Genomic DNA, 54,485 nt, shown 5'->3' on the forward strand with positions numbered 1-54,485 from the left:
AAAGCGCGCAGACTGTCACAGCTACCGATACTTGAAGACAAAGTCTGAGCGCTTCCGCGCCAAGGTCCAGCCTGGACAGCACAAGCGAGACCGACACCACGCCAAAACCGGCCACAAGCAGCGCCAGCGCTGCATGCTTGTAGGGTCCCGGCCCGATCATTCCTCGCAAAGTCACGATCCGTACCACCCCCGTGGGCAATCGCTTTTTTCCGTTAAAACCCTGAAGGATCGATTTTAAGGAAAGGTTGCCCCGGGGCACTGGCGACATGGACAACCGGCAAACAATTGCCGGCATGATTAAGGATCGGTATGCGCGAGGGAGGTCGCAGGTATCCTGCTACCAGCGCACGAAGAACCGCCCGCCAAGCGCGCCAAGCAAGGCGAGCACAGCGATCGCGATCGTGTACCAGGTGGCGACGAAAAGCGGCGAATCGTCGAAACAGTGCGCTGCGTAGAAGGTCGCCGCCAGTCCGCCGGCAAGCAGCCCCGCGACAGCGCCGGCAAGCACCGGCCGCGTCGGCGCGCCGTAGCGCAGCATCCACAGGAAGATCGCCAGCGGGCCAATGCCGATCAGCGGAATGAAGCTCATGCAGATCATCATGTTGGAACCGACCATGCGCGTGCCCCACAACGCCTCCGGCACCATGAAGAGCTCCAGAACCACCGCCACGACCACCAGCAGCGGCGCGGCCAACATCCCAGCCATCGCCCGACCTGTCGAGGCGCCCGGCGTCGACAAAGCGCGGATCAGGGCGAAAGCGCTGACGGCCAGCACGATGGTGAAAACGAATTTCGACAGGAAGCGCATCGTATGTGCGGCCACCATGAAGTCGGGGCGCGGGCCGATCGTCAGCAGGAAAACGACGGCCGCGATGACAATGGCCGCACCGGCAGCCAGCCACCAGGCCGAGCGCAATGGCATCGCCTTGCTGCTTGCGTCGGCGTCGAGCGCCTTGATGAGATCCTCGGTCCTCATGTCATTCCCGCCCAAATCGCCCTTGCCCAAATCGCTTGGCTATGGCGGCAAGCCCGCGATGCAGCGACACACGCACCGCTGTCTCGCTGATGCCGAATTTCGTAGCCGTCTCGCCGATCGAGCGGCCCTCCACCGATACGGCCGAGACCACGGAACGCTGTGCCGGGGGCAACCCATCCAGGGCCCGGTTGATGTCGCGCTCACTGACGGTTTCGGTTTCCGGCTCGGCGAAGGTCTCGGCGATATCGTCGACATCGATCTCGATGCGCCGACCGCGCCGCCGGAACGCGTCGATCAGCTTGAAGCGGGCGATCGCATAGACCCAGGGCAGGACCGGTGCGTCCTGTCGCCAGGTATGCCGTTTCACATGAATGGCCAGCAAGGTTTCCTGCACGACATCCTCGGGATCGACCCCGCCCTGCACGATCTTGCGCCTCACAAAACCGCGGACCAGCGCGGCAATCCGGTGGAGAAAGTCGGCATAGGCCTTTTCATCTCCCGCGATCGCGGCCCGCAACAGCCGGGAAAGCTCGGCCTCGTCCTTGCCGCTCACAAGAGTTCACTCCCCGATTTTCGCGCCTCGGCGCAGATTTGTTACGTGGCCGGCGAAATAATGTCCAAGCCAAACTACGGGCAAGTCACGAAAGTTTGCTCGGCAGCCCACGAAATTCCATGCGGCATTCCCAGGCTCCCGGCCGCCTTGGGTGAGAAACAGCGCGGTCAAACCCTTCGTTGACGCAACGTAAGCTCTACTATAGCGTGAAAAGATCGGAGGGAGGCCAAGATGGATTTCATAGAACGCATTTTTGGATTTTCTCCCGACAATGGCTCGGGAACTTTCGAAGGCAGCATTGTCATTGCGGTCATAGTCCTTATCGCCGCGATCTACTTCTATAGAAGACAGAGATCACCGAAAAAGTAGCATTTTAGACAGCTGGCGGAGATACCTCCGCCAGAAGAGCATCGCCTTTGCGTCCTCTCAGCGCGGGAAGCATGATATGGCAGGGTCTCTGGTCAACCACGTTCGAATTGCAGTCCTTTTGTTGTTCGCCGCCGATTTCTGGAAGCGTCTCGCGGCCGGACTTAAGGTGCTGTTTGCTACGATACGCATGCTGCTTTGCCGCCTGGTCAAGGGTCAGCCGCTGCCGAAGCCGGCACAGAACGATTGCTGTATCCAGCTGCCGCCCGATATCTACAAACGCGCCGATCCGCTTCTCTACGCCCAATATTACCTTATGGCGCAGGGGCTCGCCGTTACCTGGGACAATCCCGATATCGACATTTTCGACGGCGCCGCACTGGTCACCGGGCCACTTCAGCCCGCCCATCGATATCGCGTCCGCGTTCGTGTCTGGAACGGGTCCTATGATGCCCCGGCGGTCGGAGTGGGGGTGGCGCTGTCCTATCTCTCCTTCGGCGCACAAACGGTTTCTCATCCGATAGCCAGCACTGCCGTCAATCTCGGCGCCAAGGGCACGATCGACTGCCCTGCCTATGCGGAGTTCAGTTGGACCACGCCGGCCATTGGCGGCCATTACTGCCTCCAGGCACAGCTCTCCTGGGGCGATGACGCCAACCCCAACAACAATCTTGGCCAGAAGAACGTCAACATCGCCCAGATGCAGTCTCCGGCAAAGTTCGCCTTCACCGTCCGCAACGAAGCTTCGGTCGCCCGCCGCTTCCAGATCGAGGCGGACTGCTACGGACTGCCGAAACTGCGGCCATGTGTCCCGGAAGCGCCACACGGCCAAGGCCGGGGCGACACGCCGTTGCCACGCCTGGCCGAGAGCAAGGCGCGCTGGGCGAGAGCCTTGGAAGAACAGGCCTATGGCCGGTTTCCAGTCCCGGATGACTGGTCGGTCAGGATCGTTCCGGACGCGCTTTCCCTGCAGCCGCGCCAGGAGGTCGAGGTTGCTGTCGAGATCGAACCGAAGGACGCCGCCTTCCGCGGCACGAAGACCTTCAACGTCCACGTCTTCACGATCGGCGAGAGCGGGTCGCGCACCATGACCGGCGGCGTCACGCTGACGGCGACGAAAGGCTGAGGCGCTCCGATGGCCTACAAGCACTATACGAGCTGCTTTCTCTATCCCGCCGGCGGCAAGCCCTACAATGAGGACGACCGGCTGGCCTTCCTCGCCGGCCAGGCGCTGCAGATCATCGTCATCACCGGGCTGGCGGCCGCCTTCGGCTTGCTGCTCGGGCCGGTTGGCGCGGCCCTTGCCGCCGCCATCGCGTTCCTCTCTTCGGCCACGGCAACGATCGACAAGGCCGCCGGGGAATGGCTCAACCATCGCCTGGTCTGCCTCGACAAGGACAATCCGAAATGCGCCGTCGGCATCGTGTCCTACAATCCGTTCCGCAGCGATCTCGGCGCCTTCGACAATGACCAGTATTTCGACGTCATCCTCATGCCGCATCCGACGGCCGAGATCCTCAACGCCGAAACCAACCAGGCGGCTCTTGCCGCCGCCAATCGCTACGATGCCAATGGCAATGTCGTGCCGGAATTTGCCGCCAAGGTCACTGCCCATCCAGCGAACGATATTCTCAATGACGGCTTCCAGGGCCACGAATTGCTGTTCCCACGCGATGACCTGAAGACGGATCTGGGCTATGCGCCCGCCGACGACCATGCACGCTGGGGCCTGCACTGCGAGGCCGAGGGCGACTTCTGGATCAAGATGCGCCAGTGGGCGCCGGCCATCGTTATCCTGCTGACGGCGGCCCTGGTCGTGACCGCGGCCGCGGCCGCCGCCGGCGCAAGTGTCGGCGCGGCTGTCGGTTGCGCCATAGGATCGTTTTTCCTGGGTGCGCTGGGATGCGCCATCGGCTCGTTCCTCGGAGGATTGCTCGGAGGGGCCATTGGTGGCGCCATCGGCGGAGCGGCATCCTACTTCGGTGCAGTCAAACCGGTCCTGGATGGGCTGTTCAACTGGAACCCCGGCAATGTCGAGGACGCCAATGTCGGCGACAAGGCGCTCGGGCCCATCAGGATGGGCGATCATGTCGCCGTCCTTGGCGAGCATGTCTATGACGGCTATCACAAGGGGTGGCATGAATTCCATCCCCTGATGGCGGTAGTCAAGTTCGATGCCGCGGCCGGTGTCGACGCAACGCACTATCTTCAATGGAATCCGGACTTTCCCGACACGGGCGCGATCCCGCCCAAGCCTCCGGGCGAGGCCACGGACCTCACCGCTCAGGATATGCGCGACGGACTCGGCAGCGCGGCGTTCAAGACACGCTGTGAGAATTTGCGCAGAACCTGGTGCGCCATGCTGAATGACGCGTTCGATCCCGAGACCAGGCGGACACAGCAGGGACTGGACCAGCGCTGGACGATTCATCCCATGATCGACGGCTGTATCCCGGAGCCACGGCCACCCGGGCCACATATCGGGTGAGATGTCGTCATCGATGTCGCGAAGCGCAAAACGGTGATGAACGGAATTCAATCTTGACTAGTGCATTCATGAATTGATACTCGGTCGCATCCGCAGCGCGGACAACCCGAGGAGTACCTTATGAAATCCCCCCTTCTTGCCCTTGCCGGTGTCGCCGCATTTGCAATCAGCCTGGCTGCCGGTCCGGCGATGGCCGAGGATACAGGCATCATCGTCTATAACGCCCAGCATGAAAGCCTGGCCAAGGAATGGGCCGAAGGTTTCACCAAGGAAACCGGCATCAAGGTCACGCTGCGCAATGGCGGCGACAGCGACTTCTCCAACCAGATCGTCGCCGAGGGTGCCGCCTCGCCCGCCGACGTGTTCCTCACCGAAAACTCGCCAGCCATGGCGCTGGTGGAGAGCGCCGGCCTGTTCGCGCCGGTCGACGCCGACACGCTGGCTCAGGTGCCGCAGGACTATCAGGCGAGCAGCGGCAAATGGGTGGGCGTGGCCGCGCGCAGCACCGTCTTTGCCTACAACACCACCAAGCTCAAGGCCGACCAGTTGCCCAAGTCGCTGCTCGATCTTGCCGACCCGAGCTGGAAGGGCCGCTGGGCGGCCTCGCCCTCAGGCGCCGATTTCCAGGCCATCGTCAGTGCGCTGCTGCAGCTCAAGGGTGAGGCCGCCACGGCGGACTGGCTGAAGGCGATGAAGGAGAACTTCACTGCCTACAAGGGCAACAGCACCGTGATGAAGGCGGTCAACGCCGGCGAGATCGAAGGCGGCGTGATCTACCACTATTACTACTTTGGCGATCAGGCCAAGACCGGCGAGAACAGCAAGAACGTCGCGCTGCACTATTTCAAGAACCAGGATCCGGGCGCTTTCGTCTCGGTCTCCGGTGGCGGCGTGCTCGCCTCGAGCAAGCATCCTAAGGAAGCCCAGGCTTTCCTGAAGTGGGTGACGGCCAAGGGCGGCCAGGATGTGCTGAAGAACGGAACCTCCTTCGAATACGCGGTCGGCAAGGGCGCCGAATCCAATCCTAAGCTGGTGCCGCTGGCCGATCTGCAGGCGCCGAAGGTCGACGCCGCGACGCTGAACTCCAAGAAGGTCACCGACCTGATGACGGCAGCCGGCTTGCTTTAGTTGCTGTTCGTCCTAATAAGGACAAACCGACCGAGCTCCCGCGGGAATTCGCCTTCCGCGGGAGCGTTTTGTTTTCGAGATGGCATTCGTCGATGACGACACGCTGCGTTCCTGACCGCGATCATAGCCCCTTTATTGCCGCCACCGCGCCGCAACCGTGGGGTGTCTGAGCTGATGCAGCCCGCGGTCGATCTCGCGCGCGCTGGCTTGCCGCCGATGATGCGCCGAAAGGCGCGAAGGCGGGTGGCACCCTGGCTTGTCACCGCCGCTGTTTTCGTCTCGCTGCTCTCCCTTCTGCCGCTCGCCTTCATCATCTGGACCGCGGTGCAGACGGGCTGGGAAACCGTTTCGGCGCTGGTCTTCCGGCCGCGCGTCGGCGAACTGTTGGTCAACACCACCCTGCTGGTCCTGCTGGCCGTGCCGATCGCCATCGTGCTGTCCGTCGCGCTGGCCTGGCTGACCGAGCGCAGCGACCTGCCTGGCGCCAGGCTTTGGGCCTGGCTGTGCGTGGCGCCGCTCGCCATTCCGGCTTTCGTGCACTCCTATGCCTGGATCACCATGGTGCCCGGTCTGCACGGCCTGTGGGCCGGCGTGCTGGTGTCCGTGATCGCCTATTTCCCCTTCCTGTATCTGCCCGTATCGGCGGCGCTGCGCCGCCTCGACCCTGCCCTGGAGGACGCGGCCTCGGCCCTTGGCCTTGGGCCCTGGCGCGTGTTCTGGCGTGTCGTGGTGCCGCAACTCAGGCTCGCCATCTGCGGCGGCTCGCTGCTGGTCGGACTGCATCTGCTGGCCGAATATGGCCTCTACGTCTTCATCCGCTTCGATACCTTCACCACGGCGATCGTCGACCAGTTCCAGTCGACCTTCAACGGACCGGCCGCCAACATGCTGGCCGGCGTCCTGGTGACCTGCTGCTTCGTGCTTCTGGGCCTCGAAGTGCTGGTGCGCGGAGAAGAGCGCTACGCCCGCGTCGGCTCCGGCGCGGCGCGCTACCAGCAACGCACGAGCCTCGGCCGCGCCACCATCCCGAGCCTGGCCTTGCTTGCCGTCACCACGCTGCTGGCGCTTGGCGTGCCGTTCGTGACCATCGGCCGCTGGCTCATCGCCGGCGGCGCCGAGGTCTGGCGTCTCGATGAGATCGGCCTGGCGCTTGGCCAGACGCTGTTCCTGTCGATTGCCGGGGCCTTGCTTGCCACCGTCGCCGCCATGCCGATGGCCTGGATCTCGATCCGCGCGCCGGGACCGTTGCAGCGCCTGCTGGAGGGTTGCAACTACATCGTCGGCTCGCTACCGGGTGTCGTCATCGCGCTGGCGCTGGTTACCATCACCGTGCGTATCGCCCTGCCGCTCTATCAGACGCTGTTCACCATCCTGGTCGCCTATGCCCTCATGTTCCTGCCGCGTGCCCTGGTCAGCCTGCGCGCCTCGATCGCCCAGGCCCCGGTCGAGCTCGAGCGCGCCGCTTCCAGCCTCGGCAGGCCGCCGCTCAACGCGCTGTGGTCGACGACCATCCGCCTGTCGGCGCCCGGTGCCGCGGCCGGCATGGCGCTGGTGGCGCTCGGCATCATGAACGAACTGACCGCGACCCAGATGCTGGCGCCAAACGGCACCCGCACGCTGGCGATGGCGTTCTGGTCCTACAGCGGCGAGATCGATTACGCCTCGGCGGCACCTTACGCCTTCATCATGGTGGCGATGTCTCTGCCGCTGACATGGCTGCTCTATGTCCAGTCGAAACGGATGGCGGGACGATGAGCTTTCTCGAAATCAGTGGCCTGAAAAAGCATTACGGCCCGGTCGCGGCCCTTGCCGGCATCGACCTCAATGTCGCCAGCGGCAGCCGGACCGCGATCGTCGGCCCGTCCGGCTGCGGCAAGACGACCTTGCTGCGGCTGATCGCGGGCTTCGAGGCACCGGATCAGGGCCGTATCATGCTCGACGGCAAGATGCTGGCCAATGGCGGCGCCGCTGTCCCGGCCCATCGCCGCGGCATCGGCGTGGTGGCGCAGGACGGCGCCCTGTTCCCGCATCTGACCATATCGGACAATATCGGTTTCGGCATGGACCGGGGCGAGGACAAGCGCGCCGAGCGCATCGTCGAGCTCGCTTATATCGTGGGGCTGGACAAGGCGATCCTCAAGCGCCGCCCGCACGAACTCTCAGGCGGCCAGCAGCAGCGCGTGGCGTTGGCCCGCGCCATGGCGATGAAGCCGCGGCTGATGCTGCTCGACGAGCCGTTCTCGGCACTCGACACCGGTCTGCGCGCCTCGATGCGCAAGGCAGTGGCCGAGCTTCTGGGGGCGGCCGGCATCACCACCATCCTGGTGACGCACGACCAGGCCGAGGCGTTGTCCTTCGCCAGCCAGGTGGCGGTGATGCGCGACGGCATATTCTCGCAGGTCGGCACGCCGCGCGATCTCTACCTCAAGCCGAAGGACCGGATGATCGCGGAATTCCTCGGCGATGCCATCATCCTGCCGGCGAGCATCTCGGGCGGCTTCGCCAACTCGCCGCTGGGCCGCATCGCCGTCGACACGTCGGACAGCCGCGATGTCGCCCGCATCATGCTGCGGCCGGAGCAGATCGGGCTGAAACGGACATCGCGCGAAGGCATGTCAGGCACGCCGGACATGTTGTTCGGCGAGGTGACGGACTCGGAATTCGCCGGCGCGACATGCACGATCGCGGTGCGTCTCCTGAACAACGCCGATCCGCCGGACGCCGCCGCGATAGGCAACACGCCGCTGATCCTGCGCAAATCCGGCATGGACGCGCCGGCGGTCGGCGAAATCGTGCGGCTCACCGTGTCGGGAAAGGCGCATGTGTTCGCTTGAGGGACGACGGCACTGCCGGCGCGCAATGGACAGTTCAGGCGGCGATGCGTTCGCCGGTATCGGCTGAACAGATCGGCCACTGCTCAAGGAAGCCTGAAAATCAAATCGCCGGCTCGGGCACGGACACCTTGAAGACATCGAGGCGGCTTCCCGTCTCCGACGAGAAGAAATGCATATCCTCGGGCAAGATCTTCAAGCCGACGGCACTGCCGGGCTCGGGATGGACCGCCTCCGACGTCATCACCGAAAACGGCGCGCCGTCGAGATCGACATAGATCACCCGCCCCGCGCCCAGTTCCTCGACCAGGTCGACGGTGGCGTCGAGCGCGCCGGCCGTGCCCGGTGCAACCAGCCGGACCGCTTCCGGCCGGATGCCCATCGCCACATTCGTGCCGACCGGCAGGCCGGCGCGAGCGATCGCCAGGCGCCGGCCGCCGAGCAGTGACAGCCCGTCGAGTTCGACCGTGCCTTCCAGAATGTTCATCGCCGGCGCGCCGACAAAGGTGGCGACGAAGCGGCTGGCCGGGCGGGTGTAGATTTCACCGGGTGTGCCGACCTGTTCGACACGTCCGCCATTCATCACCACCAGCCGGTCGGCGAGCGTCATCGCCTCGACCTGATCGTGGGTGACGAAGACGGAGGTGGCGTTCAGGCGGCGATGCAGCTTGCGGATTTCCGAACGCATCTGCACGCGCAGCTTGGCGTCGAGATTGGACAGCGGTTCGTCGAACAGGAACACCTTCGGTTCGCGGATCATCGCGCGGCCCATGGCGACGCGCTGACGCTGGCCGCCGGAAAGCGCCATCGGCTTGCGGTCGAGCAGATGTTCAAGCTCCAAAGTGCGGGCGACCGCCTGGATCCGCTGCGTGCGCTCGGCCGAGGGCACGCCCGCGACCTTGAGCGAATAGCCGATGTTCTGGGCCACGCTCATATGCGGATAGAGCGCGTAGTTCTGGAACACCATGGCGCAGCCGCGCTCGCGTGGTTCCAGCTTGTTGACGACAGTACCGTCGATCGCGATCTCGCCATCGGAGATCTCTTCCAGCCCCGCGATCATGCGCAGCAGCGTGGACTTGCCGCAGCCGGACGGTCCGAGGATCACGACGAATTCGCCCGAGGCGAAGTCGAGGTCGACACCGTGCACGACCTGCGTCTTGGCGTAGTTCTTCTTGACGCCGCGTATTGCGATGGAGGCCATTCTTGTCTCCTCTTATTTCTCGGTGGCGATCAGACCGCGCACGAACCAGCGCTGCATCAGCACCACGACGATCAGCGGCGGCAGCATGACGATCAGCGTCCCCGCCATGGCGATGTTCCATTCCGGAATGCCGCCGACATTGGGGATCAGTTGCTTGAGCTCGGTGACCGCCGTCGCGTGCGACTGGTCGGTGGTGATCAGCAGCGGCCACAGATACTGGTTCCAGGCCCACAGGAACATGATGGTGCCAAGTGCCGCCATGTTGTTGCGCGACAGCGGCAACAGGATATCGATGAAGAACCGCAGCGCCCCGGCGCCGTCCATGCGCGCCGCCTCTGTCAGCTCATCCGGCACCGTCAGGAAGAACTGCCGGTAGAGAAACGTGCCGGTGGCCGTGGCGATCAGCGGCATGATCAGCCCGGTATAGGAATTGAGCAGCCCGAGGCTGAGCGAGACCTGCACGCCCGACACCTTCTCGATCAGCCAGCTCAGGCCGGTCACGTCCAGAATGGCCTGATAGGGCGACAGCACATTGGCAACGACCGCGTAGGTCGGCACGATGCGCACCTCCAGCGGCAGCATCAACGTCACGAAGATCAGCCAGAAGATGAAGGTGCGCCCGGGATAGCGGAAGTAGACGATCGAGAAGGCGGTGAGCGCCGAGATGATCACTTTGCCGGCGGCGACACCCGCCGCCATGATGAAGCTGTTGAGCAGCTTGGGGCCGAGGTCCGCCGTCGTCCAGGCGGTCTTGATATTGACCCAGAAGTCGCTGCCCGGCAGCAGCGACATCGGCACATCGTTGACATCCCGGAGATTGTGCGACGCGGCGATCGCAACGACCGCGAACGGCGCGATGCAGAATACGAAGCCGATGAACAGGATCAGGTGCGTGAAGAAATTGAGGAACGGAGTGCGCTCGACCATGGCGATCTCACCTGTAATGCACGCGCCGCTCGATGAAGCGGAACTGGAAGATGGTGAGCACGATGATGAGCAGCATCAGGATGATGCTCTGCGCGGCGGCGCCCGAATAATCGAGGCCTTTGAAGCCGTCTGAATAGATCTTGTAGACCATCAGATTGGTGGCGTTCGCCGGGCCGCCTGCTGTCATGATGTCGACGATGCCGAACGAATCCTGGAAGCTCTCGGTGATGTTGATGACCAGCAGGAAGAAGATCGTTGGCGTGATCAGCGGGAACTGGATGTCCCGGAAACGCCTGATGACACCGGAACCGTCCATCGCGGCGGCCTCGATCAGCGAACGTGGGATGGCCTGGAACGCGGCCAGGAAGAAGATGAAGTTGTAGCCGACATATTTCCACGAGAAGGCGACGATGATCGAAGCCATGGCGTCGGCGCCGTCGAGGCCGGGATCCCAGAAGCCGGGCCAGACCCGGTTGACCACGGCCATGAAGCCGGCTTCCGGCGCCAGGATGAAGCGGAACGCCATCGCCAGCGCCGGCGCGGCGATGCCATAGGGCCAGATCAGTACCACGCGATAGAGACGCGAGCCGGCGAGTTGCCGATCGGTCAGGGCCGCGAGCACCAGCGCGATGAACATCGCAAGCCCGGTGCTGATCCCGGCAAAAACCAGGCTGGCGGTGATGGAGTTCCAGTAATCGGCGTTGGACAGGATCGAACGGAAATTGTCGAGCCCGACCCAGATGTTGCCGCCGCCCCAGGGTTGCTGCAGCGTCAGCGACCAGTAAACGGCCTGGCCGGCGGGCCAATAGAAGAACGTGAAGATCAGGAGGAGCTGCGGCACCGCGAAAAGGATGCCGATCGTCCATTTGCCGAAAGTGACGCGTTTTTCCATCGATCCGCCGATGCCGTTGAACCGCCAGTCCGCTTTCTCGGCGGAAGACTACAGCATGTCTCCCGAAAGTGGGCACCCCGTTTCAGGACAAGGACATGCGTAAATCAAAACCTGTACGAAATGGCCGCCCGTCGAGTCTCGACGGACGGCCGTTCCGCTACCCGGGCTCAGGGCAGGGTCTTGCCCGGATAGGTCTGCTGGAAGCGGTCGAGGATGGCATCGCCATTCTTGACCAACGTATCGAGGCCTTCCTGGACGCTGACCTTGTTGGCGAAGATTGCCTGCATCTGCGTACCGAACTCGGCGCGGATCTGGGTGAAATTGCCCAGGCGCACACCGCGGGTGATTTCTGTCGGCTCGGAAGCGGTCAGGCTGGCGATCGCGGTTTCACGGCCTTTGTAGGGCGCCTTGTCGTAGAAGCCTTCGCCCTTCATGTAGTCGAAGCCCGACTTTGTCACAGGTATGTAGCCGGTGTTGGTCGACCAGAACAAAGCCGTCTTCGGATCGTGGATGAAGTTGAGGAACGCGGCAGCGCCCTTGTATTCCGCATCCGACTTGCCCGAGAGGACCCACAGCGAAGCGCCGCCCACGAGCGAGTTCTTGCGCTCCGTACCGGCATAGACCGGCAATTCGGCGACATCCCAGTTCATTCCTTCCTTCTGCGTACGGGTGACCGTGCCGTGGTCGCCGACCGAGGTCAGGATGACCTGGCAGGTGCCGGTGGCGAAGGCCTGAACCATGTCCTGGCCGAGATCCTTGGACTTGATCTTGATCAGGCCGGCGTCATACCACTTCTTCAGGTCGGTGACGTACTGGACGAACTTCGTCTTGTTGACTTCGAGACGGGCGTCGAGGCCGTCATAGCCATTGTTCTTGGTGGCGATCGGCTGGTTGTGGATGGCCGAGAACTGCTCCATCAACTGCCAGCTTTCGTTGGCCGAGATGTTGATCGCCATCGGGCACTCGTAGCCGGCGTCCTTCATCGCCTTGAGATCGGCGCCGACATCTTCCCAGGTCTTCGGCGCCTCGGTCTTGCCGATCTTGGCGAAGGCGTCCTTGTTCCAGTACATCAGCGCGGTCGAGGAATTGAACGGGAAGGACAGCATCTCGCCCTTCGACGTCGCGTAATAGCGCGCGATGCCGGGGAAATAGTCCGCGTAGTCGATCTTGTAGCCGTTTTCTTCCATCAGCTTGTCGGCGGGCTTGTAGGCGCCCGACAGCATCATGGTGGCGGTGCCGACGTCATAGACCTGGACGACGGCCGGCTGCTTGCCGGCGCGGAAGGCGGCAATGGTGTTCTGCAGCGTGGCGTCATAGTTGCCCTGACTGGTGCAGACGACTTCATAATCCTTCTGCGACTCGTTGAAGTTCTTGCACAGCGTGTCGACGACGCGGGCGAGGTCGCCCGAAAGGCCGAACCAGAAATCAAATTTTACCGGCTCCGCAAAGGCAGGCATCGCCAGCGCGGTGCAGAGCGCACCTGCGGCAAGGGCAGCAAGGCCCCGCTTGATCATGGTCATGGTTTTTCCCTCTTGAGTGGCTGGGTGACAAGGGTCTTGCGCAAGTCCTTGCCCGCTCTCTTAGAGAAGGTATGTGACAGTTCTGCTGTGGCGCTCAGGCCTTTGCACAGCTGCTCGCTCCTCTCCCTCGGCGGCTTGGCCGGCATCAAAACGTCACACCGGCGCCTTGGATAGCTAGGGCGACCGCGGAGGACGTAAAGACTGCGAAGGCCACCATGGTTACCCGGCTAAAGGGATGATGAAATGCCGTGCGGCAACCCACACAACGCCCACGGGCACGCTATGCCCAATGGCTTTGGCGACAGCGCTATCCATTGCGGGATGCCGCCATCATTCCAACCCTGCGTCCGATCGAAATCAACGGCACGGCGTTGACAGAATTTGAACCATGAACGGCAGTGGCCGCTCGCTGGTTTCCGCCGGAAGAAATCCTGTCATGCTGCGGCCTTTCCAGGTCGGAAAGGCTGGGGTTGGGGCGTGGCCTCGGCCTGCCGGTCCTTGCCGAAGGCGTCGAGACGCTTGGCGAGCTCAAATTCCTCGACGCGGAAGCCTGCGAGATCGGCCAGGGCTGCTATCTCGGCAAGCCGGCGCCGATCGAGGCGTTTGACGATCTGACCGGCCATGGCAAGCGCGCTCCGGTGCGCGTCGACCGCCAGGACGGCAATCTCGTCTTGCTCAAACCAAACGTGCGCTCGGCCTGAGCAATTCCAGGAAAAGGGTAAAACGGCTTTCCCCGGAGAATTGCGTCAAGACACTCTGGTGTTCATGATCCGAGCGCGGTCTCGACCAGCCGCTTGGCGTCAGGCCCCGACCATTCGGCCGGACCGTTCATATGGGCGATCAGGCAGCCTTCGCCATCGATCAGCAGGGTGACGGGAAGGCCAAGTGCCAGGCCGCGTGCCTTGAGGTCGTTGAACAGCGCCACCGTCGAATCCCGGTAGTAGCCGAGCGCCTCGACGCCGGTATCCCTGAGGAACTTCTTCGGCTTCACATCGTCGCCGGCGTCGACATTGACGGCGACGACCTGGAAGGCGGCGCTGCCTTTCTCTTTCTGAAGCGCATCGAGCGCCGGCATTTCGGCGCGGCACGGTGCGCACCATGTGGCCCAGAGGTTGAGCAGCACCGTCTTGCCCGCATGGTCGGCGATCGTCATCGGCTTGCCGTCCGGGCCATTGAAGGCGAGGCTCTTCATGGATTGCGGCGGATCGGCGGGCAAAAGCGCGGCGACTTCGCCGGTGGCCGAGGCCGCGACCTTCTTGGCGCGGTCACTCTTGACGGCGCAGGCGATGTCGTCCTTGCTCTCGCCGACCGCCACTTGGGGCGCGGCGTTGTTGCCAGACCGGCTCTCGCTGACATATACCGCGACCGCGCCGGCCAGCGCTCCCGCCACCAGGGCGGCGAGGATCAGGCGCGGGGCCGGGAAAAATCTGTTTCCGTCTGCCATTTTCTCAAAACTGCTCCGAAGCACGGGTTTTATAGCGATGAGCGACAAGAAGACCAGCAACCAGATGTGGGGCGGACGATTTGCCTCGGGTCCGGCCGCGATCATGGAAGCGATCAACGCGTCGATCTCGTTCGACCGCAAACTCTACGCGCAAGACATACGCGGCTCGATCGCCCATAGCGAGATGCTGGCGCAAACGGGCATTATTTCGGCGGCCGATCAAGAAAGAATCGCTCACGGCCTGAACACGATCCTGAAGGAGATCGAGGCCGGCAGCTTCGAGTTTTCGACCAAGCTTGAAGACATCCACATGAATGTCGAGGCTCGCCTCGCCGACCTGATCGGCCCCGCCGCCGGCCGCCTGCACACCGCCCGCTCGCGCAACGACCAGGTGGCGGTGGATCTGAGGCTGTGGGTCAAGGACGAGTGCTTTCGCGTCGCCGAGGCGCTTAAGGGGCTGATCACCGCGCTGCTGGAGCGGGCCGAGGAGCACGCGGCGACCGTCATGCCGGGCTTCACCCACATGCAGGCAGCGCAGCCCGTGACCTTCGGCCATCACTGCATGGCCTATGTCGAGATGTTTTCGCGCGACCTGTCGCGCGTGCGCGATGCGATCGAGCGCATGGACGAGAGCCCGCTTGGCGCCGCCGCCCTGGCCGGCACCAGCTTCCCCATCGACCGCCACAGAACGGCCAAGGCGCTCGGCTTCCGCGAGCCAATGCGCAATTCGCTGGACAGCGTTTCCGATCGCGATTTCGCGCTGGAATTCCTCGCCATGGCGGCGATCTGCGCCACGCATCTGTCGCGGCTCGCCGAGGAGATCATCATCTGGTCGACGCCGCAATTCGGCTTCATCAGGTTGTCTGACAGTTTCTCCACCGGCTCCTCGATCATGCCGCAGAAGAAAAACCCCGACGCCGCCGAACTGGTGCGCGGCAAGACCGGCCGCGTCAATGGCCATCTGGTCGGCCTGCTGACGGTGATGAAGGGCATGCCTTTGACCTATGGCAAGGACATGCAGGAAGACAAGGAATCGGTCTTCGATGCCGCCGAGACGCTCGACCTGATGCTGGCGGCGATGACCGGCATGGTCTCGGACATGACGGTCAACGCCGCCGCGATGAAGAAGGCCGCCGGCTCCGGCCACGCGACCGCGACCGACCTCGCCGACTGGCTGGTGCGCACGTTGGGCCTGCCGTTCCGCGAGGCGCATCATGTCACCGGCCGTGCGGTGGCGCTTGCCGAGGACAAGAAGGTGGGGCTGGAGAAGCTTTCGCTGGAGGACCTGCAGTCGATCAATCCAGGCATCACATCCGATATTTTCTCTGTGCTGGCGGTGCAGAATTCGGTCAAGAGCCGCACCAGCTTCGGAGGCACAGCGCCGTCTGAAGTGAGGAAGCAGATCCGCTATTGGAAAAAGCGGCTGGCGAAGGCGTGATGCCCAATATTGCGATCGCAATATCCGGGGTGCAATGCGCCGAGAACTCGGCTAAAAGCGGCGGCTGACAGAACGTTTCGGACGGATGGATCGATGACCGGAAGCAGGATTTTGGTGACGCTGACGCTGCTGGCGGCGATGGCCGTCGTGACCGCCTGCGGCCGCAGGGCCGGTCTCGACACGCCCTACGAGGCGGCCGTCCAGGCGCGCAAGGATGCCGAGAGGGCCAAGCAGCCCCTGCCGCCGGAGCCGGAAAAACCGGTCAAGGACAAGAAATTCATCCTCGACCCGCTGATCTAGAACCGATCGGACCGGGTTTGGTCTTCTGAGCCCGATCTCATCGTGCTCCAACTTTCCGGAACCACTCTCGTGAACCATTTCGACTACCGCGACGGCGTGCTGCATGCCGAGGACGTGGCAATCCCCGATATCGCCGCTCAGGTCGGCACGCCGTTCTACTGCTATTCCACCGCCACCTTGACCAGGCACTACCGGGTGTTCGCCCAGGCCTTTGCCGGCCTCGACACGCTGGTCTGCTACGCCATGAAGGCCAACTCCAACCAGGCCGTGCTGCGGACCCTGGCCAAGCTCGGCGCCGGCGCCGACGTGGTCTCGCAAGGCGAGCTGCGCCGGGCGCTGGCCGCCGGCATTCCGGCGAGCAAGATCCTGTTCTCCGGGGTCGGCAAGACCGCGCGCGAAATGGACTTCGCGCTCGAAGCCGGCATCCTTTGCTTCAACGTCGAATCCGAACCGGAGCTTGACCTCCTCTCGACCCGTGCCACGGCGCTCGGCAATGTGGCGCCGATCTCACTGCGCATCAATCCCGATGTCGATGCCAGGACCCACAAGAAGATCTCCACCGGCAAGGCCGAGAACAAGTTCGGCATTCCGTGGCAGCGCGCACGGCAGGTCTATGCCCGCGCCGCAACGCTTCCGGGCATCAAGATCACCGGCATCGACACCCATATCGGCAGCCAGATCACCGAACTGCAGCCCTTCGACGACGCCTTCGCCCTGCTTGTCGACCTGGTCGGCGCGCTGCGCGCCGATGGCCATTCGATCGAGCACGTCGATCTCGGCGGTGGGCTGGGCATTCCCTACCGCGTCGACAACAACCCGCCGCCCCTTCCCGACGCCTATGCCCAGATCGTCAGGAAGCATGTCACCAAGCTCGGTTTGAAGGTGATGTTCGAGCCGGGCCGGCTGATCGTTGGCAATGCCGGCATCCTCGTCTCGGAAGTGATCTTCGTGAAGGAAGGCGACGCGAAGAATTTCCTCGTCGTCGATGCCGCCATGAACGATTTGATACGGCCGACGCTCTACGATGCCTTCCACGACATCAGGCCGGTCGAGCAGCCGCCTGCCGATACGCCGCGCATGATGGTCGATGTTGTCGGCCAGGTCTGCGAGACCGGTGACTATCTCGGGCTCGATCGCGACCTGCCCAGGCTGAAGGCCGGCGATCTCGTCGCTGTTTCCACGGCCGGCGCCTATGGCGCCGTGCAGGCCGGCACTTACAACACCCGCCTGCTGGTGCCCGAGGTGCTGGTAGATGGCGACCGCTTCCACGTCGTGCGTCCGCGCCTGACCTATGACGATCTGATCGGGCTGGATTCGGTCCCCGATTGGCTCGCATAAGGCGGAATCTCACAACGAGGAGCAAGTCATGGCGCAAGGCAACACCGTCACCCGCGAACGCATTGCCGCGATGGAACCGCGCATCCGCCCCTATGTGCGCCACACGCCGGTGCTGCGCGTCGACATGGCCGATTTCGACCGGCCGCCGCAGGCCATCGACCTCAAGCTCGAATGCCTGCAGCATTCCGGCTCGTTCAAGGCGCGCGGCGCCTTCACCAATCTGCTCGAGCGGCAGGTGCCGGCGGCCGGTGTCGTCGCGGCATCGGGCGGCAATCATGGTGCCGCCGTCGCCTATGCCGCCATGCGGCTCGGCCACAAGGCGACAATCTTCGTTCCCGAAGTGAGCCCGCAAGCCAAGCTCGACCGCATTCGCGGCTATGGCGCCGACCTTGTCGTCGGCGGCGCACGCTATGCGGAAGCGCTGGCCGCCAGCGAACGTTTCGCCGAGGAAACCGGCGCCTTGCAGATCCACGCCTTCAACCAGGAGGAAACACTCGTCGGCCAGGGCACGCTCGGTCTCGAAATCGAGGCGGACTTGCCTGAGATCGACACGCTGCTGGTCGCCGTCGGCGGCGGCGGCCTGATCGGAGGCATCGCCGCCTGGTATGCAGGCCGCATCCGCATCGTCGCCGTCGAGCCCGAGGGTGCGCCGACGCTTCATCGCGCCTTCGAGGCCGGCCATCCAGTCGATGCGCCGGCCGAAGGCATCGCCGCCGATTCGCTGGCGCCGAAGCGCGTCGGCGAAATGATGTTCCCGATCGCCGAAGCCTTCGTCGAACGTTCCATCCTGGTCAGCGACGACGATATCATTGCTGCCCAAAAGGCACTGTGGAACAGCGTGCGCATCATTTCCGAGCCGGGCGGGGCGGCAGCCTTCGCCACGGTGTTGTCCGGCCGCTATGCGCCGGCGCCGGGCGAACGGGTCGCCGTGCTGGTCTGCGGCGCCAACGCAAACCCCGCCAATTTCTGATCGCAGCCGTTTCGGCCGGGTTCACGTTTTTTCGAACTGCCTCGCCTTTGCCGTGTTTGCTGGTATTCTTCGAGTCGTGGGGCTTGGGCTATCCTGCCCCGCCCCACGGCATGATCCCGAAAACGGATCATGCTCAAAGAGATGAGCCCCGCCCCGTTTCTTTCGGGATGGAACAGGCTCCAGGAAGGGCCGATGACCGAACGACCCACCTTCAGCAACGACCGCGGCCTGGCCGGGCGCCTGGCCTTGAGCCGGCTGGCGACACGGGTCTCGATGATGGTCGAGCGCGGCTGGCCGCTGCTGCTTCCGCTGCTTGTTGTCGCCAGCCTGTTCCTGAGCATGTCCTGGTTCGGCATCTTCTCCCGGCTGCCGGATATCGCGCGCATCGGCCTCGTCGCCGCATTCGGCCTGGCAGGGCTGGCTGCGCTCTATCCGCTGCGCTTCTTCCGCATGCCCTCGGCCGCCGAGGTCGATCGCCGCATCGAGGCCGCAAACAGGCTGCTGCACAGCCCCGTGCTGGTGCAGACCGACCGGCCAAGCGGCCGGGAGAGCAGCTTCTCGCAGGCGCTGTGGCGCGAACATCAGAAGCGCATGGCCGCAAGGCTCGACAGCCTCGGCGCCGACCTGCCGCGCACGCGCGTGCCGGAGCGCGACCCGTGGGGGCTGCGCGCCGTGGCGGCCCTGCTGCTCGTCACCGCCTTTGCCTTCTCCTTCGGGCCGACCGGAGGCAGGATAGCTGACGGCTTCAGCGCCCATGGTGCGCATGATGCCGTGCCGCCACGCATCGATGCATGGGTGACGCCGCCGGCCTACACTGGCAAGCCGCCGGTCTTCCTGACCGCCGACGCCAACCAGGCGACACCGACGTTTCATGTGCCCGAAGGTAGCGATGTCTCCTTGCGCGTCACCGGCGGCTCGGGCGAAGAAACCCTTGCCTATGCCGACAAGGATGGCAATTCGCGCGCCATCGACCCGGCCGCCGCGACGGCCAAGCCTGCCGCAACCCCGGCGGCGCCGTCCCCCAGCTCACCTTCAAGAGTTCGCCAGTTCACCAACAAGCTGACCGGCGACGGCACGCTGACGTTGAAATCGGGCGAGGATCAGCTTGGCCGCTGGGCCTTCGCGGTGATCCCGGACAAGCCGCCGCAGATCCGCTTCGTCGGCGAGCCAAAGCGCGCCGCCAATGGCGCCTTCGAACTCAACTACCAAATCGACGACGACTATGGCGCCGCCACCGCCAAGGCGGTGTTCGCGCTGGCCGACCCGCAGGCGCCGGATGCGCATGCCCTCTACGGCCCGCCGGAAATGCCGCTGACGCTGCCGCGCCGCGGCGGCAAGTCGAATGCCGCCAAGACAACGAAAGACCTGACCGAACATGTCTGGGCCGGCAGCAGCATCAAGCTGACGCTGGTCGCCACCGACGATGCCGGACACACCGCGTCCAGCGAGACCAAGACGCTTGTTATGCCCGAGCGCCCGTTCGCCAACCCGCTGGCGCGTGCGGTGATCGAACAGCGGCGCCTGCTGGCGCTCGACGCCAATGCCAAGCCGCGCGTGCTCGACCTGATCGACGCCATCACGCTGCGGCCGGAAGACACGTTCGACAACATGTCCCACTACCTCGCCATCATGAGCGCGCGCAGCCGGCTGAAGCTGGCCGGGAACGACGATCAGCTGCGCGGCGAGGTCGGCTATCTCTGGGAAATCGCGCTTGGCATCGAGGAGGGCAATCTCTCGGCGGCCGAGAAGCGGCTGCGCCAGGCGCAGCAGGCGCTGCAGGACGCCATCAAGAACGGTGCCAGCGACCAGGAAATCGAAAAGGCGATGAAGGAACTGCGCGAGGCGATGAACCAGTTCCTGCAGGAATTCGCCGAACGCGCCAAGCAGAACCCGAACGCGCCGCAGATGCAGCAGAACGGCCAGGAACTGCGCCAGAGCGACATCGACCGCATGATGGACCAGATCGAGAACCTGGCGAAGTCGGGCGACCGCGACAAGGCACAGCAATTGCTGTCGCAACTGCAGGACATGATGAACAATCTCCAGGCCGGCCGTCAGCAGCAGGGCGGCGAGCAGGACAGCCAGATGCGCCAGCAGATGGACAAGCTCGGCGATATCCTGCGGCGCCAGCAAGAGATGATGAACGACACCTTCCGCATGGACCAGATGCAGCGCGGCGAACGCCAGCGCGGGCAGAACCGCGACGAACAGCTTGGTCAGAACAGTGAGCAAGGTCAAAACGACAAGCCCGGCGAGAATGGCCAGCAAAAACCGATGACCCCGCAGGAATTCGCCGATGCGCTCAAGCAGTTGCAGGAAGGCCAGGGCCAGCTGAAAAGCGATCTTGACAAGTTGAAGAAGGGGCTCGAAGGCATGGGCATGGAGCCCAATGAAGGATTTGGCGAGGCAGGCAAGTCCATGGGCAGCGCCGAGCAGGCGCTTGGCGAGGGCCAGGGCGACGAAGCGGTCGGTCACCAGGGCCGGGCGCTCGAGGCGCTGCGCAAGGGCGCCAAGGACATGATGAAGCAGATGCAAGCCATGCAGGGCGACCAGGGCGGCAGCCAGGAAGGCGGCCGCCAGCAAGACGCCGACCGCGACCCGCTCGGCCGGCCGCGCGCCAGCCAGGGTCCCGATTTCGGCGATTCGGTAAAGGTGCCCGACGAGATCGACGTCCAGCGCGCCCGCCAGATCCTGGAAGCGATCCGCAAGCGGCTCGGCAACGCGCTCAGCCCCGATATCGAGCGCAGCTATCTGGAACGGCTGCTTGAGCTGAAATAGGAACCGCCGCCCCCAAATCCCGCCCGAACGGTCGCAACACCATGCCGAAGCTCGGTACTGTCACGCCCATCCTGCGCATCTTCGATGTTGCCAAGGCGCATGAATTCTACGTCGGTTTTCTTGGTTTCGAGGTGCAGTTCGAACACCGCTTCGAAGACAACACGCCGCTTTACACAGGCGTTTACCGCGACGGCTGTGTCTTGCATCTGAGCGAACATCATGGCGACGGCGCGCCGGGCTCTCACATCCGGATCGAGACGACCGACATCGCCGGGCTCCACCTTGAGTTGACCGAAAGAAAGTACCGCTTTGCCAGGCCGGGGTTGGAGGAGACGCCTTGGAAGACGAAGGAGGTCACGGTCAACGATCCATTCGGCAACCGCCTGACCTTCTATGAGGATGTAAGAGACTGACCTTGCCGGTTGACGAACGCCTCGCGGATCGCCTCCTGCATGCCGTCGATCGCCTCGCCCGATGCATTCGAGTTGCGATGCATCACCACATTGGAGGAATCGATGTCGCCGAATCCATCGGCGGACGTCAGTTCGCGGCAGCCGTCGGGAATGTTGCTGCGCGATATCGGCGCGATCGCCAGTCCCGAGGTGACGGCAAGCTTCAGCCCGCCTGTGGTGTCGCTGGTATAGGCGACACGATAGGCAAGCCCGCGCTGCTCCAGCGACTTGATGGCGAAGTCCTTGCACCAGCTGACCCGGTTGTAGAGTGCGATCGGCACCGGCCGTTCCTCGTGCATGTGATGCACGGCCGACGTCACCCACACGGTCGGGTCGTGCATCAGCACTTCGCCGCCGGCCGGGTCCTGCCATTCGAACACCACGCACAGATCGAGTTCGCCGGCGGCGAGCGCCGCCAACTGCGCCTCCGAATGCGCGTAGCGCACGGTGACCTCGACCTTGGTGTGGCGTTTCGAAAACGCGCCGAGCGCGCGCGACAGGATGGCGTGGCCATATTCCTCCGGAATGCCGATGCGCACCGGTCCGCCGAGCGGCGCGGCCGCCATCGACGCCGCCGTTTCGTCGAGCAGCGAGACGATGCGGCGGGCGTTGACGATGAGTTCGCCGCCGCGCCGCGTCAGCGCGACGCCGCGCGAGCCGCGCTCGAACAGGCTGTCGCCGATCAGTTCTTCGAGCTTCTTCATCTGCATCGACACGGCCGACTGGGTGCGGCCGGCCTGCTCGGCCGCCCTGGTGAAATTGCCGGCCTCGGCGATGGCGACAAAGGTGCGCAGGAGATCGCTGTCGAGGGTCGGGCGCATGATTTCCATCATAAGAAAATTTGATTGCTGATATCATTCCAATTCGTTTGCAACATGTCAAACGCCGGATGATAGTCGCCATACCCATTGGATAAGCGGTCGCGAAATCGGCCGCGGACCAATCAAAGAGTCCTCACTCGTGCCCGCTACCCGAAACGGTGGCGGGTTCTTTTTACTCCGCAGGCGACAGCTTCGGACCATACGCGCAGGAGCCGGAAACCAGATGCAGAATAGGATGGTGCGCGGCATCCTGAGCCTGTGCCTGGGCGTGCTGGTTTTTTCGCTGCAGGACCCGCTCGTCAAAGCCGTATCGAGCTCCTATCCGGTGACCGAAGTGATGGCGATCCGCTCGATCGTCGCCTTGCCCATCCTGATCATCCTCGTCCACGCCGATGTCGGGCTGCCGGCAATCCTGTCGAAGCGGTTCGGCCTGCTGACGATCCGCGCCTTCATCCAGTTCACCTCCTACACGGTGTATTATCTGGCCATCGCCGCGCTGCCGCTGGCTGACGCCGTGGCGCTTTATTTCATGGCGCCGCTGTTCATCATGGCGCTGGCCGGACCTTACCTTGGCGAACGCGTGTCCTGGCGGACGCTGGCGACGGTGCTGATCGGACTGCTTGGCGTCATCGTGATGGTGCGCCCAGGCGCGGGACTGTTCGACTGGGCGGCGCTGCTGTCGCTGGGTTCGGCGGCGCTCTATGGGTTCTCGCAGTTGATGGCGCGCAAGATCGGCGATACCGAATCGTCCACGGTCATGGCCTTCTACCAGAACGGCGCCTATCTCGTCGGTGCGGCCGTGGTTGCCGGCACATTCCACCTGGCCGGCATAACCCACGCCGTCCACCCGAGCCTTGAGTTCCTGGTGCGGCCGTGGATATGGCCGACGCTACCGGATTTCCTCAAGATGGCCGCCTGCGGCTTCGTCGCCTCCGCCGGGATGATCCTTCTGTCGCAGGGCTACAGGCTGGCACCGGCCAATCGGGTCGCCACCTTCGAATACACCGGCATTCTATGGTCGCCGCTCTGGGGCTTTCTGTTCTTCGCCGAGGTGCCCAGGTCGACGACCGTGATCGGTGCGGCCCTCATCATCGGCGCCGGCCTGCTGGCGCTCAAGACAGAGCGGCGCAAGAGCCAAGCACCCGGGCTGGCAACTGCCGATCCGGTCTGATCAGGCGAAGCAGATTAGCGCCCGTTCGACGCGCGAGCGGATTTCGGCCAGAGTGAAGGGCTTTTGCACGACGTCGAGGATGATGCCGTTCAACTCCTCGGCGCGCTCGCGCTGGTCGGCGTAGCCGGTCATAAGCATGATCTTCATCGCCGGGAATAGGGCAGCCGCCGCGATCGCCATCTCGATGCCGTCCATCTCCGGCATGCGGATGTCGGAGACGACGAGATCGTAGCCACCATGCGCGGCGCGTATCAGCGCCAGGCCTTGAGCGCCGTCCGCCGCGATATCGATTGCGTGGCCGGCGCGTTCGAGTGCGCGGGCTGCGAGGGTGCGGACGGATTCATCGTCCTCGACGATCAGAAGCTTTGCCATGGCCGGCATATTTGGCGGGCAAAAGTTGACTTTTCCTGAAAGCCCCGGCGCTCGACAGGGGCTAATTTTCCTGACGCCGTTAAGGTCTTTTTCAGAATTCTCCGCCGCGAGGCGCTCGCCTCACGCATCGCCTTTCACAACACCGACAAACGGCAATTCACGGAAGGCGTGCGCGACATCCATGCCGTAGCCGACGACGAAGTAGTCGGGGCAGTCGAAGCCGACATAGTCGGCGGTGAGCGCGGTCTGGCGGCGCATGCGCTTGTCGAGCAACACGGCGATGGCACAGCTCTTGGCCCCACGCGACAGCATCAGGTCGCGGGTGAAGGTCAGCGTCTTGCCCGATTCAAGAATGTCGTCGATCAACAGCACGTCGCGGCCGGCGACTTCATTGTCGATGTCGCGCAGCACCCTCACCTCGCCGCTGGTGGTGCCGGCGCCATAGCTGGAAATGAAGATGAACTCGACCTCTGGCGACAGGCCGACATCATGCATGGCGCGGATCAGGTCGGCGGCGAAGATGAACGACCCCTTCAGCACCGAAATCACCAGCAGATCGTGATAGTCGTGCCCGGCGATCTCCTTGGCGAGTTCCAGATTGCGCCGCGCGATCGCCGACGCCGAAAACAGGACTTCGATGTCCTTGTCGCGCACGATGGGCATTGGTGGTCTTCCCCGGTGATTGCCTATTCTGCGAAAGTAACCAAAACGGTTCTTACGCCGTTCTTAGGCACGTCGAGCCGGCTGGCAAAGCCGAATCTTTCACCCGATGCCAGCGAATGGCCGGATGTCCCCAACGTATAGCGGGTTGTGCGCCCATCATTGCCCGTCACGCGGATTTCAAGCGGCGGCATTGTCGCCGGCCCCTCCCCGTCATTGGCGGCCTCGCCATCGACGAACAGCACCGGATTGGCTCCCGAGGCATCGACGCGTGAGGTGACGCCTGAAATGGTAAGCGCCGACGCATGCGCGCCAGACGGAAACGGTGCCTGGCGTACCAGCGCGTGTCCGCCGGAGACCCAGAAGGCGGCAAGGGCGGCACCGATGCCGGCGATCCAGAAGATCGGCCCGCCGCGGGCGGCCGGCAGCCGTTCCGCCGGCGCTTCCGGCTTGCGCAGCATGTCCATGCCCTCGATGGACGGCGTGACGATCAGGCGCGGCGGCGGTGAAACGCTTTCCACGGTAGGGACAACGCGCGGCATCACCTCATAGTCCGCATCGACGATATCAGCCGCCGGATCGCGCACGATCCGGTCCGCCACGGCAATTGCCGGGGCATCGGTCATGATTTCGCCGGAAACCGGGCGCGCGGTTCGTTCGTCAGCCATCATGGCCCCGTTATTGCGCGTGTTCGCTTTTCGTTTCTTTTGCGTAAACATAAATGGTTAACGCTTCCCCACCGGAGCCCTCGTGAAGCGCCGAAACAGCACAGGAATTAACCGCCGGTTAACCATGCCGGCCGAAGGTCTTTTCCCAGAACGGGATGGCTCGCCGCAACCCGGAACTTCAGGTCGTCGAAATTGATTCGCTTCGAAAATGTCGGCCTCCGCTATGGCATGGGTCCGGAAATCCTCCGTGACATTTCCTTGCATATACCGGAGCGCTCCTTCCAGTTCCTGAGCGGGCCTTCGGGCGCCGGCAAGACGACCTTGCTGCGCCTTCTGTTCATGTCGCTGAAGCCGACACGCGGCCTGATCACCATATTCGGCAAGGACCGCTCGCGCATCTCGCGCACCGAACTGCCGCACCTGCGACGCCGCATCGGCGTGGTGTTCCAGGATTTTCGCCTGCTCGACCACATGACCACCTATGAGAACGTCGCACTGCCGTTGCGCGTGCGCGGGCGCGAGGAGGCGAGCTACCGCACCGATGTCACCGAGCTGTTGAAATGGGTGGGGCTGGGCGAGCGCATGCATGTGCTGCCACCGGTCCTGTCGGGCGGCGAGAAGCAGCGCGCCGCCATCGCGCGGGCACTGATCGAGCAGCCCGAGATCCTGCTGGCCGACGAGCCGACCGGCAATGTCGACCCCCCGCTGGCGCGGCGGCTGCTGCGGCTCTTCATCGAGCTCAATCGTCTCGGCACCGCCGTGGTGATCGCCACCCATGACCTTGGCCTGATGGAGCAGGTCGACGCGCGCCGCATGATCCTGGCCGGCGGAAGGCTGGATATCTATGACTGACCTGTCCGCCGAACATTTCGAAGAGCAGGAGCAGGAAACCGAGGCAACGGCGGTACGGCCGCGTGCCCAGCGCCGGATGGCGCCGATCGTGCCGGCGCAGAACATAGCCGGCCGGGCACTGGTCCTGGTCATCGCCATCATGACCTTCCTGTCCTGCCTGACCTTCGGCGCGGTGACGCTGGTGCGCGACACCGCCTCGGTTTGGGAAAACCAGATCTCGCGCGAGGCGACGATCCAGATCAAGCCGGTCGACGGCCTCGACATGGAGGCCGCCCTCACCCAGGCTTCGCAGATCGCCAGCGAATTCCCCGGCGTGAAGTCGACAAGAATCATCGATCGCGAGGCGACCGCCAGGCTGCTGGAGCCATGGCTGGGCTCGGGCCTCAACATCGACGACCTGCCGGTGCCACGCCTGATCATCGTCACAATCGACGAGAACAGCCCGCCCGACTTCGCCGCCATGCGCGCCGCGATCACGCCGAAGCTGCCAAGCGCGTCGCTCGACGATCACCGAACCTGGGTCGACCGGCTGGTGGCGATGGCGCGCACCACGGTGACCATCGGCATCGCCGTGCTGGCGCTGATGCTGTCGGCGACCGTGCTGACGGTGGTGTTTGCCACGCGCGGCGCCATGGCCGGCAACGGCCACATCATCGAGGTGCTGCATTTCGTCGGCGCAGAGGCGCGCTTCATCGCGCGCGAATTCCGCCGGCATTTCCTGGTCACCGGCATGAAGGGCGCGGCCGCCGGCGGCGCGGCGGCGGTGCTTGTCTTCATCGTCTTTTCCTGGTGGTCGTCGCGCAACATGGCTACGCCGCAGGCCGACCAGGCAACCGCCTTGTTCGGCAATTTCGCCATCGGCTCCGCGGGTTATCTCGGCGTCGTCCTCATGGTGCTGGTGATCGGCGCGCTGACGGCGGCAACCTCGCATGCCACCGTCGTCGCCTATCTCAGCGATATCGACGTTCGCCAACCCGACGCGTGAGAAGCAAGCATGCTTTGGCGAGGTCGAAAGCAAGGTGATCACGGATGGAGAAACGGCGTAACGCAAAGTGCGTCTTTTACCTACCAAAGGCCGCATTTCAGGATTAACCATATGGCCATGGACGTGCGGGATTCGACCGGGACGGCTGGACAGATGCCAGTGGTGGTTGCTCGTTTGCGAGACTACGGCCGGATTAGCCGTTTAAAGACCGCGTTTCGGATATCCGCGCTCTCTCTTCTCGTCCTCGCATTGTTGTTTGCCGGCGGCTTCGGCTGGTTCGCCAACAAGGTCAGCCATCTGACCACGCCCGCCAATCCGGCCAAGGCCGACGCCATCATCGTGCTCACCGGCGGCCAGTCCCGTCTCGACGCCGCGATGGAGCTGCTGGCCTCCGGCAAAGGCGAGCGCCTGTTGATCAGTGGCGTGCATCCCTCGGCGAGTCGGCGCCAGCTCCAGGTAGCAACCGGCGGCGACAAGAAGCTGTTTTCCTGCTGCGTCGACATCGACCGTGCCGCGCTCGACACGATCGGCAATGCCGAGGAAAGCGCCAAATGGGTCGAAAGCCACGCCTACAACACGGTGATCCTCGTCACCAACAACTACCACATGCCGCGCAGCCTGCTTGAAATGAGCCGGCTTCTGCATGGCGCCAAGCTGGAACCCTATCCGGTGGTCAACTCCAACCTCGACAATGGTGGCTGGCTGACCAAGCCACAGGCCTTGCGCGTGCTGTTCACCGAGTACAACAAATATCTGCTGGCGCTGGCGCGTGGCATCGTACCGGTGAAACCGACCCCGGACGGCATCGCACTGGCCGAGACCGCCGCCGGCGGCTGACCCCTCGGCCGTACCATCATTCCTTGTCTGTCCCCGTCGAAGCCTGCTTCAGGCGCGCGATCTCCTGCTCGAGGTGCTGGATACGCCTGTCGCGTTCGCCAAGCGCCGCCGCGACATCGGCGGCCTCGAAACGCTGCGGAATATGTTGCGGGCAGTTGGCATCCCAGGCCGAGACGGTGAACAGGATGACCTGCTCGGGACGCGCCTTGTAATCCCGCGGCATCAGCTTGGCCATCAGCTCGACATCGTCTTCCATGACGCGCGCCGTACCCCAGATCTTGATGCGCTGGCGCAGCATATAGTCGATCAGGAACAGGAAGGCGCGTGGGTTGTCGGCCAGGTTGCCCTGCGTGATGAACTGCCTGTTGCCGGAAAAGTCCGCGAAGCCGATCGTCTTTTCGTCGAGCACCTTGAGAAAGCCGGCCGGCCCGCCGCGATGCTGGATATAGGGCTGGCCATCGCCATTGGCCGTCGACAGAAAGACGCTGGTCTGCATCTCGATGAAGGCGGCCAGGTCCGGCGTGATCACCGATTTCCAGCCACCGCGCTCCTCGACGCGGGAGTAGGACTGGCGCGAGCCCTTGCGCGTCTGGATCGCCTTGACGGTCGGCGTGAAGGCGACGTCACTGGCAAAAGCATGTGCGTTCATCGAAAGCCTCCTTGCGTATGGCGGGGCTTGCGGCAGTTGGCGCAATTCCTGTGGGAAACCGTTTCGCACTTTTCCCGGAATTGCTCTAAAGCCCGAGCTCCGACAATGTTGGGTGGTCATCCGGGCGGCGCCCGAGCGGCCAGTGATATTTACGGTCGGCTTCCGCGATCGGCAGATCGTTGATGCTCGCGATGCGCAGGCGCATCAGCCCGTGCTCGTCGAACTCCCAGTTCTCGTTGCCGTAGCTGCGGAACCATGAACCGCTGTCGTCATGCCATTCATAGGCGAAGCGCACGGCGATGCGGTTGCCGTGGAAAGCCCAGACTTCCTTGATCAGTCGATAGTCGAGCTCGCGGCTCCATTTGCGCGTCAGGAAAGCCTGGATGGCATCGCGGCCTTGCAGGAATTCAGCGCGGTTGCGCCAGCGGCTGTCGGTCGTATAGGCAAGCGCGACCCTTGCCGGATCGCGCGAGTTCCACGCATCCTCGGCCATGCGTGCCTTCTGCGCGGCTGTTTCGGCGGTGAAGGGCGGAAGCGGCGGGCGGCTTTCAGACATGGGAATCCTCTGCGGCATGAAGGGTGGGGACCGGCGGACACCGCCAGCCCTTTCCGGATTCAGGCAGCATCGCGGACAGAAACAACCGGAAAATCGATCTCGGTCTGGGCAACTTCATTGATATAGTTGGTCCAGACGTTCAGGGCGACATGCTGGACGATCTCGATGATCTCTCCATCGTCGTAGCCTGCCAGCCTGACGGCGGAGAGATCCTCGTCGCCGACATGGCCGCGACTGTGCGCAACCCTGGCGGCAAAACGCACCGCCACGGCCGCCTTGGGGTCGGTGGAGCCGCCGTGGCGGTTGGCGAGCATCTCGGCATCGTCGAGCCGGGCGAGGTTCTTGCCAAGGTAGGTGTGTGCGGACAGGCAGTAGCTGCAGCCATTGATCTCGGCGACCGCCAGCGCAATGCGCTCACGTGTCGGTGCAGGCAACCGGCCCTTGGCCAACGCCCCCGACATGCCGAGATAGCCTTCGAGCGCGGCTGGACTGTTGGCGACCATGCGAAACAGGTTCGGCACGACGCCGAGCTGCTTCTCGACAGCCTGCAGCATGGGTTGCGTTGCTGCGGGAGCAGCGGCGATGGACGAGGGCGTGGTGATGCGCGGCATTGCGATTTCCCTGTTGGTCACACCGCTTATTTGCACTCTTCCACTTGCCGGATGTAGATGGCATATTTGCAATCAATCCTTCCAATTTCTGGAAGAAATGATGGATCGCCTCGAGGCCATGTCCCTTTTCGTCGCGACGGTGGAGGCCGGTAGCCTTTCCGCCGCCGCACGCCGTTCGGGCGTTCCGCTCGCGACCGTCAGCCGCAAGGTCTCCGATCTGGAACGGCATCTCCAGACACGTCTGCTGAACCGCTCGACACGCCGGCTGACACTGACCGACGCGGGCGACGCCTACCTTGCCGCCTGCCGCCGCATTCTCGACGACGTCGGCGAGGCCGAACGCGTCGCCGGCGGCGAATACAGCGCCCCGACCGGCGAACTGATCATCACCGCGCCGATCGTCTTCGGCCGACTTCACGTGCTGCCGATCGTCACCGCGTTCCTCGCCGCCTACCCGCAAGTGGACATCCGCCTGACGCTTGGCGACAGGATAGCCCAGTTGGCCGAGGACCATATCGACCTCGCCATCCGCATAGGCCGGCTGCCGGACTCGCGCATGGTCGCCATCGGTCTCGGTTCTATCCGTCATGTTGTCTGCGCGAGCCCCGCCTATCTGGCCGAGCATGGCACGCCGAAGACCCCAGGAGATCTCGAGACGCACAGCTGCATCACCTTCGAGGGCCTTGGCTCACTCGCCACTTGGACCTTCGCGGTGGAAAAGGCTGACGTCCCTGTCCCGGTCCGCTCAAGGCTGCGGGTCAACACCGCGGAGGCGGCGATCGATGCCGCTATTGCCGGTGTCGGGATGACGCGCGTGCTTTCCTACCAGATCGTTGCCGCTGTACGCTCAGGAACGTTGCGGCCTGTGCTCAGGGATTTCGAGCCCGAGCCGTGGCCGGTAAACCTGGTGCACGCCGGCCAGGGCCGGCTGCCGGTGAAACTGCGCGCCTTCCTCGACTTTGCCGCCCCACGCCTCAGGGAACGTCTGGCGCAGGCGACCTGGTAGTAATGAGCCGCATCGCCCTGTTTCCTTTTTGCCGCTGCTTGGTGTAACCAACGCACACTTCCTCACCGGACCTCCCCCATGCTCTATGTCAGATCGCTGGCGTTCAACTTCGTCTTCTACGTCAATCTGATCGTCCAGATGATCCTCTGGACCCCATACTATTTCCTGTCGCCCCGCCACCGCGCCTGGTTCGTGCCGAAATTCTGGTCGCGCAGCTGCATGTGGCTCTATGACAAGATCGCCGGAACGAAGAACGACATCACCGGGCAGGAAAACCTGCCCGAGGGCTCCTTCATCCTGGCGCCCAAGCACCAGTCGTTCTGGGACGCCATCGCCTTCTTTCCTTTCCTCCGGGACCCGCTCTACATCCTCAAGCGCGAGTTGACCTGGATCCCGTTCTTCGGCTGGTACATCATGAAGATGCGCATGATCCCGGTCGATCGCGGCAGCCGCTCCAAGGCCTTGAAGGCGGTGGTCGCGGCGACCAAGGAAGAGATGGCGCGCAACCCACGCCAGCTGATCATCTATCCCGAAGGCACGCGCCGGGCGCCGGGCGACGAGCCGGCCTACAAATACGGCATCGTCGAAATCTACGCGCAGCTTGGCGTTCCGGTGGTGCCGGTCGCCCATGTCGCCGGCCTCTATTGGCCGCGCCGCAAGTTCCTGCGCTATCCCGGCACCATCAAGGCGCGTTTCCTGCCGGCGATTCCGCCGGGCCTCGGCAAGGACGAGTTCATGGCGCGGCTGATCGGCGAGACGGAAGCCGCCTGCGATCAGCTTCTCATCGAGGCATCGCGCGCACCTAACCCGCCGGCCCTGCCGCCAACGGCGGTGAAGCGGCTGCGGGAGCTCGGCGCGAAGCCGTGAAGGCCGTCCGGCCGGGCAATCAGCCGTAAACAGCCAGCACCGTGGTCAGCACCAGCGTGGCGGCAAAAACCAGGTTGATGATCCGGGAAGTAACGGGCTTGCGCAGGAAGCGCGCGAACGCCGCACCGGCGAGAAGCCACACTGCGTGGATGACAACGATCATCCCTGCCAGAACCGCCAGCTTCAGCCATGGACCAAGCTCTGCCGCACCCTGCTTCGACGAGGCGCCGGCAAAGACAGCGGCGATCGCCACATAGGCTTTCGGGTTGGCGACAGCCAGCAGAAAACCGGCCAGCCATGTCGGGCGTGAAGCCTCGGCCGCGCGTGCCGCCAGCGGCGGTGCCGTAGCGATCTTGAAGGCGAGATAGAGGATGTAGGCGGCGGACGCGACAACCAGCACCGGCGCCAGCCTCGGCATCGAGGATAGGGCGGCCGTGACCCCTGTCGCCACGACCAGCAGCACGGCGACCGTGCCCAGCACGATCCCGCAGGCATAGCGCAGCGAATCACGCAGGCCAAAGGCGGCACCGACAGCGGTAACGCTTATCGTTGCCGGCCCCGGACTGCCCATGACCACCGTGGCGGCCAGCACCAGCGCGAGCAGCGGTCGCCAAAACTCCGGTTGCGAAAGAAGCGGCTCCGTCATTGCGCTCTCTGTCTTGCCACGAGCACAGGACGCTATGGCAGGACAGGAGCGTGGTCTTGGACGTTCGTGCGTGGAGAGCGGCTGGAAGCTTCAGCCACTCGCCTTGTCGAGCTCGGCCATGTCACCGGCGGTCAATTTCAGCGACGCAGCTTTGATCAAACTGTCCATCTGGCTCGGCTTGGTGGCGCTGGCGATCGGTGCGGTAACGCCTGGCCGCGCGATAACCCAGGCAAGGGCGACTTCCGCCTGCTTCGCGGAATGCCTGGCAGATACCGCGTCCAGGGCGGCAAGAATGCGCATGCCCCTCGGGTTTAGATAACTGCCGACATCTTCGCCGCGCTCGCTTTGGCCAAGATCGGCCTCGCTGCGATATTTGCCGCTCAGAAAACCCTTGGCCAGGCTGAAATAGGTGATGACGCCGATATCCTCGGCCACGCACAGATCGCGCAACGGCCCGTCGAAGGAGGACCGATCGTAGAGATTGTATTCCGGCTGCAGCACTTCGTAGCGCGGCAGGCTGCGCAGGCTCGCCACATCGAGTGCGGCGCGCAACTGGCCGGCGTCGAGGTTCGAGCAGCCGACATGGCGGACCTTGCCCTTGGCAAGCAGCTTCTCGTAGGCGCCAAGGGTTTCCTCGTAGGGCGTGGCCGGATCCGGCCAATGTGACAGATAGAGGTCGATGACATCGGTTTGCAGCCGCTTCAGCGAGGCTTCGACAGCCTTCTCGATATAGGCGGCGGACAGATCCTTGTGGCCCTGCCCCATATCCGAGCCGACCTTGGTGATCACCACGACCTTGTCGCGGTTGCCACGATCCTTCATCCATTTGCCGATGATGGTTTCCGATTCACCGCCCTGGTTGCCCGGCACCCAGCGCGAATAGGCGTCCGCGGTATCGATCGCGTTGAGTCCGCCGCCGACGAAGCGATCAAGCAGGTCGAACGAGGTCTTCTCGTCGGCGGTCCAGCCGAAGACGTTGCCGCCCAGAACCAGCGGCGCGATGGACAGGTCGGTGCGACCGAGACGGCGTTTCTGCAAGACGAATCTCCGTGATGATTAAGACCGGGCGGACGCCGCCCGCTGGCTGGGTTCGGAACCTAACCTAGGTCTTGCCTCGCCGAGATCAAAGGCCTGGTCGCTTTTTCCGCAGAGCCAGCGCTTCACAAAGGCGCTATCCCCCGCGCCACCTCCTCCAGCCAATGGTCGCGGATGCCAAGTGCTTCCAGATGCTTCAGCGTGCTGAGTACATAATCCTCGTTGTTGCCGGACTGGCCGACCGCGCCGCGCACCAGCGCCGCCGCGTCCGCCGTGTCCAGCGCGCCGGCATATTGCTCATGTTTGCGGTCGACGATGTAGGCCACGGCTTCGACCATACCGCCGCCGTCGAGCCGGACCTTGAGGGTGCGTTCGAGATAGACTGATGTGACGAGTTCACGCTCGCGCAGATAGGCGATGACCTCGTCGCGCAATTCCCCGGGCACACGGAAAGCCAGGCCGACGCAGGAGCCGCCATGGTCGAGGCCGAGCACCAATCCGGGCCGCTGGCGCGTGCCGCGGTGCACGAAGGAATAGACGCAGAGCGAGCGGCGGTAGCCGTGCAGCTGGGCGCGGCGTGTCTCGATATGCGCGAAACCCGGCCGCCAGATCAGCGAACCGTAGCCAAACACCCAAAAATCGCCCATATCGCCGCGCCTGATTGCAAAAAGAATGGCTACACCGCACCGGAAACCGGTGTTTTTTCCAACCGTCCCCGGCTACCTATTCGTCTCTGTCTGCCCAGTGTTGTCGGAATCGAAGGTCCGTCCGCCAATACCCATGCGTTAATGAGAGCCAAAGCATGACGTCAAGTGACGAACGCCAACCAAAGTCCCGTCGCGGCCTGTTCTGGCTTGTGACGTTCGTCATTGTGCTGTTTGCCATTTACAGCGGCGGCTGGTTCTACCTGGCCAGCAGGGTCCGGGCTGAAGCCGACAAGGCGGTTGCCACGCTCAACAAGAGCGGCATCGAAGCCGGTTGCGCCAATCTCCAGGTCACCGGCTATCCCCTGAGCTTTGCCGTCTCTTGCGACAACCTGGCGTATGAGGACGATGCCAAGAACATCGCGGCCTCGGCCGGCTCCTTCAATGCCGTCGCCCAGATCATCCAGCCTTTGTCGCCGGTCGCCGATCTGCGCGGCCCGCTCAGGACCTCAGTCCCCGGCATGGTGCCGCTGTGGATCGACTGGGACAATCTGCAGGCCAACGTGAAACTGTCATGGCCGCTGCCGCGGCGCATTGCGCTGCAGGCGGAGGGCCTGTCCGGCCAGACCGATCCGGCCGACGACACCGATCCGGTGGAATTGTTCAGCGCCGGCAGGGCAGCCGGCCAGTTGCAGCCGAACGGCGTGGATCTCGACTATGTCGGCAGCTTCACCGATCTGGAGATCGACCCGGATGCGATCGGCGGGCGCGTGCTGCCGGCGCTCGATGCCAGCGGCGATGCCACGCTGAAGAACGGCGTCGCATTGATCGGAACGCAGGTGAAGAGCCTGCGCGGCCAGAGGGTCGATATTCGCAACCTCGATTTGTCGTCGGGCACGGCGAGAGTTACCGTTTCCGGGCCGTTGTCGGTCGATGCCGAAGGCCTTGTAGATGCCGACCTGATGATCAGGATCAAGGATCCGAAGGCTGTGGCATCCATCCTTGCCGGCGCCATACCCGAGCAGAAGAACGCGATCGAACAGGGTTTCGCGGCGTTGGCGCTGCTTGGCAGCGAACCATCGATGCCGCTGAAGGTGGTCAAGGGCAAGGCCTCGCTCGGCTTCATCCCGCTCGGCAAGATCAAGCCGGTTCAATAGCGCTGCCATGGCAAGACCAGCGAGGCTCCTGAGTGTCGGCGCGCTGACGCTGGACACGATCCTGCGTGTCGAGACACTGCCCACGCATCAAGGAAAATTCATCGCCTCCGACGGCGTCCAGATCGCTTCTGGCATGGCCACCAGCGCTGCTTGCGCAGCGCATCGCCTGGGCGCCGACGTGTCGCTGTGGGCGAGTGCCGGCGATGATCCGGTCGGCGATCAACTGATTGCCGGGATCGAGGCCGAAGGCGTCGACTGCAGCTACGTGCGCCGCGTCAGCGGCGCCCGCTCGGCGCTGGCATCGATCCTGGTCGACGCCCATGGCGAACGCATCATCGTGCCTTTCTATGACAGCTTGGCCCAGACCGATCCCGATTCTTTGCCTTTCGCCGACATCGCGGCATTCGATGCCGTGCTGGCCGACGTGCGCTGGCCGGGTGCGGCGGCCCTTGCCCTGAAGACGGCACGCGCCGCCGGCCGGCCTGCGATTCTCGACGCCGATACCGCGCCGCTGGCGGTGCTGGAGCGGCTGTTGCCGCTGGCTTCTCACATCGTTGCCTCGGAGCCGGCAGTCCGCATCATATGCGGCCAGGCGCTGGACCTGGGGCGCGCCTGCACTGACCTCGCCTCCCGCACCGATGCCCTCGTCGCGGTCACCGGCGGCGCGGCGGGCACCTGGTGGTTCGATCGCGCGGCCGGATCATCCCGCCATGTCGCTGCGCCAGGGATCAAGGCGGTCGACACGCTCGCCGCCGGCGATGTCTTTCACGGCGCCTTTGCCGTCGGGCTGGCGGAAGCCATGCCGGTCGAACAGGCCATGCGTTTTGCGAGTGCCGCCGCCGCGCTCAAGTGCCTGCGCTTCGGCGGCAGGCTCGGTGCGCCGGACCGGGCCGAGACACTGGCCATGGTCGCGGCGACATGGCCTGAAACAGCCTAATTCTTCGACGGGTGCTCGATCGCCTGACGGCCGAAATCGGGCACATCAATGTCCTGGCCCGCCTCGATGATCGAGCGGCGCACCGCGCGGGTGCGGGTGAACAGGTCGAACAGCTTATCGCCGTCGCCCCAGCGGATCGCCCGCTGCAGGAATGCCAGGTCTTCCGAGAACCGCGCCAGCATTTCGAGGATGGCGTCCTTGTTGTGCAGGCACACGTCCCGCCACATGGTCGGGTCGGAGGCGGCCAGGCGCGTGAAGTCGCGAAAGCCGGAGGCGGAATATTTGATCACTTCCGTCTTGGTCACCGATTCCAGATCGTCGGCGGTGCCGACGATGTTGTAGGCGATGATGTGCGGCAAATGCGAAACGATGGCGAGCGTCATGTCGTGATGCTGCGGGTCCATCGTGTCGATGTTGGCGCCGCAGCGGCGCCAGAATTCCGACAGCCTTTCCAGAGCGCCCGGATCGGTGCCTGGCAGCGGCGTGAAGATACACCAGCGATTGTCGAACAGGTCGGCGAAACCGGCATCCGGTCCGGATTTCTCGGTACCCGCCAGCGGATGGCCGGGAATGAAATACACGCCGTCAGGCACATGCGGCTGCATCTGCGCGATGACCGAGGCCTTGGTCGAGCCGACATCGGTGAGGATCGCGCCCTTCTTCAGCGCCGGCGCGATCTCCTGCGCCACCGCGCCGGACGAACCGACCGGCACCGAGACGATGATCAGATCGGCGTCGCGGACCGCTTCCTTGGCGTCGGTCGTATAGGAATCACCCAGCCCAAGCTCCTGCGCCCGCGCCAGCGTCGCCGCGCTGCGGGTCGAGATGGCAACGTGGCCGGCAAGGCCCTCGCGGCGGATGACGCGGGCCAGCGACGAGCCGATCAGGCCGATGCCGACCAGCGCGATCTTCTCAAACATCGGTGATGTCATGGCGTTAGAGCTTTCGGGCGTTCTAGCTTTTCAGGAATGTCGTGAGCGCGGCGACGACGCCGCGATTGGCCTCTTCGGTGCCAACGGTCATGCGCAGCGCGTTGGGAAAGCCGTAGCCGGAAACGCGCCGCAATATGTAGCCGCGCGCTGTCAGGTAATCGTCCGCCGCCGCCGCCGAATGCTTCTGGTCGTCTGGAAAATGAATGAGGAGGAAATTGCCGACGCTGGGCGTCACCCGCAGCCCAAGCCCGGTCATCTCCGCGCTCAGCCAGGTGAGCCAGGTCTCGTTATGCGACACGCTGCGCTCGACATGGGCGCGGTCGCGGATCGCGGCGATGCCGGCCTCGATCGCCGTCGCATTGACGTTGAAGGGACCACGCACGCGATTGATGGCGTCGACGATGTGCATCGGCCCGTACATCCAGCCGATCCGCGCTCCGCCAAGGCCGATCTTGGAGAAGGTGCGCGTCATCACCACGTTCTCCGCGCTGCCGACCAGCTCGATGCCGGCTTCGTAATCGTTGCGGCGGACATATTCGGCATAGGCCGCGTCGAGCACCAGCAGCACATGTTTGGGCAGGCCGGCATGCAGGCGACGCACCTCCTGGAACGACACATAGGTGCCGGTTGGATTGTTGGGATTGGCGAGGAACACGATTTTCGTGCGCGGCGTGACGGCGGCCAGCATCGCATCGATGTCGGCGCGCTCTTCGGTCTCCTTGATCACAACCGGGGTGGCCCCGGCCGACTGGATGTAGATCTTGTAGACCATGAAGGCGTGTTCGGTGAAAATGGCCTCGTCGCCGGGCGCCAGATAGGTCTGCGCCAAAAGGCCGAGGATCTCGTCGGAGCCGTTGGAGCAGATGATGTTCTGCGCGTTGAGGCCATGCACCTCGGCGATCGCCTCGCGCAACCGCCTGGCGGTGCCATCGGGATAGATGTCGAGTTTGGCGGCGACGTCGCGGGCGGCTTCGATGGCCTTCGGTGACGGACCGAGCGGGTTCTCGTTCGACGACAGCTTGTAGACCTTGGCGACACCGGCCGGCGCCGTGCTCTTGCCGGGCACATAGGCGTCTATGTCCATGATGCCCGCGCGCGGGGTTGGACGTGCCTGATCCGGTGTCTGGTTCATTTTTTGCAAAATCCGTCGAAAATGCCTCCATCCGGAGGCCGCAGCGGAAATACAAGCCATGGCCGGCAATGTCGAGAGGCGGCGGTGGGGCCAGCAGCCGGCCCAACCTCCGGCATTGACGGCGAGGCGGGCGAGTTCTAGAAGGACGGTGACAGTTCCGTGGTGATTTGGCCGGTCGGCTTGCAGCCACGTTAAACAATTCGCTAAAGGGCCGTTTGCGTGACGTAACCGGCTTTGCGAATGGCAATGCCGGTTTTTTATTGTCCGCGGCCGGCCGGACAAAACGCATCGGCGGCGATTTTCGTTGGGCACGATGCAGCAAGTGAGTACGTGAATGGCCGCTCTGCGTGCAGGAAAGACCAACAACGAGGCCGACCAACCGTCGAGCCCGGTGTTGCGCTTCGGGCCCGACCAGCCGCTCAAGCTCGACGCCGGCACGCTTTTGTCGCCGTTCCAGATCGCCTACCAGACCTATGGCACGCTGAACGATGCCCGCTCCAATGCCATTCTCGTCTGCCATGCGCTGACCGGCGACCAGCATGTCGCCAACACCAACCCGGTGACCGGCAAGCCGGGCTGGTGGGAAGTGCTGATCGGCCCCGGCAGGATCATCGACACCAACCGTTTCTTCGTCATCTGCTCCAACGTCATCGGCGGTTGCCTGGGCTCCACCGGTCCCGCCTCGACCAATCCCCTCACCGGCAAGCCCTATGGGCTCGACCTGCCTGTCATCACCATTCGCGACATGGTGCGCGCGCAGAAGATGCTGATCGACCATTTCGGCATCGAGAAGCTGTTCTGCGTGCTCGGCGGCTCAATGGGCGGCATGCAGGTGCTGGAATGGGCGTCGAGCTATCCCGAGCGCGTCTTTTCGGCGCTGCCGATCGCTACGGGTGCCCGCCATTCCTCGCAGAACATCGCCTTCCACGAGGTCGGCCGGCAAGCCGTCATGGCTGATCCGGACTGGCATGGCGGCAAGTATTTCGAGCATGGCAAGCGCCCGGAAAAGGGTCTGGCGGTGGCGCGCATGGCGGCCCACATCACCTATCTCTCGGAAGCCGCCCTGCACCGTAAATTCGGCCGCAATCTGCAGGATCGCGACCACCTGACTTTCGGCTTCGACGCCGACTTCCAGATCGAAAGCTATCTGCGCCACCAGGGCATGACCTTCGTCGACCGCTTCGACGCCAACTCCTATCTCTACATGACGCGGTCGATGGACTATTTCGACCTCGCAGCCGATCATGGCGGCAGGCTGGCGGATGCCTTTGCCGGCACCAAGACCCGTTTCTGCCTGGTGTCGTTCACGTCGGACTGGCTGTTTCCGACCGAGGAGAGCCGCTCCATCGTGCACGCGCTCAACGCCGCCGGCGCCTCGGTATCCTTCGTCGAGATCGAGACCGATCGCGGCCACGACGCCTTCCTGCTCGACGAGCCGGAACTGTTCGCCGCCATCAACGGCTTCATCGGCTCCGCGGCCCGCGCCAGAGGGCTAAGCGCATGACCCCGCAAAGTTGCAGACTTTCAGGATCAGGCTCATGCGCCATACAGGAGGCGACATCATGAGCGTCAACGGCAGCCAGCGCGTCGACCTCGAGGTCGTCGCCAACCTCATTCCGCCACAGTCGCGCGTGCTCGACGTCGGTTCGGGCGACGGCTCCTTGCTTGAATTGCTGCAGGAAACCAAACAGGTCGACGGCCGCGGGCTTGAACTGTCGCAGCGCGGCGTCAACGAATGCGTGGCGCGCGGCCTCTCTGTCATCCAGGGCGATGCCGACAAGGATCTCGAATTCTATCCCGACAAGGGTTTTGACTTCGTCGTCCTGTCGCAGACCTTGCAGGCGACCCGCAACCCGAAGCTGGTGCTCGACGAACTGCTCAGGATCGGCAACAGGGCGATCGTCTCTTTCCCCAATTTCGGCCATTGGCGGGTGCGCCTGTCGCTGTTCGTCAAGGGCCGCATGCCGGTGACCCAGGACCTGCCCTATTCCTGGTACGACACGCCCAACATCCACTTCTGCACCATCCGCGACTTCGTCAACCTGTGCGATGAGCTCGGCGCGACGGTGGAAAAGGCGACCGCGCTCGACGCAGCCGGCCAGAAGATCGGCCTGTCGATGCCCTGGTGGTTCTGGAATTTCTTCGGCCAGCAAGCGGTGTTCTTGCTGAAGCGGTAAGGCATGGAACGTCTAGCCCAGGACATCCGTGGCCTTGTGCGGGTGCTCGACACCGTCGGCGAACACCACATCGGATCGGGAATTGTCCGTGCGCAGGGCCAGTATTGCCTGATAGGCGGGCGAATCATACCACCGGCGCATCTGCCGCCGGTCGGGAAACTCGATGATGATGAGGTTGCCCGGCCAATCGTTCTCGATCACCTCCAGATTGCCGCCATGGACCAGGAAGCGGCCGCCGAACGGTTCCAGCGTGGCATCGATCCTGTGCAGATATTCGACGATCTGCGGGCCCATCCTGACTTGGCGCATATGGGCAACGGCGTAGGCGGTCATGACGTAACTCCCTTGTCGAGCGGCCGATTTGCCGGTCTCATGGCTGCAAATTGCCAAGGGAGGTGACGAGACTCGATTACGCCTGAGGTAATAGGCCAACATCGATGCCGTGCACGAATCAGCGCTTGAGCGCGAGCGGAACCGCATCCCCTCAGACTTGCCAGGGTGTTGCTATTGGGGCGCGGAGGCCCAAAATCGGCGTTTCAGACCAGCCGGATTTCGCGTCTTTGGATGACATGTGAAGATGGTCTTTGTAGCGTCGCGCCGAACGTAATGCTTGGGCGGGGCATGGAACGCAAATCCCAGACCTATTCAATCGTAGTCGAAATGGAAAATGCCCAATCCATCAATGAAGATGAGATCGGCGCTTCATTCCGCGCCTTGGCGCGGGAAATAGAGGCCGCAACGACTGACGATCGGCACCCCAAGCCGGAGGTTATTGTCGTTCACAGCGGAGAGAATACCGAGACGCCGCTCCTCCAGCAGCGTATCGCCGAACTTGTTCCGCGACTTGACGCCGTCGCCAATCTGGTCTTCAGCGCCAGCACCGGCAGCCGATACTATGAGATCAAGAACGCGGGCGTTGGATTGGCCACGGGCGACATCGTGGTTTTCTGCGATTCCGACACGGTTATGGAGAGCGGCTGGCTGTCGGCGCTCCTTGAACCGTTACAGGACCCGAAGACGATGGCCGTGAGCGGCTACACCTATCTCGGCCATGACGATTTCGCCTCGCGCACCTTTGCACTGCTGTGGTTCTTCCCGCTGCGCGACGGGGATCAGCGTTTCGCCTCCAGGCGGGCAATGAACGCCAACAATTGCGCCTTTCGCAGAAGTTGGTTGGCCAGCCATCCCTATCCGGCCAGCAATGGTTTCAAGGTTTCCTGCACGTTGCTTACCAGCCAGTTGCGGGAAAGCGGACATGACTTCGTCAGGGTCGATGCCCGGGCCAGCCATTATCCTCCGCGCGGCTGGCGTTTTTTCTTCTGGCGCGCGCTCGTCACCGGTCGCGATGCGGACCGCAAATATGTGGCGCTGGAATCGCCGTCGCGAACCGCACGGGTGGTCAAGGCGGCAAGGCGCTGGTTTTCGACATCGCGCCGGGTGGGCGGTCGCATCCTTGCGCATGCGGCACGACTCGGCATGCCAATCTGGCAGATTCCGTTTGCCCTGATCGTCGGCATGGCCTTTTGCACGCTGGTGTTCGTCGCCCAGATGGCCATGGCGCTTGGTCTGGTCCGGGACGAGCCGGAATACGTCCCTCTTTACGTCGGTCATAGCTGAGTGGCCAAAGCCTTGGATGCGGCTCCCCTTATCACGGTGATCACACCGACCCACAACAGGCGCGACAAGGTGTTGCGCGCTGTCGAAAGCGTGCTGTCCCAAAGCATGTCGAGGCTTGAGCACATTGTCGTCGACGATGGCTCGACGGACGGAACCGAAGCCGCGCTCGACCGCGTTCACGACCCGCGTCTGATCTATGTCGGTGCGAAATGGCGCGGGGCCAACGCCGCGAGGAATGCCGGCATCGAGCGGGCGCGAACGCCCCTGGTGACGTTTCTCGATTCGGACGATGTCTACATGCCGCATCGGCTTGAACGGACTTTGGCCTGGTTCGAAGACAACCCTGGCCTTCAGGTGCTGCTTAGTTCTTTTGTGTCCTTGAAGAACGGCCGCAGCACCAACTGCACCAACCCCGAGGCCTTCATCAATCCGGCGATGCTGGAGCGGACACTCGTCGCCCAGACGATCTTTATCGCTGGCTCGGCGATCACCGCGCGTCGCGAGGCCTTGCTGGCCATTGGCGGCTATGACAGCGATACAACCCGGATGCAGGATCGGGAATTGCTGCTGCGCCTTGCCCGGCGCTTCGGCGCACAACTGTCCGGCGATCTCGACTGGACGAAACACAATTCGGAGAATTCGATTTCGGGACGGCGCGATGGCTATGTCGAAGCCTATGCGAATTTGATGGGCAAGCATCCGTATATTGCCCACGCCTATCCGCACATTCCTCCTTACATGATCTCACGCCAGCTCATAGCCGATATTCTCAGGGGCCGTTTGCCCGAGGCGTTTGCCGGATACATGGCCAACCGGTCTTCCAAGGAACTCGGTTACTCGTTGCCGGAGTTGGTCAACGGTTACGTCTATGGCCGGCGTTGGCGCCGCAATCTCTACAATGAATTTCGCAACCGGTTCGGCGCCCGGCCGGCCTAGCTGCCGCCACGCTCACCGGTCGAGTTCCGGGAAATAGGGATCCGACAGGAACCGCCTGTCCCGCTCGCCCTTCAGGCAATCGATCGGCGCGTCCGCGTCGACGGGAGTGATCTCAGCCTTGTCTTGAAGGCCGCTCACTTCGAGGATCAGCTTGCGCCGGATGGCGGTGGAAAATTCGGCGGCCGCATGGATCGGCAGCACGAAGGAGCCAGGCCCGCCGGTCACGCACTGCGCATAATACTGGTCGAGATGGCTGAAGGTCGGCGACGGGTTGATCAGGATCGGCAGGCCGTTGATGACGATGCCTTTGGCGATGGCCGCATCGCGCGTGGCGGTGACCGGCGGCCCGATATTGTTGGGACCATCGCCCGATATGTCGATGACGCTGCGTTCGCCGGCGAAGTTCGTCCTGTCGAAAAGCCCGGCACCGAAGGCAAGCGCGGTGGAAATCGAGGTGCCGCGAAAACTCCGGAACGGACGCGCCGCCACCTTGTCGGCAAAGCTGTTGGCGCTTTGCGCGCTATCGATGATCTGCCAGCCGATGATCGCGTCATCGCGCACGGTGCCCGCCCATTCGAAATAGGCGAGCGCGATGCGGCCCGTATTGCCGGAACGGACGGCCCGGATGAAGTCGGGATGCCGCAGCGCCTCGACATAGCCGGCGCGTTGCAACGCGAACTCCTTCTCATCCATCGACAACGAAATGTCGACCGCCAGCACCAGCTCGACATCGACGGCCAGCGCCAGTGGCGAGGCAATGGGGGTAGCCTGCGCGCAGGTGAGACAGGCAATCAGAAAGGCATCAAACATGGCGGCGCCAGGGTTGTTTCCCCGGCAAACCTTCCATCGCGATCACGGCAAAATAAGGTTTTGCGCAGCCAGCCGGAGAAACAGGCTACTTCTTGCGCCGGACGGCGGGTGGCGGATCGATGGCGCCGGCCCTGACACGGGCGGGCTTCAGCGCCGGCGCACCAGAATCCTTCACGATCGTCAAACCGCGCGGAAAGAACTGATTGTTGTGCTGGCCGCGCCCGATATTGATGATCGTGGCTCCCGTCAGGTGCTTTTCAAGCATCGCCAGCACGCGGCGCAGCGCGGGTCCATCGAACGCATCCATCGCTTCGTCGATGATCACCCATTTCGGCCGCCGCAGGGCGAGCCTGGCCACGCCCAGCAAGCGCTGTTCGTCATCACCCAACTCATGGTCCCACCGCCCGACACGGTCGAGCGACGACGACAGGCGTTCAAGGCCAACCTCGGCCAGCACCGCCGAAATGTCGGCATCGCTCGCGGGCGCATGCCCGTTCGCGTGATTGAGCACCTCGCGCAGGGTGCCGGCGGGCAAATACGGCACACGTGGCACGAAGATCAGGGTTTCTCCCGCCGGCAGGCCGATCTTTCCGCCGCCCCAGGGCCAAAGCCCGGCGATGGCGCGGAAGAACAGCGTCTTGCCGGCGCCCGGCTCGCCGGTGATCATGACGCGCTCGCCGGCGCGGATTTCGACATGTTCGTCGGAGAGTTTTGTGCAGCCCTCCGGCGAGGCCACTTCGAGCTTCTCGAAGGTCAGGCTGCCATTGGCATTTTGGTCGAAGGTGATGCGCTTTTCGGTGTCGTGCAGCACATCGGTTTCATTGAGCGCGATGCGGAAATCGGCGACGCGCATCAGCGTGGCGCGCCAGTCGGCGATGCTGCCTATATTGTTGATGAACCAGCGCAACGAAGAATGGACCTGATTGAAGGCGCCGACCGCCATCATCAGCCCGCCAAAGCTGATATCGCCCGAGAAATACACAGGCGAAGCGACCAGGATCGGTGCAACGACGGTGATCCAGCCATAGGTATCGGTCACCCAGGACAGGTTGATCTGGGCGGTATAGATGCGCCGCATGGCGCCCAGCACCGTGCCGAGGTCGAGTTCGAGCCGCCGCCTGGCATCGTCCTCGCCATGGTAGAGCGCGATGGCATCGACGTTCTCGTTGACGCGCACCATCGAGGAACGCAGCTCCGCTTCGCGCGTGTAGCGGTCGCTGTTCAGGCTGATGAGCGGGCGCCCGACCAGCCAGCTCAGCCAGGAGGCGGTGCCAGCGTAGAGGAACGCGGCCCAGACCATGTAGCCCGGTATGGCCAGCGACCAGCCGTTGACGTGGAAGACGAAACCCGAAGACAGCTCCCACAGCACGCCGACGAAGGACACGAGCAGGATGAGCGACTGCAGGAGCCCGACGCCGAGGTCTGTCGACAGGTCCGACAGATGCGCCGCATCCTGCTGCATGCGCTGATCCGGATTGACGCCGATGGCACCGGCGTTGGCCAGACGGAAGGCGCGCGCCGGCCGCATCCACTGGTCGATCAAATCCAGCGTCAGCGCCTCGCGCAGCTTCAGCCGGATCATCTGGTTGAGCCAGGTCTGGCCGATATTGAGCACCAGCAGCCCGCCGGCGATCATGGCAAAGACAAGGAGCTGGTGCAGGAAGGCCGCCATGTCGCGCCGCGCCAGGGCATCGTAGAAGGGCTGGTTCCAGCGATTGAGCAGAACCTGGCCGATCGATGTCGCGACGATGACGGCCATGATGCCGACCGACGTCCACAGCAACCACCTGCGAACCGGCGATACCACCAGCGCTTGCTTGATCGTTGCGACCTGATCACGCAGGCTGCTGGCCACGGCGACCGGCTGAACGGTGGCCTGATTGTCCAGTTGATCAGCCATATCAGAAGTCCTTGCGCTCAGGTGCGATGCTGAAACCGGATGAAGAGAGCCCACGGCCGCCGCCCGTGCACGACAGATAGGTCGGAAAAATGCCGCGCGAGGAAAGTTTCCGCGCTGATCACGAAGGTTTCACCTGGCGAGCCGACGTTGCCGCGCCTCCGGCTTCGGCCCGGCGGCCGAGCCGTGTCGCGCCATGCGGCGACAGCACCGGCACGAAGACGCGGCGGGACGCGCGCTGGACCACCGGCACACCCTGGTAGAGCCGCTTCTGCGCCTCGACGACGATGACACCGGAAAAGATCGGCCACAGCCGCCGGCCGAAGCGCTCCAGCACGTTGTGGAAGCGCATCATGAAGCGTCGCCGTGATGGCGGGAAGAACAGCGCATCCGACCACGCCGCCGGCGTGAAATTCGCCTCGCGAAGCAGTTCCGTCAGTTGCCCGCGCGAGAAAGGCCGGCCATTGCCGAACGGCGTGTGCTCGAAACGCGCCCAGACCCCGCGCCGGTTCGGCACGACGATGACGACGCGCCCGGCGGGCGAAAGCACCCGCCAGATCTCGTTCAGCGTCTCGCGCGGGTTTTCGACATGTTCGAGCGAATGGACGAGCAACATGCGGTCGATGCAGGAATCGACCAGCGGCAGTTCCTCGTCGAAGACCAGGGCGGTCGCCGTCGGCCCTGTTGCCGGCCAGACCACGGCGCCCTGCGTCGCCGGCATGAAGGCGAAGACCCGCTCGGCGTCGGAGCCGAAACGCTCCAGCCAGGGCAATGTATAGCCGAGACCGACCAGGCGTTCGTTTGGCACGGCAGCCCATATCGAGGACAGCGCCATGGTGATCGAGCGTTCGGCGAACCGGCCGAGCGTTGTCGAGTAGAACGAGCGAAGGTCGACGATGTCGGAATGCATGTCAGGGATGTAGCCGTGATATCGGCCGGATTCAACAAAGGGCCCTGAGGCGCCCGACATACTCGGATGAGATTCATCATCCCCGGGAATGACATTCGTCATCCCGTGGATGACATCCGTCCTCTGGCGCCCTATGTCTGCGGCGACAAAAGGAGAGATGCGAATGGCGGTCGAAATCGAGCAGTTCATGTGCCGCGCGGACAATTTCGGCGTGCTGGTGCATGACCCCAGGAGCGGGCAGACCGCGATCATCGACGCGCCCGAGGAGGCGCCGATCCTGGCCGCGATCAAGCGCACCGGCTGGACGCCGACGATGATCCTGACCACGCATCATCATATGGATCACGTCGAGGCGAATCTGGCGTTGAAGGAGCGCTTCAAGCTGCGCATCGTCGGCCCGGAGGCGGAAAAGGCCAAGATCCCCGGCATTGACGAAACCGTCGAAGAAGGCTCCGTCCTTCATCTCGGCGATGAGCGCATCGAGGTGATCGCCACCCCCGGCCATACAGCCGGGCACGTCTCCTATCATCTGCCGGCATCGCAGGTGGCGTTCACCGCCGATACGCTGTTCGCGCTCGGCTGCGGGCGGCTGTTCGAATGCAAACCGCCGGTGATGTATGATTCTCTGAAGAAACTGGCCGCGCTTCCCGCCGCGACGACAATCTATTGCGGCCACGAATATACGCTCGCCAACGCCCGTTTCGCGCTGACCGTCGACCCGACCAATTCGGCATTGAGGGAGCGCGCCGCCAGGATCGAGGCGCTGCGGGTCGACAACAAGCCGACACTGCCGACGACGATCGGCGAGGAACTGTCGACCAATCCCTTCCTGCGCTGGCACGATCCGGCGATCCGCAAGCATCTCGGCATGGAAAAGGCCGGGGATGCCGAGGTGTTCGCCGAAATCCGCAAGCGCAAGGACAATTTCTGAGCCTGGTGGTATCGTCGACCCCATGACGAGTTCCGCGGAAATCATCGCTTTGCTTGGTCTGAAACCGCATCCGGAAGGCGGCTGGTACGCGGAGACATTTCGCGACGAAGCCGGCGGTTCGCGTGGTCATTCGACCGCGATCTACTTCCTGCTGGAACAACACCAGCTTTCGGCATGGCATCGGGTCAGGGACGCCGCCGAGGTCTGGCATTTCCACGCCGGCGCACCGCTGGCGCTGTCGATGTGGGAAGAAGGCGCAGCCGTGATCGAGCAGGTGCTGGGCATCGAACTCGCGGCGGGCGAACGGCCGCAGATCGTCGTGCCGGCAGGCTGGTGGCAATCGGCGCGCAGCCTGGGCGACTGGACGCTGGTCGGCTGCACCGTCGCGCCGGGGTTTGATTTCGCCGCCTTCGAATTGGCAGCGCCGGGCTGGCAGCCTAGCCCAACAGGAAACCCAGCGTAATCGCGAGTTGGGCGGTATAGTACAAGACCCAGACGGCCAAACGCATCCAGCCGCGATGTGGCGAGATGGCCGCGACCAGGAATTTCTCCATGGCCAGCAGCCCGTCCGATGCCATGAACAGCACTGCGCCGCCGATGACCCAGGCATTGCTCGTCGTCAGTGCCGCCATGCCCATCGCCAGTATCGCCAGGACATAACAGGCGATCGGAACACGCAGGCTGGGGCCGACGCGGCGCCAGAGCGCAGCCAGCATGACGATCACGAATACCGCCAATGCCAGGGCAATCGCCCCGCGCCAGGCTTCCGCGCCAAGCAGTGCCAACCCGCCACCGCTGCGCAGGAACAGCGCGATATAGACGATATGGGCGACGAGAAAGCTGGCCAAGCCGCCGAGAAACGCCTTTTCGCCGTCGCGCGACAGGAACGCATCGCCAATGGCGCTGAGCGCAAGAGCGGCGACCAGCAGCAGCGGGCCACCTTGCAGCGCCGCCAGCACGGCAAGCATCGCGACCGCGAGCGTCTTTGCCGCCGAGCGGGCGAGCGTTGGCGCCATGCCTGAGGAGAAGGCGTAGATCACCGCCGCCACCAGCGAAAAGATCAGCGTTGCATTGGCGTTGGCATCGATGCCGCCGGCAAACGGCATCGTCATGCCCCGGCTCCGCTTTCGGATGCCCCGGCCTCGCCTCCAGCCGCGACCGGCTTGCGCAGGAACAGGGATTTAGCCGCCAGGGCCGCGCCGCCGGTGATCAGCACGCAGGCGGCCAGGATGCGCAGCGACGGCTCGGCGACGCCGGCCGCAATCAGCACCAGTGTCGACAGCAGCGGCGCCGCATAACTCGCCGCCCCCAGCACCTGGATGTTGCCGCGCTTGACGCCGATGTCCCAGGCATAGAAGGCAGCCCCCACCGGCATCAGGCCAAGGCCAAGCACCGCCAGCCACTGGCCGGTGCCGTCCGGCAGGACCGTTTGCTCCAGCGCCAGATGGCAAACGAGCGACAACACGGCGGTCGCCGCGCAGAACCAGGTGACGATGCTGGTCGGTACCGACGGAAAGCGCCGCGACAACAGCGAATAGGACGACCACAACAGGGCGCAGACGGCGGCCATCGCATAGCCGAAGGTGTAGCGTGCATCGAAGGCCAGCCCGCCACCCTTCGTCACGATCAGAACCGTGCCGGCCAGGCCGAGCAGCGCGCCGACGACATGGTTCCAGGCCAGTTTTTCGCCGGGCATCAGCGCGGAACCCAGCACGATCAGCAGCGGCCACAGATAGGCGATCAGGCTCGCCTCCACCGCCGGCGCGTTGCGCAAAGCGGTGAAATAGAAAAAGTGGTAGCCGAACAGGCCGGCAATGCCGATCACCCAGACCTGGGGTGGTATTTTCTGGCTCCTGTCGGCCGCCGGCATGAACAGCCGTGCGACCAGCCCGACCCCTGTACCGATCGAGAAGGTGATTGCCGACAAAAGGAACGGCGGCACCTTGCCGGATGCGTCGGTGAGCAGCGCCAAAAGCGCCCACATGGCGACCGCCGAAAAGCCGATCAGTGTTGCGCGCCCCATTTTTTCTCCCGTGGCGCGCCCTCTTCTGTTTCCGGTGGCGTGCCTATTGTACCGCTTCGAAACGCCCGGCGCTGATGGTCAAGGTGCCGATCTGTGTTCCGACCGTGGCGTGGATCGGCGCATATACTCCGGTTTGGCCGAGCGGCGCAAACGTCACCATCATGCGGCTTTTGTTCTTGAGATAGTTGAGCGCCTTGCGGCCCTTGCGATAGCCGGCCACCGGCTCGAAACCCATCCGGCAGGTGATGGTATCGCCCTTGTAACCCGGCACCGAGATCGTGCCTTTCGAGGCGTAGGTCAGCGTCAGGTCGGCGCGCATCTCGCCGTCATAGAACTTGACCTTGCGGCCGCAGACCTGATCGAGACTGTCGGCATGGATGACGGTCGCCGCCATTGGATCGAGCACCGCGGCGAGGTCGCCGGCACCGATCGGCACCCAGGCATTGGGGTCACGCTTGCCGGGCGCCGGGATGACCTGCGTCGAGGTCACGTTGCCATTGGCAAAGCGGATATCGATCGCGGACGCCTTCTTGCCGGAGGTGTAATCGGCACGAAATACCTGCGGCACCATCTTCTGGCCTGAAATCGTGCCCTTGGACGAGATCGTACCCCGCGTGTCGTCGAACAGCTTGGCGAGACCGGCCGCCGTCACGGTGCCGTCGATCGCGTAGGCGCCGTTCTCATAGTGGCTTGAGAAGGTCGATCTTGCGATCGAGAGGCCAAGGAACGACACCGTATATTCTCCTTTGAAGGACTGCGGCGAGGCAGCGGAGGCGGCCGACGGCAAGGCGATGGCAAGCACGGCAACAAGTGCGTGAGACAAACGAGGCATGGCGGGATCGGATCCTTGATTTTCGGCCGGAGGCGGGCAACTCCGGTCTGGCATGTCCCTATAAGACCGCTTATAGGGTGAAATCCGGCCTTAATATGAAATGCCGGGCGCTTCCGTGGGGAAGCCGGAGCTTGACGCCCCGGTGAAATGCAACTATGGAACGCCAACTTTTTCCATAAGGCCGCCTGACCAGAACCGCGCGCCACCCGGCGTGGGCACAAGGGTTTGGCAGGTCCCGAGAGAACTGAAGGTTAGAATTATGTCCCGCACCTGCGAACTCACTGCCAAGGCAGTCCAGACCGGCAACAATGTGAGCCACGCCAACAACAAGACCAAGCGTCGCTTCCTGCCGAACCTCGTCAATGTGACGCTGATTTCGGAAGCGCTGAACCAGAATGTGCGCCTGCGCATCTCGGCCAACGCGCTGCGTTCGGTCGAGCATCGCGGCGGCCTCGACGCCTTCCTGGCCAAGGCCGACGTCAAGGAACTGTCGCAGCGCGCGCGCCTGCTGAAGAAGCAGATCGCCAAGAAGCTGGCCGAACAGGTCGCTGCCTAACATCGGATAAAGGCGGGGGACGACCGCCCTGGCCGACCTCTTGTTGGCTTGGAGCATCGGATGGATCCGCAAGGTTCGACAATCCGATGCTCGACTACGAAGCGAGCGCCGCCCGATGGGCAGATGCTCCGCTGGTTCCATTACCCAGGATAAAAAAATGACTTCCTTCTCGCGATATTTGCCCTTCGTGGCCGCCATGGCGCTTGTCGTCGTGGCGTCGAACATCCTCGTGCAGTTCCCGATGCAGGGCCAGATCGGCGGCCTGTCGCTGGCGGACCTGCTTACCTGGGGGGCTTTCACCTATCCCTTCTCGTTCCTCGTCACTGACCTCGCCAACCGCCGCTACGGGCCTGCCGTGGCGCGCCGGATCGTCTTTGTCGGCTTCATGACGGCGGTGGTTTGCTCGATCCTCGTCCCGCCCTTCCTGTTCCGCCATGGCCTGATCGAATTCGAGACCGCCGCTGACCGGCTGGCGCGCATCGCCGCCGCTTCAGGCGCGGCGTTCCTCTCCGCGCAATTGCTTGACGTGACCGTGTTCAACCGGCTGCGCCGGCAGAGCTGGTGGCGGGCGCCAATCGTCGGCACGCTGGTCGGATCGGTGTTCGACACCATGGTCTTCTTCACCGTCGCTTTCTCGGCCGCTTTCGCCTTTGCCGGCCCGAATGATAGCTTTGCGCTCGAAACGGCGCCGCTGATGGGCGTCTTCCATATCGAGGCCATGCGCTGGGTTTCCTGGGCGCTGGGCGATCTCTCGGTGAAATTGATCATCGCCGTGGTCGCGCTTATCCCCTACCGGCTGCTCGCGGCCCGCTGGAGCCAGCCTGCGGTGGCCGTCTAGCCCATGGTCCCGAAAAGTGGCTTCCGGTTTTCGGAAAAGATCATGGTCAGACAAAGCCCATGATCCCCTGGGTCCAGCTCGATTCGGCAAAGACCGGGGATGGTGCCCAAGAGCTTCGTCTCAAGCGGCGCGGCGCCGAATTCTCGATCATGCTCGGCACCAACGAGCTGATGAACAGCCGCCTCAGCGGCTCCGAGGAAGCGCTGGCGAGACTGTCATGCCAGAGGATTTCGGGCCAGAGGATTTCGGGCCATCGGCAGCCGAGGATCCTCATCGGCGGCCTTGGCATGGGTTTCACGCTGCGCGCTGCTCTTGCCGAACTCGGCAAGGATGCCAGCGTCACTGTCGCCGAACTGGTGCCGGCCGTGGTCGCCTGGGCGCGCGGCCCGATGGCGGAAGTGTTTGGCGGTTGTCTCGACGATCCCCGCGTCACCATCCAGGAGACCGATGTCGGGCAATCGATACGGTCGGGGCCTGCGGCCTGGGACGCGATCCTGCTCGATGTCGACAATGGCCCCGAGGGTATCGTCCACAAGGGCAATGACGCCCTCTACAGCCTGGCGGGCCTTAGCGCCGCGCGCAGTGCCCTCAAACCCGGCGGCGTGTTGGCAGTGTGGTCGCAGGGGCCGGATACAGGCTTCACGCGGCGGCTCAAGCAGGCGGGTTTCGCTGTCGAGGAGGTCAACACGCGCGCCAACGGCAAGCGCGGCGCGCGCCATGTCATCTGGATCGCCACCAACAGCCCACGGTCCTGACCAAGCCGTCGCTGGCGGCGTCGGGTTTATCTTGACCTCTGAAGTTCCGCGGCGAGGCTCTCCAGCAGCCCGCGCGTCCCCTCCTCCCGTCCCTTGGCGGAATCGACGCCATCGAAGAAAGCGCCTTGCTCGGTATAGGTCAGCCTTGTGCCATCGCCTACGGGCGTCAGTTCGACGGTGGTCAGCGACACCGACATAGGTTGCGGCCCGATCGCCATCCGGTAGGAAAACACGATGCGCTGGTCCGGAACGATGTCCTGGAACTGGGCGTCGAGCCTGACCTCCGGGCCGCCGCCATAACTGAAGCGCGACACCTCGCCACCGCCGACACGGAAGTCGAAGCTGAATTCGGCGATGGTAAAACCGTCGCCTCCGACCCGCCAGCGCCGCACCGTCGCCTTGTCGGCAAAAGCACGGAAGACTTTGGCCGGCGATTGCGGGTAGGTCCGCTCGATGGTGAATGTGGAGTGGATGACGGAATGCTCGTCCTTCACGGGGGCGATCTGGTTCATTGCTTTTCGTCCTTTTCCTGTTTCTTCCTGGGGGATTGGGGGGATGGATTTGACTCGGCCAGGATTTCACCGAGCCGGTCGAGATGGCGTTCCGCCGGTATGCGGCGTTCGGCAATCCAGTCTGCGAGCGGGGCAAGCCCGCCCGGTTCGATCCGGCAGGTGCGCACCCGCCCGATCTTTTCGCTGCGGATCAGCCCGCAGGCCTCCAGCACCTGCAGATGCTGCAGCACGGCGGCAAACGTCATGCCGAACGGCTCCGCCAGCTGACTGACGGTGGCCGGTCCGCGGCTTAGCCTTTCCAGGATCTGGCGACGGGTCGGCTCGACAAGAGCGCGAAGGATGCTGTCGATCCCGGAATAGTTAAGCATGGACTTGAGTATTGCGGCGGGAGCGCCCATTGTCAAGTCTTGACTAAAGTATTTATAAATCGAGTGACGGGCAGTCGACCCCAACCAGATCGAACCCGCTCCAAATCGAACCCGCCCCAAATCGAACCCGCCGTTGAAAACCCTCAGCTTCGCGATTGGAACAGCTTCTCAATCCTGATGCAGGATGAATTCCAGATAGAGGTTGCGCTGCAGGATCGAGTGGTTGTCATCGGAGATCAGCGACACCATCAGCGCGCCGTCGTCGCGGGTCCAGACGTCGAGACCTTCCATATTGTCGATCTGGTAGCCCATGTCGGCTTCCAGCAGCACCGGCCCGTCGGCGACGGCACCCTTCTGGACGCTCTCGCCATAGATGCGCCGCAGCCGCGTCTTGAGCCCGCCCGCCATGGTGAAACTGCGCTCCAACAGCAAAAGGTCGCCATCCGGCAGGAAGGCGCCATCGGTGATGTCGAAATCGTCGTTGCGTTTGACGGTGAAGACGCCCTTGTGCGGCCCTTCGATAATGGCGGCATAGATATTGCCGGCCTTGTCCAGGCTCTTTTCCGAGACCACGACCAGACCGCCCTCGTGCTGGCCATTGGCATTGGCGTGGGTGACCGTCTCGAAGCCGCGGTTCTGGCGCAATTCCCGCGCCGGCACCAGGAAATCCAGCTGCCGGTATGGCGCCTTCATATTGGCCGGGTCGATCCTGAACTGGGAGACGCGGTGGTTGCGCTCGAAACCGACCGTGGCGATGCCATCCTTGACCGCAAGGCCCTCGGCGTCGACTTCCCATTTCTCGTCGATCGGCTGCCCGCTCTGGTCGACCATCTGCTGCATGCGGAAGTTCTGGATGGCCACGGGTCGCCTGTCGGCATCACGGGCCACCGTGCCGAAGAACCAGTAGCCGGTGTCGGCCACGCCGATGAAATCGCTGCCCGCTTTCAGAAAGCGGAAGGCCGACAGCGCGCCGAAATCGCGCGATTTCGAGGTCATTTCCAGGCCGCCGACGAATTCGAGCGGACCGAACTGCCTGTCGGTCCGGCCAATGCGGAATTCGGTGATCGGGCGGGCCGAAATCTCGATGGGCTCAACCGGGGCCGGCCCAGCCGCACCGGCTGGCGCCGAAGCCACGCCGGCAAGCAGGGCGATGGCGGCGAAAAGCGTCTGCCGAAACCCGCCC

Annotated in this window: 58 protein-coding genes, 1 pseudogene and 1 riboswitch (2 of these 60 running past the window's edge); of the genes and pseudogenes, 29 read left to right on the top strand and 30 right to left on the bottom strand. The window is 63.7% G+C overall.

The window, feature by feature from the left end; all coding sequences use genetic code 11:
- The 3 genes from FJ977_RS14320 to FJ977_RS14330 form a co-directional block, all read right to left on the bottom strand.
- Positions 1-175 carry the beginning of a PAS domain S-box protein gene (locus FJ977_RS14320; protein ID WP_246683084.1) on the bottom strand. The gene continues 1,802 nt to the left of window position 1, outside the view, so only the first 175 of its 1,977 coding nucleotides appear in the window; its start codon is at positions 173-175; its stop codon lies off the left edge, out of view.
- A gap of 162 nt (positions 176-337) precedes the next feature.
- Entirely contained in the window at positions 338-976 is a 639-nt protein-coding gene (locus tag FJ977_RS14325; RefSeq protein WP_140772309.1) for an NrsF family protein, read from the bottom strand.
- A 1-nt stretch (position 977) separates the two neighbouring features.
- Positions 978-1,529 carry a sigma-70 family RNA polymerase sigma factor gene (locus FJ977_RS14330; protein ID WP_140772311.1) on the bottom strand — a complete coding sequence of 184 codons (552 nt, stop codon included), beginning with the start codon at positions 1,527-1,529 and terminating at the stop codon, positions 978-980.
- A 445-nt stretch (positions 1,530-1,974) separates the two neighbouring features.
- Between FJ977_RS14330 and FJ977_RS14335 the strand changes: the two genes are divergently transcribed.
- The 5 genes from FJ977_RS14335 to FJ977_RS14355 all read left to right on the top strand — a co-directional run bounded on the left by FJ977_RS14335 (position 1,975) and on the right by FJ977_RS14355 (position 8,345).
- On the top strand, positions 1,975-3,021 hold the full coding sequence (locus FJ977_RS14335) for a hypothetical protein (protein WP_140772313.1): 1,047 nt from the start codon (positions 1,975-1,977) through the stop codon (positions 3,019-3,021).
- Between the two features lie 9 nt (positions 3,022-3,030).
- Entirely contained in the window at positions 3,031-4,383 is a 1,353-nt protein-coding gene (locus tag FJ977_RS14340) for a hypothetical protein (RefSeq protein WP_140772315.1), read from the top strand.
- 120 nt (positions 4,384-4,503) lie between these two features.
- Positions 4,504-5,511 (top strand): iron ABC transporter substrate-binding protein, encoded by a 1,008-nt coding sequence (locus tag FJ977_RS14345; protein WP_140772317.1) that lies wholly within the window; start codon positions 4,504-4,506, stop codon positions 5,509-5,511.
- A 216-nt stretch (positions 5,512-5,727) separates the two neighbouring features.
- The gene (locus FJ977_RS14350) at positions 5,728-7,266 is read left to right on the top strand and encodes an iron ABC transporter permease (RefSeq protein WP_246683111.1); all 1,539 of its coding nucleotides are present in this window, start codon (positions 5,728-5,730) and stop codon (positions 7,264-7,266) included.
- On the top strand, positions 7,263-8,345 hold the full coding sequence (locus tag FJ977_RS14355; RefSeq protein WP_140772321.1) for an ABC transporter ATP-binding protein: 1,083 nt from the start codon (positions 7,263-7,265) through the stop codon (positions 8,343-8,345). Before FJ977_RS14350 ends, FJ977_RS14355 begins: the two co-directional genes overlap by 4 nt.
- Before the next feature lie 100 nt (positions 8,346-8,445).
- Here the strand turns inward: FJ977_RS14355 and FJ977_RS14360 are convergent, their stop codons facing one another.
- The 4 genes from FJ977_RS14360 to FJ977_RS14375 form a co-directional block, all read right to left on the bottom strand.
- Entirely contained in the window at positions 8,446-9,543 is a 1,098-nt protein-coding gene (locus FJ977_RS14360; protein WP_140772323.1) for a sn-glycerol-3-phosphate import ATP-binding protein UgpC, read from the bottom strand.
- A gap of 12 nt (positions 9,544-9,555) precedes the next feature.
- Complete coding sequence (locus tag FJ977_RS14365) at positions 9,556-10,470, bottom strand: ABC transporter permease subunit (RefSeq protein ID WP_140772325.1); 915 nt, start codon at positions 10,468-10,470, stop codon at positions 9,556-9,558.
- 7 nt (positions 10,471-10,477) lie between these two features.
- On the bottom strand, positions 10,478-11,362 hold the full coding sequence (locus tag FJ977_RS14370; protein WP_140772327.1) for a sugar ABC transporter permease: 885 nt from the start codon (positions 11,360-11,362) through the stop codon (positions 10,478-10,480).
- A 167-nt stretch (positions 11,363-11,529) separates the two neighbouring features.
- Complete coding sequence (locus FJ977_RS14375) at positions 11,530-12,882, bottom strand: extracellular solute-binding protein (protein WP_140772328.1); 1,353 nt, start codon at positions 12,880-12,882, stop codon at positions 11,530-11,532.
- 464 nt (positions 12,883-13,346) lie between these two features.
- Here FJ977_RS14375 and FJ977_RS14380 point away from each other — a divergent pair.
- Positions 13,347-13,583 (top strand): annotated as a pseudogene (locus tag FJ977_RS14380) (hypothetical protein); the annotation flags it as partial.
- Positions 13,584-13,645: 62 nt separating this feature from the next.
- On the opposite strand, the gene FJ977_RS14385 reads toward FJ977_RS14380, so the two are convergent.
- On the bottom strand, positions 13,646-14,326 hold the full coding sequence (locus FJ977_RS14385; protein ID WP_140772330.1) for a TlpA disulfide reductase family protein: 681 nt from the start codon (positions 14,324-14,326) through the stop codon (positions 13,646-13,648).
- A 37-nt stretch (positions 14,327-14,363) separates the two neighbouring features.
- On the opposite strand from FJ977_RS14385, the gene argH reads away from it, so the two are divergent.
- From argH to FJ977_RS14415, 6 genes are all read left to right on the top strand, one after another.
- Positions 14,364-15,764, top strand: coding sequence for an argininosuccinate lyase (gene argH, locus FJ977_RS14390; RefSeq protein WP_140772332.1), 1,401 nt, complete (start codon positions 14,364-14,366; stop codon positions 15,762-15,764).
- Positions 15,765-15,857: 93 nt separating this feature from the next.
- Positions 15,858-16,064, top strand: coding sequence for a hypothetical protein (locus tag FJ977_RS14395; RefSeq protein WP_056576116.1), 207 nt, complete (start codon positions 15,858-15,860; stop codon positions 16,062-16,064).
- Positions 16,065-16,133: 69 nt separating this feature from the next.
- Entirely contained in the window at positions 16,134-17,402 is a 1,269-nt protein-coding gene (lysA, locus tag FJ977_RS14400) for a diaminopimelate decarboxylase (RefSeq protein WP_140772334.1), read from the top strand.
- Positions 17,403-17,430: 28 nt separating this feature from the next.
- Complete coding sequence (locus FJ977_RS14405; RefSeq protein WP_140772336.1) at positions 17,431-18,372, top strand: threonine/serine dehydratase; 942 nt, start codon at positions 17,431-17,433, stop codon at positions 18,370-18,372.
- Between the two features lie 192 nt (positions 18,373-18,564).
- A complete protein-coding gene (locus tag FJ977_RS14410; RefSeq protein WP_140772338.1) occupies positions 18,565-21,150 on the top strand; it encodes a TIGR02302 family protein in 2,586 nt (861 codons plus the stop codon).
- Between the two features lie 41 nt (positions 21,151-21,191).
- A complete protein-coding gene (locus tag FJ977_RS14415; RefSeq protein WP_140772340.1) occupies positions 21,192-21,563 on the top strand; it encodes a glyoxalase superfamily protein in 372 nt (123 codons plus the stop codon).
- Here FJ977_RS14415 and FJ977_RS14420 read toward each other — a convergent pair.
- The gene (locus FJ977_RS14420; protein WP_140772342.1) at positions 21,542-22,423 is read right to left on the bottom strand and encodes a LysR substrate-binding domain-containing protein; all 882 of its coding nucleotides are present in this window, start codon (positions 22,421-22,423) and stop codon (positions 21,542-21,544) included. The two genes, FJ977_RS14415 and FJ977_RS14420, sit on opposite strands and share 22 nt — an antisense overlap.
- Before the next feature lie 223 nt (positions 22,424-22,646).
- Between FJ977_RS14420 and FJ977_RS14425 the strand changes: the two genes are divergently transcribed.
- Positions 22,647-23,594, top strand: coding sequence for a DMT family transporter (locus FJ977_RS14425; RefSeq protein ID WP_140772344.1), 948 nt, complete (start codon positions 22,647-22,649; stop codon positions 23,592-23,594).
- Here FJ977_RS14425 and FJ977_RS14430 read toward each other — a convergent pair whose 3' ends face one another.
- From FJ977_RS14430 to FJ977_RS14440, 3 genes are all read right to left on the bottom strand, one after another.
- A complete protein-coding gene (locus FJ977_RS14430) occupies positions 23,595-23,966 on the bottom strand; it encodes a response regulator (RefSeq protein ID WP_010911735.1) in 372 nt (123 codons plus the stop codon).
- Positions 23,967-24,086: 120 nt separating this feature from the next.
- Complete coding sequence (hpt, locus tag FJ977_RS14435; RefSeq protein ID WP_096450719.1) at positions 24,087-24,629, bottom strand: hypoxanthine phosphoribosyltransferase; 543 nt, start codon at positions 24,627-24,629, stop codon at positions 24,087-24,089.
- A 23-nt stretch (positions 24,630-24,652) separates the two neighbouring features.
- Positions 24,653-25,297 (bottom strand): hypothetical protein, encoded by a 645-nt coding sequence (locus tag FJ977_RS14440; protein WP_140772347.1) that lies wholly within the window; start codon positions 25,295-25,297, stop codon positions 24,653-24,655.
- A 189-nt stretch (positions 25,298-25,486) separates the two neighbouring features.
- On the opposite strand from FJ977_RS14440, the gene ftsE reads away from it, so the two are divergent.
- From ftsE to FJ977_RS14455, 3 genes are all read left to right on the top strand, one after another.
- Positions 25,487-26,146, top strand: coding sequence for a cell division ATP-binding protein FtsE (ftsE, locus tag FJ977_RS14445; RefSeq protein ID WP_010911739.1), 660 nt, complete (start codon positions 25,487-25,489; stop codon positions 26,144-26,146).
- Entirely contained in the window at positions 26,139-27,131 is a 993-nt protein-coding gene (locus FJ977_RS14450; protein ID WP_140772349.1) for an ABC transporter permease, read from the top strand. Before ftsE ends, FJ977_RS14450 begins: the two co-directional genes overlap by 8 nt.
- Before the next feature lie 111 nt (positions 27,132-27,242).
- Positions 27,243-27,968, top strand: a complete 726-nt coding sequence (locus FJ977_RS14455; protein ID WP_140772351.1) for a YdcF family protein — start codon at positions 27,243-27,245, stop codon at positions 27,966-27,968.
- A 16-nt stretch (positions 27,969-27,984) separates the two neighbouring features.
- Here FJ977_RS14455 and FJ977_RS14460 read toward each other — a convergent pair whose 3' ends face one another.
- The 3 genes from FJ977_RS14460 to FJ977_RS14470 all read right to left on the bottom strand — a co-directional run bounded on the left by FJ977_RS14460 (position 27,985) and on the right by FJ977_RS14470 (position 29,784).
- Complete coding sequence (locus tag FJ977_RS14460) at positions 27,985-28,617, bottom strand: pyridoxamine 5'-phosphate oxidase family protein (RefSeq protein ID WP_140772353.1); 633 nt, start codon at positions 28,615-28,617, stop codon at positions 27,985-27,987.
- A gap of 85 nt (positions 28,618-28,702) precedes the next feature.
- Entirely contained in the window at positions 28,703-29,173 is a 471-nt protein-coding gene (locus tag FJ977_RS14465; RefSeq protein ID WP_140772355.1) for a DUF1348 family protein, read from the bottom strand.
- Positions 29,174-29,232: 59 nt separating this feature from the next.
- Positions 29,233-29,784: a carboxymuconolactone decarboxylase family protein gene (locus tag FJ977_RS14470; RefSeq protein WP_140772356.1), complete on the bottom strand. Its 552-nt coding sequence runs from the start codon at positions 29,782-29,784 to the stop codon at positions 29,233-29,235.
- 100 nt (positions 29,785-29,884) lie between these two features.
- Between FJ977_RS14470 and FJ977_RS14475 the strand changes: the two genes are divergently transcribed.
- Together FJ977_RS14475 and FJ977_RS14480 are read left to right on the top strand one after the other, a co-directional pair.
- Positions 29,885-30,790, top strand: coding sequence for a LysR family transcriptional regulator (locus FJ977_RS14475; protein ID WP_140772358.1), 906 nt, complete (start codon positions 29,885-29,887; stop codon positions 30,788-30,790).
- 78 nt (positions 30,791-30,868) lie between these two features.
- Positions 30,869-31,657, top strand: coding sequence for a 1-acyl-sn-glycerol-3-phosphate acyltransferase (locus tag FJ977_RS14480; protein ID WP_140772360.1), 789 nt, complete (start codon positions 30,869-30,871; stop codon positions 31,655-31,657).
- Positions 31,658-31,676: 19 nt separating this feature from the next.
- On the opposite strand, the gene FJ977_RS14485 is transcribed toward FJ977_RS14480, so the two are convergent.
- The 3 genes from FJ977_RS14485 to FJ977_RS14495 all read right to left on the bottom strand — a co-directional run bounded on the left by FJ977_RS14485 (position 31,677) and on the right by FJ977_RS14495 (position 33,985).
- Positions 31,677-32,303 (bottom strand): LysE family translocator, encoded by a 627-nt coding sequence (locus FJ977_RS14485; protein WP_140772362.1) that lies wholly within the window; start codon positions 32,301-32,303, stop codon positions 31,677-31,679.
- 90 nt (positions 32,304-32,393) lie between these two features.
- A complete protein-coding gene (locus tag FJ977_RS14490; RefSeq protein ID WP_140772364.1) occupies positions 32,394-33,341 on the bottom strand; it encodes an aldo/keto reductase in 948 nt (315 codons plus the stop codon).
- Positions 33,342-33,463: 122 nt separating this feature from the next.
- Positions 33,464-33,985, bottom strand: a complete 522-nt coding sequence (locus tag FJ977_RS14495; RefSeq protein ID WP_140772366.1) for a gamma-glutamylcyclotransferase — start codon at positions 33,983-33,985, stop codon at positions 33,464-33,466.
- A 155-nt stretch (positions 33,986-34,140) separates the two neighbouring features.
- On the opposite strand from FJ977_RS14495, the gene FJ977_RS14500 reads away from it, so the two are divergent.
- The gene (locus FJ977_RS14500) at positions 34,141-35,139 is read left to right on the top strand and encodes a DUF2125 domain-containing protein (RefSeq protein WP_140772368.1); all 999 of its coding nucleotides are present in this window, start codon (positions 34,141-34,143) and stop codon (positions 35,137-35,139) included.
- 7 nt (positions 35,140-35,146) lie between these two features.
- On the top strand, positions 35,147-36,076 hold the full coding sequence (locus tag FJ977_RS14505; protein WP_140772370.1) for a sugar kinase: 930 nt from the start codon (positions 35,147-35,149) through the stop codon (positions 36,074-36,076).
- Here FJ977_RS14505 and FJ977_RS14510 read toward each other — a convergent pair.
- Positions 36,073-37,008, bottom strand: coding sequence for a prephenate/arogenate dehydrogenase family protein (locus FJ977_RS14510; protein WP_181179823.1), 936 nt, complete (start codon positions 37,006-37,008; stop codon positions 36,073-36,075). The genes FJ977_RS14505 and FJ977_RS14510 overlap by 4 nt on opposite strands.
- Before the next feature lie 22 nt (positions 37,009-37,030).
- On the bottom strand, positions 37,031-38,140 hold the full coding sequence (gene hisC / locus FJ977_RS14515) for a histidinol-phosphate transaminase (protein ID WP_140772374.1): 1,110 nt from the start codon (positions 38,138-38,140) through the stop codon (positions 37,031-37,033).
- Positions 38,141-38,289: 149 nt separating this feature from the next.
- A riboswitch (SAM riboswitch) is annotated at positions 38,290-38,367 on the top strand.
- A 107-nt stretch (positions 38,368-38,474) separates the two neighbouring features.
- Between hisC and FJ977_RS14520 the strand changes: the two genes are divergently transcribed.
- Positions 38,475-39,644 (top strand): homoserine O-acetyltransferase, encoded by a 1,170-nt coding sequence (locus FJ977_RS14520; protein ID WP_140772376.1) that lies wholly within the window; start codon positions 38,475-38,477, stop codon positions 39,642-39,644.
- Between the two features lie 58 nt (positions 39,645-39,702).
- Entirely contained in the window at positions 39,703-40,317 is a 615-nt protein-coding gene (gene metW, locus FJ977_RS14525) for a methionine biosynthesis protein MetW (protein ID WP_140772803.1), read from the top strand.
- A gap of 12 nt (positions 40,318-40,329) precedes the next feature.
- Here the strand turns inward: metW and FJ977_RS14530 are convergent, their stop codons facing one another.
- A complete protein-coding gene (locus FJ977_RS14530; RefSeq protein WP_140772378.1) occupies positions 40,330-40,650 on the bottom strand; it encodes a DUF1330 domain-containing protein in 321 nt (106 codons plus the stop codon).
- 231 nt (positions 40,651-40,881) lie between these two features.
- Here FJ977_RS14530 and FJ977_RS14535 point away from each other — a divergent pair, with 231 nt between their 5' ends.
- Together FJ977_RS14535 and FJ977_RS14540 are read left to right on the top strand one after the other, a co-directional pair.
- Positions 40,882-41,934 (top strand): glycosyltransferase, encoded by a 1,053-nt coding sequence (locus FJ977_RS14535; protein WP_246683086.1) that lies wholly within the window; start codon positions 40,882-40,884, stop codon positions 41,932-41,934.
- Positions 41,935-42,870 carry a glycosyltransferase family 2 protein gene (locus FJ977_RS14540; RefSeq protein ID WP_181179825.1) on the top strand — a complete coding sequence of 312 codons (936 nt, stop codon included), beginning with the start codon at positions 41,935-41,937 and terminating at the stop codon, positions 42,868-42,870. It begins immediately after the preceding gene.
- 12 nt (positions 42,871-42,882) lie between these two features.
- Here the strand turns inward: FJ977_RS14540 and FJ977_RS14545 are convergent, their stop codons facing one another.
- The 3 genes from FJ977_RS14545 to FJ977_RS14555 all read right to left on the bottom strand — a co-directional run bounded on the left by FJ977_RS14545 (position 42,883) and on the right by FJ977_RS14555 (position 46,487).
- Positions 42,883-43,680, bottom strand: coding sequence for a DUF1194 domain-containing protein (locus FJ977_RS14545; RefSeq protein WP_140772380.1), 798 nt, complete (start codon positions 43,678-43,680; stop codon positions 42,883-42,885).
- A gap of 85 nt (positions 43,681-43,765) precedes the next feature.
- Positions 43,766-45,580: an ABC transporter ATP-binding protein/permease gene (locus FJ977_RS14550; RefSeq protein ID WP_140772382.1), complete on the bottom strand. Its 1,815-nt coding sequence runs from the start codon at positions 45,578-45,580 to the stop codon at positions 43,766-43,768.
- 118 nt (positions 45,581-45,698) lie between these two features.
- Positions 45,699-46,487 (bottom strand): methyltransferase domain-containing protein, encoded by a 789-nt coding sequence (locus FJ977_RS14555; protein ID WP_056576031.1) that lies wholly within the window; start codon positions 46,485-46,487, stop codon positions 45,699-45,701.
- 163 nt (positions 46,488-46,650) lie between these two features.
- On the opposite strand from FJ977_RS14555, the gene gloB reads away from it, so the two are divergent.
- Both gloB and FJ977_RS14565 read left to right on the top strand, forming a co-directional pair.
- Positions 46,651-47,418 (top strand): hydroxyacylglutathione hydrolase, encoded by a 768-nt coding sequence (gene gloB, locus FJ977_RS14560; RefSeq protein ID WP_140772383.1) that lies wholly within the window; start codon positions 46,651-46,653, stop codon positions 47,416-47,418.
- Positions 47,419-47,440: 22 nt separating this feature from the next.
- Complete coding sequence (locus FJ977_RS14565) at positions 47,441-47,881, top strand: cupin domain-containing protein (protein WP_140772385.1); 441 nt, start codon at positions 47,441-47,443, stop codon at positions 47,879-47,881.
- Here the strand turns inward: FJ977_RS14565 and FJ977_RS14570 are convergent.
- From FJ977_RS14570 to FJ977_RS14580, 3 genes are read right to left on the bottom strand one after another with little or no spacing between them, the layout of a single operon-like run.
- Positions 47,856-48,530, bottom strand: coding sequence for a lysoplasmalogenase (locus FJ977_RS14570; protein WP_140772387.1), 675 nt, complete (start codon positions 48,528-48,530; stop codon positions 47,856-47,858). The two genes, FJ977_RS14565 and FJ977_RS14570, sit on opposite strands and share 26 nt — an antisense overlap.
- Positions 48,527-49,441 (bottom strand): EamA family transporter, encoded by a 915-nt coding sequence (locus FJ977_RS14575; RefSeq protein WP_140772389.1) that lies wholly within the window; start codon positions 49,439-49,441, stop codon positions 48,527-48,529. Before FJ977_RS14575 ends, FJ977_RS14570 begins: the two co-directional genes overlap by 4 nt.
- A gap of 43 nt (positions 49,442-49,484) precedes the next feature.
- Complete coding sequence (locus tag FJ977_RS14580) at positions 49,485-50,273, bottom strand: DUF3108 domain-containing protein (RefSeq protein ID WP_140772391.1); 789 nt, start codon at positions 50,271-50,273, stop codon at positions 49,485-49,487.
- Positions 50,274-50,532: 259 nt separating this feature from the next.
- Between FJ977_RS14580 and rpmB the strand changes: the two genes are divergently transcribed.
- The 3 genes from rpmB (at position 50,533) to FJ977_RS14595 (ending at position 52,422) form a co-directional block, all read left to right on the top strand.
- A complete protein-coding gene (gene rpmB / locus FJ977_RS14585) occupies positions 50,533-50,829 on the top strand; it encodes a 50S ribosomal protein L28 (RefSeq protein WP_010911765.1) in 297 nt (98 codons plus the stop codon).
- A 157-nt stretch (positions 50,830-50,986) separates the two neighbouring features.
- Positions 50,987-51,667, top strand: coding sequence for a queuosine precursor transporter (locus FJ977_RS14590; protein WP_140772393.1), 681 nt, complete (start codon positions 50,987-50,989; stop codon positions 51,665-51,667).
- Between the two features lie 59 nt (positions 51,668-51,726).
- Positions 51,727-52,422 carry a hypothetical protein gene (locus FJ977_RS14595; RefSeq protein ID WP_140772395.1) on the top strand — a complete coding sequence of 232 codons (696 nt, stop codon included), beginning with the start codon at positions 51,727-51,729 and terminating at the stop codon, positions 52,420-52,422.
- Between the two features lie 26 nt (positions 52,423-52,448).
- Here the strand turns inward: FJ977_RS14595 and FJ977_RS14600 are convergent, their stop codons facing one another.
- The 3 genes from FJ977_RS14600 to FJ977_RS14610 form a co-directional block, all read right to left on the bottom strand.
- A complete protein-coding gene (locus tag FJ977_RS14600; RefSeq protein WP_140772397.1) occupies positions 52,449-52,934 on the bottom strand; it encodes an SRPBCC family protein in 486 nt (161 codons plus the stop codon).
- Positions 52,931-53,302 carry a metalloregulator ArsR/SmtB family transcription factor gene (locus FJ977_RS14605; RefSeq protein WP_140772809.1) on the bottom strand — a complete coding sequence of 124 codons (372 nt, stop codon included), beginning with the start codon at positions 53,300-53,302 and terminating at the stop codon, positions 52,931-52,933. Before FJ977_RS14605 ends, FJ977_RS14600 begins: the two co-directional genes overlap by 4 nt.
- Positions 53,303-53,470: 168 nt before the next feature.
- On the bottom strand, positions 53,471-54,485 hold the 3' portion of the coding sequence (locus tag FJ977_RS14610; RefSeq protein ID WP_140772399.1) for an esterase-like activity of phytase family protein. Its footprint extends 14 nt past the window's final position; the window shows 1,015 of its 1,029 coding nt (coding positions 15-1,029); its start codon lies off the right edge, out of view; it ends in the stop codon at positions 53,471-53,473.

The sequence above is a fragment of the Mesorhizobium sp. B2-1-3A genome, assembly GCF_006442655.1.
Lineage (GTDB): Bacteria > Pseudomonadota > Alphaproteobacteria > Rhizobiales > Rhizobiaceae > Mesorhizobium.

Excerpts from the sequence above, each read along its gene's own strand:
- FJ977_RS14360 (WP_140772323.1), bottom strand. The coding sequence starts at position 9,543 with ATGGCCTCCATCGCAATACGCGGCGTCAAGAAGAACTACGCCAAGACG.
- FJ977_RS14580 (WP_140772391.1), bottom strand. The coding sequence starts at position 50,273 with ATGCCTCGTTTGTCTCACGCACTTGTTGCCGTGCTTGCCATCGCCTTG.
- FJ977_RS14410 (WP_140772338.1), top strand. The coding sequence starts at position 18,565 with ATGACCGAACGACCCACCTTCAGCAACGACCGCGGCCTGGCCGGGCGC.
- FJ977_RS14455 (WP_140772351.1), top strand. The coding sequence starts at position 27,243 with ATGGCCATGGACGTGCGGGATTCGACCGGGACGGCTGGACAGATGCCA.
- argH (WP_140772332.1), top strand. The coding sequence starts at position 14,364 with ATGAGCGACAAGAAGACCAGCAACCAGATGTGGGGCGGACGATTTGCC.
- FJ977_RS14475 (WP_140772358.1), top strand. The coding sequence starts at position 29,885 with ATGGATCGCCTCGAGGCCATGTCCCTTTTCGTCGCGACGGTGGAGGCC.
- FJ977_RS14485 (WP_140772362.1), bottom strand. The coding sequence starts at position 32,303 with ATGACGGAGCCGCTTCTTTCGCAACCGGAGTTTTGGCGACCGCTGCTC.
- FJ977_RS14460 (WP_140772353.1), bottom strand. The coding sequence starts at position 28,617 with ATGAACGCACATGCTTTTGCCAGTGACGTCGCCTTCACGCCGACCGTC.
- FJ977_RS14480 (WP_140772360.1), top strand. The coding sequence starts at position 30,869 with ATGCTCTATGTCAGATCGCTGGCGTTCAACTTCGTCTTCTACGTCAAT.
- FJ977_RS14340 (WP_140772315.1), top strand. The coding sequence starts at position 3,031 with ATGGCCTACAAGCACTATACGAGCTGCTTTCTCTATCCCGCCGGCGGC.
- FJ977_RS14345 (WP_140772317.1), top strand. The coding sequence starts at position 4,504 with ATGAAATCCCCCCTTCTTGCCCTTGCCGGTGTCGCCGCATTTGCAATC.
- FJ977_RS14555 (WP_056576031.1), bottom strand. The coding sequence starts at position 46,487 with ATGCATTCCGACATCGTCGACCTTCGCTCGTTCTACTCGACAACGCTC.
- FJ977_RS14520 (WP_140772376.1), top strand. The coding sequence starts at position 38,475 with ATGGCCGCTCTGCGTGCAGGAAAGACCAACAACGAGGCCGACCAACCG.
- FJ977_RS14565 (WP_140772385.1), top strand. The coding sequence starts at position 47,441 with ATGACGAGTTCCGCGGAAATCATCGCTTTGCTTGGTCTGAAACCGCAT.
- metW (WP_140772803.1), top strand. The coding sequence starts at position 39,703 with ATGAGCGTCAACGGCAGCCAGCGCGTCGACCTCGAGGTCGTCGCCAAC.
- FJ977_RS14430 (WP_010911735.1), bottom strand. The coding sequence starts at position 23,966 with ATGGCAAAGCTTCTGATCGTCGAGGACGATGAATCCGTCCGCACCCTC.
- FJ977_RS14495 (WP_140772366.1), bottom strand. The coding sequence starts at position 33,985 with ATGGGCGATTTTTGGGTGTTTGGCTACGGTTCGCTGATCTGGCGGCCG.
- FJ977_RS14420 (WP_140772342.1), bottom strand. The coding sequence starts at position 22,423 with ATGCGCCCGACCCTCGACAGCGATCTCCTGCGCACCTTTGTCGCCATC.
- gloB (WP_140772383.1), top strand. The coding sequence starts at position 46,651 with ATGGCGGTCGAAATCGAGCAGTTCATGTGCCGCGCGGACAATTTCGGC.
- FJ977_RS14450 (WP_140772349.1), top strand. The coding sequence starts at position 26,139 with ATGACTGACCTGTCCGCCGAACATTTCGAAGAGCAGGAGCAGGAAACC.
- FJ977_RS14550 (WP_140772382.1), bottom strand. The coding sequence starts at position 45,580 with ATGGCTGATCAACTGGACAATCAGGCCACCGTTCAGCCGGTCGCCGTG.
- FJ977_RS14405 (WP_140772336.1), top strand. The coding sequence starts at position 17,431 with ATGGCGCAAGGCAACACCGTCACCCGCGAACGCATTGCCGCGATGGAA.
- FJ977_RS14395 (WP_056576116.1), top strand. The coding sequence starts at position 15,858 with ATGACCGGAAGCAGGATTTTGGTGACGCTGACGCTGCTGGCGGCGATG.
- FJ977_RS14600 (WP_140772397.1), bottom strand. The coding sequence starts at position 52,934 with ATGAACCAGATCGCCCCCGTGAAGGACGAGCATTCCGTCATCCACTCC.
- hpt (WP_096450719.1), bottom strand. The coding sequence starts at position 24,629 with ATGCCCATCGTGCGCGACAAGGACATCGAAGTCCTGTTTTCGGCGTCG.
- rpmB (WP_010911765.1), top strand. The coding sequence starts at position 50,533 with ATGTCCCGCACCTGCGAACTCACTGCCAAGGCAGTCCAGACCGGCAAC.
- FJ977_RS14325 (WP_140772309.1), bottom strand. The coding sequence starts at position 976 with ATGAGGACCGAGGATCTCATCAAGGCGCTCGACGCCGACGCAAGCAGC.
- FJ977_RS14545 (WP_140772380.1), bottom strand. The coding sequence starts at position 43,680 with ATGTTTGATGCCTTTCTGATTGCCTGTCTCACCTGCGCGCAGGCTACC.
- FJ977_RS14335 (WP_140772313.1), top strand. The coding sequence starts at position 1,975 with ATGGCAGGGTCTCTGGTCAACCACGTTCGAATTGCAGTCCTTTTGTTG.
- FJ977_RS14415 (WP_140772340.1), top strand. The coding sequence starts at position 21,192 with ATGCCGAAGCTCGGTACTGTCACGCCCATCCTGCGCATCTTCGATGTT.
- FJ977_RS14535 (WP_246683086.1), top strand. The coding sequence starts at position 40,882 with ATGACATGTGAAGATGGTCTTTGTAGCGTCGCGCCGAACGTAATGCTT.
- FJ977_RS14365 (WP_140772325.1), bottom strand. The coding sequence starts at position 10,470 with ATGGTCGAGCGCACTCCGTTCCTCAATTTCTTCACGCACCTGATCCTG.
- FJ977_RS14575 (WP_140772389.1), bottom strand. The coding sequence starts at position 49,441 with ATGGGGCGCGCAACACTGATCGGCTTTTCGGCGGTCGCCATGTGGGCG.
- FJ977_RS14605 (WP_140772809.1), bottom strand. The coding sequence starts at position 53,302 with ATGCTTAACTATTCCGGGATCGACAGCATCCTTCGCGCTCTTGTCGAG.
- FJ977_RS14505 (WP_140772370.1), top strand. The coding sequence starts at position 35,147 with ATGGCAAGACCAGCGAGGCTCCTGAGTGTCGGCGCGCTGACGCTGGAC.
- FJ977_RS14375 (WP_140772328.1), bottom strand. The coding sequence starts at position 12,882 with ATGACCATGATCAAGCGGGGCCTTGCTGCCCTTGCCGCAGGTGCGCTC.
- FJ977_RS14570 (WP_140772387.1), bottom strand. The coding sequence starts at position 48,530 with ATGACGATGCCGTTTGCCGGCGGCATCGATGCCAACGCCAATGCAACG.
- FJ977_RS14370 (WP_140772327.1), bottom strand. The coding sequence starts at position 11,362 with ATGGAAAAACGCGTCACTTTCGGCAAATGGACGATCGGCATCCTTTTC.
- FJ977_RS14500 (WP_140772368.1), top strand. The coding sequence starts at position 34,141 with ATGACGTCAAGTGACGAACGCCAACCAAAGTCCCGTCGCGGCCTGTTC.
- FJ977_RS14355 (WP_140772321.1), top strand. The coding sequence starts at position 7,263 with ATGAGCTTTCTCGAAATCAGTGGCCTGAAAAAGCATTACGGCCCGGTC.
- FJ977_RS14530 (WP_140772378.1), bottom strand. The coding sequence starts at position 40,650 with ATGACCGCCTACGCCGTTGCCCATATGCGCCAAGTCAGGATGGGCCCG.
- FJ977_RS14590 (WP_140772393.1), top strand. The coding sequence starts at position 50,987 with ATGACTTCCTTCTCGCGATATTTGCCCTTCGTGGCCGCCATGGCGCTT.
- FJ977_RS14425 (WP_140772344.1), top strand. The coding sequence starts at position 22,647 with ATGCAGAATAGGATGGTGCGCGGCATCCTGAGCCTGTGCCTGGGCGTG.
- FJ977_RS14465 (WP_140772355.1), bottom strand. The coding sequence starts at position 29,173 with ATGTCTGAAAGCCGCCCGCCGCTTCCGCCCTTCACCGCCGAAACAGCC.
- FJ977_RS14595 (WP_140772395.1), top strand. The coding sequence starts at position 51,727 with ATGATCCCCTGGGTCCAGCTCGATTCGGCAAAGACCGGGGATGGTGCC.
- hisC (WP_140772374.1), bottom strand. The coding sequence starts at position 38,140 with ATGAACCAGACACCGGATCAGGCACGTCCAACCCCGCGCGCGGGCATC.
- FJ977_RS14470 (WP_140772356.1), bottom strand. The coding sequence starts at position 29,784 with ATGCCGCGCATCACCACGCCCTCGTCCATCGCCGCTGCTCCCGCAGCA.
- FJ977_RS14440 (WP_140772347.1), bottom strand. The coding sequence starts at position 25,297 with ATGATGGCTGACGAACGAACCGCGCGCCCGGTTTCCGGCGAAATCATG.
- FJ977_RS14350 (WP_246683111.1), top strand. The coding sequence starts at position 5,728 with ATGATGCGCCGAAAGGCGCGAAGGCGGGTGGCACCCTGGCTTGTCACC.
- FJ977_RS14385 (WP_140772330.1), bottom strand. The coding sequence starts at position 14,326 with ATGGCAGACGGAAACAGATTTTTCCCGGCCCCGCGCCTGATCCTCGCC.
- FJ977_RS14510 (WP_181179823.1), bottom strand. The coding sequence starts at position 37,008 with ATGACATCACCGATGTTTGAGAAGATCGCGCTGGTCGGCATCGGCCTG.